The organism is Kitasatospora sp. NPDC059648 (genome assembly GCF_042734825.1).
In the GTDB taxonomy this organism is placed as follows: Bacteria; Actinomycetota; Actinomycetes; order Streptomycetales; family Streptomycetaceae; genus Kitasatospora.
Genome location: NZ_JBHWDU010000008.1, coordinates 114131 through 165702, shown reverse-complemented (window position 1 = coordinate 165702; position 51572 = coordinate 114131). Strand labels below are relative to the sequence as shown.

The 51572-nt window shown below is 73.6% G+C and carries 48 protein-coding genes and 3 tRNA genes (1 of these 51 cut by a window edge); 22 read left to right on the top strand and 29 right to left on the bottom strand.

The window, feature by feature from the left end:
• Window positions 1-108: 108 nt before the first annotated feature.
• Window positions 109-1101, bottom strand: coding sequence for a helix-turn-helix transcriptional regulator (locus ACFV1W_RS08175; RefSeq protein ID WP_380414216.1), 993 nt, complete (start codon window positions 1099-1101; stop codon window positions 109-111).
• Between the two features lie 114 nt (window positions 1102-1215).
• Here ACFV1W_RS08175 and ACFV1W_RS08170 point away from each other — a divergent pair, with 114 nt between their 5' ends.
• Window positions 1216-1794 carry a TIGR03086 family metal-binding protein gene (locus tag ACFV1W_RS08170; RefSeq protein WP_380414215.1) on the top strand — a complete coding sequence of 193 codons (579 nt, stop codon included), beginning with the start codon at window positions 1216-1218 and terminating at the stop codon, window positions 1792-1794.
• Window positions 1795-1846: 52 nt separating this feature from the next.
• Here ACFV1W_RS08170 and ACFV1W_RS08165 read toward each other — a convergent pair whose 3' ends face one another.
• Entirely contained in the window at window positions 1847-2860 is a 1014-nt protein-coding gene (locus ACFV1W_RS08165; protein ID WP_380414213.1) for an aldo/keto reductase, read from the bottom strand.
• Entirely contained in the window at window positions 2857-3360 is a 504-nt protein-coding gene (locus ACFV1W_RS08160; protein ID WP_380414211.1) for a MerR family transcriptional regulator, read from the bottom strand. The genes ACFV1W_RS08165 and ACFV1W_RS08160 overlap by 4 nt, the downstream gene beginning before the upstream one ends.
• Window positions 3361-3479: 119 nt before the next feature.
• On the opposite strand from ACFV1W_RS08160, the gene ACFV1W_RS08155 reads away from it, so the two are divergent.
• Window positions 3480-4316, top strand: coding sequence for a serine hydrolase domain-containing protein (locus ACFV1W_RS08155; protein ID WP_380414209.1), 837 nt, complete (start codon window positions 3480-3482; stop codon window positions 4314-4316).
• A 95-nt stretch (window positions 4317-4411) separates the two neighbouring features.
• Here ACFV1W_RS08155 and ACFV1W_RS08150 read toward each other — a convergent pair whose 3' ends face one another.
• A complete protein-coding gene (locus ACFV1W_RS08150; RefSeq protein ID WP_380414207.1) occupies window positions 4412-5188 on the bottom strand; it encodes a pirin family protein in 777 nt (258 codons plus the stop codon).
• A 206-nt stretch (window positions 5189-5394) separates the two neighbouring features.
• Here ACFV1W_RS08150 and ACFV1W_RS08145 point away from each other — a divergent pair, with 206 nt between their 5' ends.
• The 5 genes from ACFV1W_RS08145 (at window position 5395) to fabF (ending at window position 10432) form a co-directional block, all read left to right on the top strand.
• Entirely contained in the window at window positions 5395-6603 is a 1209-nt protein-coding gene (locus ACFV1W_RS08145) for a PucR family transcriptional regulator (protein WP_380414223.1), read from the top strand.
• A gap of 79 nt (window positions 6604-6682) precedes the next feature.
• The gene (locus ACFV1W_RS08140; protein WP_380414205.1) at window positions 6683-7633 is read left to right on the top strand and encodes an ACP S-malonyltransferase; all 951 of its coding nucleotides are present in this window, start codon (window positions 6683-6685) and stop codon (window positions 7631-7633) included.
• Window positions 7630-8661, top strand: coding sequence for a beta-ketoacyl-ACP synthase III (locus tag ACFV1W_RS08135; protein WP_380414203.1), 1032 nt, complete (start codon window positions 7630-7632; stop codon window positions 8659-8661). Before ACFV1W_RS08140 ends, ACFV1W_RS08135 begins: the two co-directional genes overlap by 4 nt.
• 80 nt (window positions 8662-8741) lie before the next feature.
• A complete protein-coding gene (locus tag ACFV1W_RS08130; protein ID WP_030287575.1) occupies window positions 8742-8987 on the top strand; it encodes an acyl carrier protein in 246 nt (81 codons plus the stop codon).
• A 182-nt stretch (window positions 8988-9169) separates the two neighbouring features.
• Window positions 9170-10432 (top strand): beta-ketoacyl-ACP synthase II, encoded by a 1263-nt coding sequence (gene fabF, locus ACFV1W_RS08125; RefSeq protein ID WP_380414200.1) that lies wholly within the window; start codon window positions 9170-9172, stop codon window positions 10430-10432.
• Window positions 10433-10528: 96 nt separating this feature from the next.
• Here fabF and ACFV1W_RS08120 read toward each other — a convergent pair whose 3' ends face one another.
• A complete protein-coding gene (locus ACFV1W_RS08120) occupies window positions 10529-11023 on the bottom strand; it encodes a DUF3145 domain-containing protein (protein WP_380414198.1) in 495 nt (164 codons plus the stop codon).
• Window positions 11024-11374: 351 nt separating this feature from the next.
• Window positions 11375-12400: an NADP-dependent oxidoreductase gene (locus ACFV1W_RS08115; RefSeq protein ID WP_380414196.1), complete on the bottom strand. Its 1026-nt coding sequence runs from the start codon at window positions 12398-12400 to the stop codon at window positions 11375-11377.
• A gap of 106 nt (window positions 12401-12506) precedes the next feature.
• Here ACFV1W_RS08115 and ACFV1W_RS08110 point away from each other — a divergent pair, with 106 nt between their 5' ends.
• Both ACFV1W_RS08110 and ACFV1W_RS08105 read left to right on the top strand, forming a co-directional pair.
• Window positions 12507-12971, top strand: a complete 465-nt coding sequence (locus ACFV1W_RS08110) for a MarR family winged helix-turn-helix transcriptional regulator (RefSeq protein ID WP_380414194.1) — start codon at window positions 12507-12509, stop codon at window positions 12969-12971.
• A gap of 118 nt (window positions 12972-13089) precedes the next feature.
• On the top strand, window positions 13090-14598 hold the full coding sequence (locus ACFV1W_RS08105) for an LCP family protein (RefSeq protein ID WP_380414192.1): 1509 nt from the start codon (window positions 13090-13092) through the stop codon (window positions 14596-14598).
• 9 nt (window positions 14599-14607) lie between these two features.
• Here ACFV1W_RS08105 and ACFV1W_RS08100 read toward each other — a convergent pair whose 3' ends face one another.
• From ACFV1W_RS08100 to ACFV1W_RS08080, 5 genes are all read right to left on the bottom strand, one after another.
• Window positions 14608-15516 carry a 1-aminocyclopropane-1-carboxylate deaminase/D-cysteine desulfhydrase gene (locus ACFV1W_RS08100; RefSeq protein ID WP_380414190.1) on the bottom strand — a complete coding sequence of 303 codons (909 nt, stop codon included), beginning with the start codon at window positions 15514-15516 and terminating at the stop codon, window positions 14608-14610.
• 102 nt (window positions 15517-15618) lie between these two features.
• Window positions 15619-16287, bottom strand: a complete 669-nt coding sequence (locus tag ACFV1W_RS08095) for a GPP34 family phosphoprotein (protein ID WP_380414188.1) — start codon at window positions 16285-16287, stop codon at window positions 15619-15621.
• Between the two features lie 61 nt (window positions 16288-16348).
• On the bottom strand, window positions 16349-16582 hold the full coding sequence (locus ACFV1W_RS08090) for a hypothetical protein (protein ID WP_380414186.1): 234 nt from the start codon (window positions 16580-16582) through the stop codon (window positions 16349-16351).
• 4 nt (window positions 16583-16586) lie between these two features.
• Window positions 16587-17534, bottom strand: a complete 948-nt coding sequence (locus ACFV1W_RS08085) for an SPFH domain-containing protein (RefSeq protein WP_380414184.1) — start codon at window positions 17532-17534, stop codon at window positions 16587-16589.
• A 664-nt stretch (window positions 17535-18198) separates the two neighbouring features.
• Window positions 18199-18272: transfer RNA gene (locus ACFV1W_RS08080), tRNA-Ile, on the bottom strand.
• Between the two features lie 194 nt (window positions 18273-18466).
• Here ACFV1W_RS08080 and ACFV1W_RS08075 point away from each other — a divergent pair.
• Window positions 18467-19309, top strand: coding sequence for a trypsin-like serine peptidase (locus ACFV1W_RS08075; RefSeq protein WP_380414222.1), 843 nt, complete (start codon window positions 18467-18469; stop codon window positions 19307-19309).
• Between the two features lie 128 nt (window positions 19310-19437).
• A complete protein-coding gene (locus ACFV1W_RS08070) occupies window positions 19438-20187 on the top strand; it encodes a trypsin-like serine peptidase (protein ID WP_380414183.1) in 750 nt (249 codons plus the stop codon).
• Between the two features lie 139 nt (window positions 20188-20326).
• Here the strand turns inward: ACFV1W_RS08070 and ACFV1W_RS08065 are convergent.
• Both ACFV1W_RS08065 and ACFV1W_RS08060 read right to left on the bottom strand, forming a co-directional pair.
• A tRNA-Asn gene (locus ACFV1W_RS08065) sits at window positions 20327-20399 on the bottom strand.
• Window positions 20400-20461: 62 nt separating this feature from the next.
• Window positions 20462-20534, bottom strand: a tRNA-Asn gene (locus tag ACFV1W_RS08060).
• A 243-nt stretch (window positions 20535-20777) separates the two neighbouring features.
• Between ACFV1W_RS08060 and ACFV1W_RS08055 the strand changes: the two genes are divergently transcribed.
• From ACFV1W_RS08055 to ACFV1W_RS08040, 4 genes are all read left to right on the top strand, one after another.
• Entirely contained in the window at window positions 20778-21071 is a 294-nt protein-coding gene (locus ACFV1W_RS08055) for a hypothetical protein (RefSeq protein ID WP_380414181.1), read from the top strand.
• A gap of 107 nt (window positions 21072-21178) precedes the next feature.
• Window positions 21179-22615 carry an FGGY family carbohydrate kinase gene (locus ACFV1W_RS08050; protein WP_380414179.1) on the top strand — a complete coding sequence of 479 codons (1437 nt, stop codon included), beginning with the start codon at window positions 21179-21181 and terminating at the stop codon, window positions 22613-22615.
• Window positions 22616-22754: 139 nt separating this feature from the next.
• Entirely contained in the window at window positions 22755-24158 is a 1404-nt protein-coding gene (locus ACFV1W_RS08045; RefSeq protein ID WP_380414177.1) for a glutamate decarboxylase, read from the top strand.
• A gap of 429 nt (window positions 24159-24587) precedes the next feature.
• Window positions 24588-25697, top strand: coding sequence for a DUF2690 domain-containing protein (locus ACFV1W_RS08040; RefSeq protein ID WP_380414175.1), 1110 nt, complete (start codon window positions 24588-24590; stop codon window positions 25695-25697).
• Between the two features lie 31 nt (window positions 25698-25728).
• Here ACFV1W_RS08040 and ACFV1W_RS08035 read toward each other — a convergent pair whose 3' ends face one another.
• The 5 genes from ACFV1W_RS08035 to ACFV1W_RS08015 all read right to left on the bottom strand — a co-directional run bounded on the left by ACFV1W_RS08035 (window position 25729) and on the right by ACFV1W_RS08015 (window position 32567).
• On the bottom strand, window positions 25729-26889 hold the full coding sequence (locus ACFV1W_RS08035; RefSeq protein ID WP_380414173.1) for a sigma-70 family RNA polymerase sigma factor: 1161 nt from the start codon (window positions 26887-26889) through the stop codon (window positions 25729-25731).
• A gap of 148 nt (window positions 26890-27037) precedes the next feature.
• Window positions 27038-28954 (bottom strand): DNA primase, encoded by a 1917-nt coding sequence (dnaG, locus tag ACFV1W_RS08030; protein WP_380414171.1) that lies wholly within the window; start codon window positions 28952-28954, stop codon window positions 27038-27040.
• A gap of 64 nt (window positions 28955-29018) precedes the next feature.
• Window positions 29019-30329 (bottom strand): deoxyguanosinetriphosphate triphosphohydrolase, encoded by a 1311-nt coding sequence (locus ACFV1W_RS08025; RefSeq protein WP_380414169.1) that lies wholly within the window; start codon window positions 30327-30329, stop codon window positions 29019-29021.
• A gap of 148 nt (window positions 30330-30477) precedes the next feature.
• Window positions 30478-31488: an SGNH/GDSL hydrolase family protein gene (locus tag ACFV1W_RS08020; protein ID WP_380414167.1), complete on the bottom strand. Its 1011-nt coding sequence runs from the start codon at window positions 31486-31488 to the stop codon at window positions 30478-30480.
• Window positions 31489-31622: 134 nt separating this feature from the next.
• Complete coding sequence (locus ACFV1W_RS08015; RefSeq protein WP_380414165.1) at window positions 31623-32567, bottom strand: PAC2 family protein; 945 nt, start codon at window positions 32565-32567, stop codon at window positions 31623-31625.
• Between the two features lie 676 nt (window positions 32568-33243).
• Between ACFV1W_RS08015 and ACFV1W_RS08010 the strand changes: the two genes are divergently transcribed.
• Window positions 33244-33978 carry a GNAT family N-acetyltransferase gene (locus ACFV1W_RS08010; RefSeq protein WP_380414163.1) on the top strand — a complete coding sequence of 245 codons (735 nt, stop codon included), beginning with the start codon at window positions 33244-33246 and terminating at the stop codon, window positions 33976-33978.
• Here the strand turns inward: ACFV1W_RS08010 and ACFV1W_RS08005 are convergent.
• Window positions 33968-35233: an ADP-ribosylglycohydrolase family protein gene (locus tag ACFV1W_RS08005; protein ID WP_380414161.1), complete on the bottom strand. Its 1266-nt coding sequence runs from the start codon at window positions 35231-35233 to the stop codon at window positions 33968-33970. The two genes, ACFV1W_RS08010 and ACFV1W_RS08005, sit on opposite strands and share 11 nt — an antisense overlap.
• A 124-nt stretch (window positions 35234-35357) precedes the next feature.
• Here ACFV1W_RS08005 and ACFV1W_RS08000 point away from each other — a divergent pair, with 124 nt between their 5' ends.
• Window positions 35358-36353 (top strand): hypothetical protein, encoded by a 996-nt coding sequence (locus tag ACFV1W_RS08000; protein WP_380414159.1) that lies wholly within the window; start codon window positions 35358-35360, stop codon window positions 36351-36353.
• Window positions 36354-36366: 13 nt separating this feature from the next.
• Here ACFV1W_RS08000 and ACFV1W_RS07995 read toward each other — a convergent pair whose 3' ends face one another.
• From ACFV1W_RS07995 to ACFV1W_RS07965, 7 genes are all read right to left on the bottom strand, one after another.
• On the bottom strand, window positions 36367-36513 hold the full coding sequence (locus ACFV1W_RS07995) for a transcriptional regulator (protein WP_380414157.1): 147 nt from the start codon (window positions 36511-36513) through the stop codon (window positions 36367-36369).
• Between the two features lie 175 nt (window positions 36514-36688).
• Window positions 36689-37195 (bottom strand): ribonuclease, encoded by a 507-nt coding sequence (locus tag ACFV1W_RS07990; protein ID WP_380414156.1) that lies wholly within the window; start codon window positions 37193-37195, stop codon window positions 36689-36691.
• Window positions 37196-37415: 220 nt separating this feature from the next.
• Window positions 37416-40124 (bottom strand): pyruvate, phosphate dikinase, encoded by a 2709-nt coding sequence (gene ppdK, locus ACFV1W_RS07985; RefSeq protein WP_380414154.1) that lies wholly within the window; start codon window positions 40122-40124, stop codon window positions 37416-37418.
• A gap of 564 nt (window positions 40125-40688) precedes the next feature.
• Entirely contained in the window at window positions 40689-41858 is a 1170-nt protein-coding gene (dusB, locus tag ACFV1W_RS07980; RefSeq protein ID WP_380414152.1) for a tRNA dihydrouridine synthase DusB, read from the bottom strand.
• A 62-nt stretch (window positions 41859-41920) separates the two neighbouring features.
• Complete coding sequence (locus ACFV1W_RS07975; RefSeq protein WP_380414150.1) at window positions 41921-42703, bottom strand: DUF4097 family beta strand repeat-containing protein; 783 nt, start codon at window positions 42701-42703, stop codon at window positions 41921-41923.
• On the bottom strand, window positions 42700-43344 hold the full coding sequence (locus tag ACFV1W_RS07970) for a response regulator (protein WP_380414149.1): 645 nt from the start codon (window positions 43342-43344) through the stop codon (window positions 42700-42702). The genes ACFV1W_RS07975 and ACFV1W_RS07970 overlap by 4 nt, the downstream gene beginning before the upstream one ends.
• Window positions 43332-44561, bottom strand: a complete 1230-nt coding sequence (locus tag ACFV1W_RS07965) for a histidine kinase (protein WP_380414147.1) — start codon at window positions 44559-44561, stop codon at window positions 43332-43334. The genes ACFV1W_RS07970 and ACFV1W_RS07965 overlap by 13 nt, the downstream gene beginning before the upstream one ends.
• 135 nt (window positions 44562-44696) lie before the next feature.
• Here ACFV1W_RS07965 and ACFV1W_RS07960 point away from each other — a divergent pair, with 135 nt between their 5' ends.
• Together ACFV1W_RS07960 and ACFV1W_RS07955 are read left to right on the top strand one after the other, a co-directional pair.
• Window positions 44697-45251 carry a hypothetical protein gene (locus ACFV1W_RS07960; protein WP_380414145.1) on the top strand — a complete coding sequence of 185 codons (555 nt, stop codon included), beginning with the start codon at window positions 44697-44699 and terminating at the stop codon, window positions 45249-45251.
• A complete protein-coding gene (locus ACFV1W_RS07955; RefSeq protein WP_380414143.1) occupies window positions 45248-45625 on the top strand; it encodes a hypothetical protein in 378 nt (125 codons plus the stop codon). The genes ACFV1W_RS07960 and ACFV1W_RS07955 overlap by 4 nt, the downstream gene beginning before the upstream one ends.
• A 20-nt stretch (window positions 45626-45645) precedes the next feature.
• On the opposite strand, the gene ACFV1W_RS07950 is transcribed toward ACFV1W_RS07955, so the two are convergent.
• The gene (locus ACFV1W_RS07950; protein WP_380414220.1) at window positions 45646-46524 is read right to left on the bottom strand and encodes a helix-turn-helix transcriptional regulator; all 879 of its coding nucleotides are present in this window, start codon (window positions 46522-46524) and stop codon (window positions 45646-45648) included.
• Window positions 46525-46635: 111 nt separating this feature from the next.
• On the opposite strand from ACFV1W_RS07950, the gene ACFV1W_RS07945 reads away from it, so the two are divergent.
• Window positions 46636-48081 carry an MFS transporter gene (locus ACFV1W_RS07945; protein ID WP_380414141.1) on the top strand — a complete coding sequence of 482 codons (1446 nt, stop codon included), beginning with the start codon at window positions 46636-46638 and terminating at the stop codon, window positions 48079-48081.
• Between the two features lie 399 nt (window positions 48082-48480).
• Here ACFV1W_RS07945 and ACFV1W_RS07940 read toward each other — a convergent pair whose 3' ends face one another.
• Together ACFV1W_RS07940 and ACFV1W_RS07935 are read right to left on the bottom strand one after the other, a co-directional pair.
• Window positions 48481-49092, bottom strand: a complete 612-nt coding sequence (locus ACFV1W_RS07940; RefSeq protein WP_380414139.1) for an alpha/beta hydrolase — start codon at window positions 49090-49092, stop codon at window positions 48481-48483.
• 51 nt (window positions 49093-49143) lie between these two features.
• The gene (locus tag ACFV1W_RS07935) at window positions 49144-50412 is read right to left on the bottom strand and encodes an MFS transporter (protein ID WP_380414138.1); all 1269 of its coding nucleotides are present in this window, start codon (window positions 50410-50412) and stop codon (window positions 49144-49146) included.
• 93 nt (window positions 50413-50505) lie between these two features.
• On the opposite strand from ACFV1W_RS07935, the gene ACFV1W_RS07930 reads away from it, so the two are divergent.
• Complete coding sequence (locus ACFV1W_RS07930) at window positions 50506-50742, top strand: hypothetical protein (RefSeq protein WP_380414136.1); 237 nt, start codon at window positions 50506-50508, stop codon at window positions 50740-50742.
• A 117-nt stretch (window positions 50743-50859) separates the two neighbouring features.
• A protein-coding gene (locus ACFV1W_RS07925; protein ID WP_380414135.1) for a DUF3626 domain-containing protein crosses the window boundary here: on the top strand, window positions 50860-51572 show its 5' portion. It continues 148 nt past the right edge of the window; only the first 713 of its 861 coding nucleotides appear in the window; its start codon is at window positions 50860-50862; its stop codon lies off the right edge, out of view.

Genomic DNA, 51572 nt, shown 5'->3' with positions numbered 1-51572 from the left:
CGATCCGACAACCGCTCACCCGCAGGCGACTTGACCTGCCCCACCCTCGCCACACCACAACCAACGAGGATCGGAGGACAAAGTCACTGGCATTGCTCCTAGCCCCGGTCAGGGCAACACCTCGTCCTGGTAGAGCCGCAGGGCCTCCGCCGCCGCCCGGGCCAGCTCGCGCCGGGCGGCCGCCGGGGCCAGCACCTCGACGTCCGCGCCGAAGGCCAGCAGGGAGCGGACGGCCGCCGGGGCCGGGAAGGCCAGCGCCAGCTCCACCCACTCCTCGGCCGGACCGGCCCCCGAGTCCGGCGGCGGTGCCGTGACCCGGCCGCCGTGGATGCGCAGGAACATGTCCAGCCGCCCGCGCCGGACCCGCACCCGGGCCGGTACGTCCTTCGGCAGCCGCTCCACCTGCTCGCGCAGCGCCGCCCACGCCTCGCCGAGCGCCACCCCGGCCCGGCGGCGCACCGTCTCCTCGGTGGTCTCGGCGGTCAGCACCCGGTCGGCCCGGAACAGCCGCGGCTCGCCGTGCAGATCGGCCACCAGGTACCAGACCGCGGCCTTGTTCACCAGGCCGTACGGGTCGACGGTGTACTCCACCGGCGCGGGCGTGCCGCTGTGCCGGTAGCGCAGCCGCAGCCGCCGGTCGGCGAACACGGCGTACTGCAGCTCACCCAGGTCCGGGCCGTCGGCGGCGCCCGCCTGGGAGCTCTGCATCCAGCGGGCCGGGTCGACCAGGATGCGCTCGCTGACCCGCTCGGCGGCCGGGCGGTGCGGGGCGGGCAGCGCCGCCATCACCTTGCGCAGCGCCGAGCCGAGCGCGCCGTCCAGCCCGAGGTCGCTGTGCGCGCCCCGGGCGGAGAGCACGAAGAGCGCCCGGGCCTCGTCGGCGGTCAGCCCGGTGACGTCGGTGCGGTAGCCGGGCAGCAGGTTGACGCCGCCGTGCCGGCCGCGTTCGGTGAACACCGGCACCCCGGCGGCGGAGAGCGACTCGACGTCCCGGTAGATGGTGCGGACGGACACCTCCAGCCGTTCGGCCAGTTCGGTGGCGGGCACCCGGCCGCGGGTCTGGAGCAGGAGCAGGATCGAGAGCAGGCGGTCGGCCTTCATGACACCAGGATCCCAACAATCCTGACGGCCGTTGTCAGGTTTTACTGGGAGATTGCGTTCCGAGCCCGCAAGGGCGGCCCGAACCACCGCACCGCACAAGGGAGCCGAACACACATGAGCGCCGTCCAGGACGCCCGCCCGCAGTACCAGACCGCCCTCGCCCAGCTGGACCGGCTGTTCGCCACCATCACCCCGGCCGACCTCGACCGGCCCACTCCCTGCGAGGAGTACACGCTGCGTCAGCTGCTGAACCACGTGATCGGCGGCATCCACCGCTTCGCGTACATGGGCGAGGGCGGTCACGCCCAGGACGTCGTGGCCGCCATCGACGACCCGTCGGACGACGGCTGGACGGTCGTGCTGGACCGGGCCCGCGCCCGGGTGACCGCCGCCTGGGCCGACGACAGCAAGCTGGGCCGCCCGACCTTCGCCCCCTGGGGCGAGGTGCCCGGAGCGATCGCGGTCGGCGGCTACGTGATGGAGCTCGCCACCCACTGCTGGGACATCGCCACCGCCCTCGACGACGGCTTCGTGCTCGACGACGAGGTGGCCCGCACCGCGCTGGCCGTCGCCGAGCTGGTCCTGCCGCCGGAGAGCCGGGTCGAGGGCGTCCCGTTCGGCCCGGTGCAGCCGGTCGCCGAGGACGCCGACGTCCACACCCGGCTCGCCGCCTGGATGGGCCGCAAGGCCTGAGCGGCCGGGGCCGTGGGGTCCGGGGAGTCGCCGCCCCCGGACCCCGCGGGCGCTATTCCCGCCCGACCGAGGTGTTGCGCATGTCCGCGTAGCGGTCCCCCGCCACCTGACCGGCCAGCGTCTCCAGCAGCGCCAGCTCCTCCGCGCTCAGCCGCAGGGTCGCCGCCGCGGTGTTCTCGGCCAGCCGGCTGCGCTTGCGGGTGCCCGGGATCGGCACCACGGTCAGCCCGTGCACCTCGGCCCGCTGGTGCACCCAGGCCAGCGCGACCTGGGCGAGCGTCGCCTCGTGGGCCTCGGCGATCTTCCGCATCGGGGTGAGCAGTTCACCGTTGGCGACGGCGTTCTCACCCGTGTACCGCGGGTGGGTGCGGCGGAAGTCGTCCGCCGCCAGCGTCGCGGCGTCCTGGAAGGCGCCGGTCAGGAAGCCGCGTCCGAGCGGCGAGTACGGCACGAACGCGACGCCCAGCTCGGCCGCGGCCGGCACCGCCGAGCGCTCGACGTCACGGGCGAACACCGACCACTCGGACTGCACCGCGGCGATCGGGTGGACGGCGTGCGCCTCGCGCAGCTCGGCCCCGGTCACCTCGGACAGGCCGAGGTGGCGCACCTTGCCGGCCTGGACCAACTCGGCCATGGCGCCGACCGATTCGGCCAGCGGCACGTCCGGGTTGCGGCGGTGCATGTAGTACAGGTCGATGACGTCCACGCCCAGGCGGCGCAGCGAGCCCTCCACGGCGGTGCGGATGTACTCCGGGTCGTTGCGGATGGCGCGCTTGGTCGGATCGGCCGGGTCGCGCTCGATGGCGAACTTGGTGGCGAGCACCACCTTGTCCCGGTTGGCCCGGACGAACGGGCCGATGAACTCCTCGTTGCGGCCGGCACCGTACATGTCCGCGGTGTCGAACAGCGTGACGCCGGCCGCCAGGGCCGCGTCCAGCGTGGCGAGCGCCTCGTCCGAGTCGGTCGGGCCGTAGAACTCGCTCATGCCCATGCAGCCGAGGCCCTGGACGCCCACCAGCGGGCCGTCGGTGCCGAGGGGGGCGGTGGGAAGGAGGGGGTGGGTCATGCGCTCTGCTCTTCCTCTGCTCGGTAGTACTGGCATTGGACCGGGGCACCGGTGGCATCGGCGATCATCCCGGCGTAGAGATCGATCTTGTGGTCGAGGACGGACAGGGTGGCCTGGAGGTCGACGATCCTCTGCCGGACCTCCTCGCGCTGCGCCTCCAGCAGCTGTCGGCGCTCGACGTAGGTCTGTTCGCCGCGGCGGACCATGTCGACGTACTTGAGCATGTCCGCCACCGACATCCCGGTCAGCCGCAACCGGCCCAGGAAGGCCAGCCGGTGCAGGTCGCCGTCGCTGTAGCGGCGCTGGCCGCCGACCGCGCGGTCGACCGGGTCGAGCAGGCCGATCCGCTCGTACCAGCGCAGGGTGTGGGCGGTCAGCCCGCTGGCCGCCGCGACCTCGCTGATGGTGTGCCGTGCCGTGCGGTCCGGGTCGCCGACCGGGTGGTTGAACACTTCCGTGCAGCTGCGCAGATCGGCCTGGGCACGCGCGGGTGCGGCCATGATCGATTCCCCCTGTCCTGTGACGACCACGACGCTACCGAGTTGGAGTGCACTCCAAGCAAGCCGCACACCCGGGTGGCCCCACCACCCGCCTGCGGGCCCCGGCTAGCATCGACCGCATGGAGAGCTTGCGGATGATCGAGAACTGGCCCGTGCCCCACGCCGCCGCGGCGGTCGTCCGGGGGTCGGACGGCGCGGTGCTGGGCGCCCACGGGCCCCAGCAGCACCTCTTCCCGCTCGCCTCGGTGACCAAGCTGCTCACCTCCTACGCGGCACTGGTCGCCGTGGAGGAGGGGGTGTTCGAGCTGGACGACCCGGCCGGCCCGCCCGGCTCGACCGTCCGCCACCTGCTTGCCCACACCTCCGGCCTGGGCTTCGACGAGCACCGGGTGTTCGCCGGGCCCGGCGGCCGCCGGCTCTACTCCAACGCCGGCTTCGACGTGCTCGCCCACACCCTGGCCGAGGCCGCCGGGATCGCCTTCCACCAGTACGTGGCCGAGGCCGTGTTCGAACCGCTGGGCATGCACGACACCCTGATCAACACCGCGAGCAAGTCCCCGGCCGGCGCCGGCGGCCTGTCCACGGTGGCCGACCTCACCCGGTTCGCCGCCGAACTCCAGTCCCCGAAGCTGCTGGACCCGTCGACCGTCCGCCGGGCCACCCGCGAGGTCGCCTTCCCGGGCACCGGCGGCGTACTGCCCGGCTTCGGCCACCAGCGCCCGAACGACTGGGGCCTCGGCTTCGAGATCCGCGACGGCAAGAGCCCGCACTGGACCGGCACCGCCAACTCCCCCGGGACCTTCGGCCACTTCGGCCAGTCCGGCACCTTCCTCTGGGTCGACCCACAGGCCGGCGTGGCCTGCATCGCACTCACCGACCGGGACTTCGGCCCCTGGTCGGTCGACGCCTGGCCGCCGCTGTCCGACGCCGTCCTGGCCGAGCTCGCCCAGGGCTGAGGCCCCGGGGCCTGCCCGACGATCCCGCCGGGCGCACCACGCCGGGGCACGCACCTCGCCGCGTTGTCGATCCGACGCGAACGGTCGGCCCCGCCCTAGCCGTACGAGACCGGCGAGTGCATCTCCCAGAGCAGGAGTTCGGCGCCGATCTCGCCCGCCGTCGGGTCGGCGAAGGCCTCCCCGGTGATCCGCACGCTGTCGCCGGGACCCATCGAACGGCCGCCGCCCTTGGGCCCGGGGACCGTCCGGTACCCGAGCGAGCCGGCCGTCAGGTGCGCGTACCGCCAGGGCGCGCCCGGCAGCTGCGGCAGCGGCTGCCACGGGCCGGCGGTGGCCAGCCACAGCGCGGCGTCGCGGCGGCGCAGCCGCAGGGCGTCCGTCCCGGCGTCCCGCTCCAGCCCGGAGGCCAGCAGCGTCAACCCGCCGTCCGCCGGTTCCACCTTGCGCAGCCCGTACCTGGGGGCGGCGTCGAACTCGTCCGGCTGCAGCCACATCTGGACGAAGCGCACCGGCCCGGTGGCGCCGCCGAGGTTGCGCTCGGTGTGGGTGACCCCGGAGCCCGCGCTGAGGTGCTGGATCATGCCCGGGCGCACCACGCCGCTGTGCCCGTGCGAGTCCCGGTGGGCCAGCGCGCCCTCCAGCACCCAGGTGAGGATCTCGGTGTCCCGGTGCTTGTGCTCCTCGAACCCGGCGCCGGGGACGAGGAGTTCCTCGTTGCACGCGAGCAGCGCGCCGAAGTGGGTGTTCTTCGGGTCGTAGTGGCCGGAGAAGGAGAACGCGTGTCGGGTCTCGACGCCCTCGGCGGGCGTTGAGCGGTAGCGCTCGGCGGTGCGGCGCAGGTCGGCGCGGGGGCGGTCAGGGGCGTCGGTCACGCTCCACACCGTAACCGGTGTGACCGGGGCCACCGCGCCCCTGCGCCGGGGGTGTGCACGAGCAGTCACTCGCGTGAGGCAGTCTTGTCCTTGTGCCAGCCGCTTCCTCGAACTCCAAGAGCGAACCCAGTCCCGCAGCCGAACCCACCGGGAAGAGCCCCGCTCCCCGGGCCGGCCGCGACCGCCCCGGACGCCCGGCGCCCCGCCTGACGGCGCAGGAGCGCAGAAACGCCGCCGAGCGGGCCGAGCGCCGGGCGGCGACCCTCAAGCGGCTGGAGAAGTCCTCGGGAAAGCTGGCCACCGCCGCGATCTCACGGATGGACGACCAGCTCGGCTGGTACCGGCGGATGCCGCCGGAGCACCGCTCCTGGATCGGCCTGGTCGCCCAGGCCGGCATCGCCGCCTTCACCGAGTGGTACCGCCACCCCGAGGCCGCCCGGGCGATCTCCACCGACGTCTTCGGCACCGCCCCGCGCGAGCTGACCAGGGCGATCACGCTGCGCCAGACCGTCGAGCTGATCCGCACCACGATCGAGGTGATGGAGGAGGCCATCGAGGAGGTGGCCGCGCCCGGCGACGAGGCGGACATGCGCGAGTCCGTGCTGGTGTACGCCCGGGAGATCGCCTTCGCCACCGCCCAGGTGTACGCCCAGGCGGCCGAGGCGCGCGGCGCCTGGGACGCCCGGCTGGAAGCGCTGGTGGTCAACTCCCTGCTGTCCGGTGACGCCGACGAGGGCGTGCTGTCCCGCGCCGCCGCGCTCGGCTGGGGGCAGCCCAGCCAGGTGCGGGTGGTGATGGGCAGCGCCCCCGACGGCGACAGCGAGCTGGTGGTCGAGGCGATCCGCCGGGCCGCCCGGTACGCCAAGCTGAACGTGCTGACCGGGGTGCTGGGCAAGCGCCTGGTGGTCGTGGTCGGCGGCGACAAGGAGCCGGTGCACGCCGCCCGGGCGCTGATCGGCCAGTTCGCACCGGGCCCGGTGGTGATCGGCCCGACCGTGCCGGACCTGCTCTCGGCGACCCGCTCGGCGCACGCCGCCGCGGCCGGCCTGCGCGCCTGCGCGGCCTGGCCGGACGCCCCGCGCCCGGTGCTCGCCGACGACCTGCTGCCCGAACGGGCACTGGCCGGGGACCAGGCCGCCCGCCGTCAGCTGGTGGAGGAGATCTACACACCGCTGGACGAGGCGGGCTCCGCCCTGCTGGAGACGCTGAGCGTCTACCTGGAGCAGGCGTCCTCGCTGGAGGGCGCGGCCCGGATGCTCTTCGTGCACCCCAACACGGTGCGCTACCGGCTGCGACGTGTGACCGACGTCACGGGGTACGCCCCCTCCGACGTACGTTCGGCATTCACCCTGCGGATCGCACTGGCCCTCGGTCGGCTGACCTCCGCCGTGGAGCCGGGCCGGGCCGGGGTGTAGGGACCATACAATCCCCGATGGTTTTCTTCGTTACCGTCGCCTACCCGCCCCTGGGCGCCTGGCGAGAGAGGGTTGAACCGTGCTCGTAATCGTCGCCCCTGGACAGGGTGCCCAGTCCCCCGGTTTCCTCAGCCCCTGGCTGGAGCTCGACGGTGTCGCCGACCGCCTGCGCGGCTGGTCGGAGGTCGCCGGGCTCGACCTGGTGCACGCCGGCACCGAGGCGTCCGCCGAGGAGATCAAGGACACCGCCGTCGCCCAGCCGCTGCTGGTCGCGGCCGGTCTGGTGACCGCCCGTGAGCTGTTCCCGGACGAGGCGGACGCCCGCAAGCTGGTCGGCGCGGTCGCCGGCCACAGCGTCGGCGAGATCACCGCAGCGGCCGGTGCCGGGGTGCTCGGCGCCCACGACGCGCTGGCCTTCGTCCGCGAGCGCGGCCGGGCCATGGCCGAGGCCGCCACCGTCACCGAGACCGGCATGACCGCCGTGCTCGGCGGCGACCCGGAGGCCGTCGCGGCGAAGCTGGCCGAGCACGGCCTGACCGCGGCCAACAACAACGGCGGCGGCCAGATCGTCGCGGCCGGCACGCTGGCCCAGCTGGAGGCGCTGAAGGCGGACCCGCCGGCCGGTGCCAAGCTGATCGCCCTCAAGGTCGCCGGTGCCTTCCACACCGAGCACATGGCTCCCGGCGTCGAGCGGCTGGCCGCGCTGGCCCCGAGCCTGACCGTGGCCGACCCGCAGGTCCGCTACGTCTCCAACAAGGACGGCGGGGTCGTCGACTCCGGCGCCGAGGTGCTGGCGCGCCTGGTGTCGCAGGTCTCCAACCCGGTCCGCTGGGACCTCTGCATGGAGACCCTCGGCCGGCTGGGCGCGACCGCCGTGATCGAGCTGTCCCCCGCGGGCACGCTCACCGGGCTGCTCAAGCGCAACCTCAAGGGTGTGGCCACGCTCGCCCTGAAGACCCCGGCCGATCTGGACAAGGCCCGCGAGCTCGTCGCCGAGCACGGCGGTCAGGACCAGGAGGAGCAGGCATGACCAAGCCGCAGATCCGTCCCGCCACCGGCGCGCAGTACTCCCGCATCCACGGTGTCGGCGGCTACCGCCCGGTCCGGGTCATCCCGAACTCCGAGGTGCTGGAGTGGATCGACTCCTCGGACGAGTGGATCCGCACCCGCAGCGGGATCGCCGAGCGCCGCTGGGCGGGCCCGGAGGAGAGCGTCGCCGAGATGTCGGTGCAGGCCGCCGGCAAGGCCATCGCCCAGGCGGGCATCGCCCCCGAGCAGATCGGCGGCGTGATCGTCTCGACCGTCTCGCACCTCAAGCAGACCCCCGCGATCGCCACCGAGATCGCCCAGCGGCTCGGCTGCGGCACCGCCCCGGCCTTCGACATCTCGGCCGCCTGCGCCGGCTTCGGCTACGGCCTCGGCCTGGCCGACGGCATGGTCCGCGGCGGCAACGCCGAGTACGTCCTGGTGATCGGCGTCGAGCGGCTCAGCGACCTGACCGACAAGTCGGACCGTTCGACCGCCTTCATCTTCGGCGACGGCGCCGGCGCCGCGATCGTCGGCCCGTCGGACACGCCGGGCATCGGCAAGCTGATCTGGGGCTCGGACGGCTCGCAGGCCGACGTCATCAGCCAGACCCAGGCCTGGGACACCGCCTTCGCCAAGCCCGACGCGATCAACGGCCAGGGCGAGGAGCAGAAGTGGCCGGCCCTGCGGATGGACGGCCAGCCGGTCTTCCGCTGGGCGGTCTGGGAGATGGCCAAGGTGGCCCAGCAGGCGCTCGACGCCGCCGGGATCGGCGCCGACCAGCTCGGCGCCTTCATCCCGCACCAGGCCAACATGCGGATCACCGACGCCATGATCAAGGCGCTCAAGCTGCCGGAGTCGGTGCCGGTCGCCCGTGACATCGCCGAGACCGGCAACACCTCCGCCGCCTCCATCCCGCTGGCGATGGAGCGCATGCTGGAGTCCGGCGAGGCCCACAGCGGCGACCTCGCGCTGATCATCGGGTTCGGGGCGGGTCTCGTCTACGCCGCGGCAGTCGTTACGCTCCCCTAGGCGCGTTTCGCCCCATCCATCCACAAGCCCGTGTTCGACCGACGGTCGGACACGTTCAACACCGAAGAGGAGCAGCCAGTATGGCTACGCAGAACGAGGTCCAGGAAGGTCTCGCCGAGATCGTCAACGAGATCGCCGGCATCCCGGTCGAGGACGTCCAGCTGGACAAGTCCTTCACCGACGACCTGGACGTCGACTCGCTGTCCATGGTCGAGGTCGTCGTGGCCGCCGAGGAGCGCTTCGACGTCAAGATCCCGGACGACGAGGTCAAGAACCTGAAGACCGTCGGCGACGCGGTGAACTACATCCTCACCAACGCCGCCTGAGCGATCGACTCGTTCGAGTCGCCAGTCCGTCCGGCGTGAGCCACGCCTAGGACGGCTGACCCGTCGGTCCGGCTCCTCCGAGCCAGGCCGACCCGCCGGCCGGGACGCCCCACCCGGGCGCCCGGCCGGGCCCTTCTTCGGCTCGCCGCCGACCCCGCACGAACGTGAAAGAAGAGAAACCAGTGACCGCTGAAAACCGAGCCGTGGTCGTCACGGGTATCGGCGCCTTCACGCCGCTGGGCGGCGACGCCGCCACGACCTGGGAGAACCTGGTCGCCGGGCGCTCCGGGGTGGCGGCCCTGACCGAGGAGTGGGCCCAGGACCTGCCGGTCCGGATCGCCGCGCGCACCGCCGTCGAGCCGGGCGAGATCCTGCCCCGCCCGCTGGCCCGGAGGCTGGACCGCTCCGCGCAGTTCGCGCTGATCGCCGCCCGCGAGGCCTGGTCCGACGCCGGCTTCGAGACCCCGGCCACCGACGAGTCCTCCAAGCTCGCCCCCGAGCGCCTGGGCGCCGTGATCGCCTCCGGCATCGGCGGCGTCACCACCCTCCTCGACCAGTACGACGTGCTGAAGGAGAAGGGCGCCCGCAAGGTGTCCCCGCACACCGTCCCGATGCTGATGCCCAACTCCCCGGCGGCCAACGTCGGCCTGGAGGTCGGCGCCCGCGCGGGTGTGCACACCCCCGTCTCCGCCTGCGCCTCCGGCGCCGAGGCGATCGGCTACGCGATCGAGATGATCCGCAGCGGCCGCGCCGACGTCGTGGTGGCCGGCGGCACCGAGGCGGCCATCCACCCGCTGCCGATCGCCGCGTTCGCCAACATGATGGCGATGTCCAAGAACAACGACGACCCCGAGCGCGCCTCGCGTCCGTACGACAAGGCCCGCGACGGCTTCGTGCTGGGCGAGGGCGCCGGCGTGGTCGTGCTGGAGTCGCTGGAGCACGCCGAGGCCCGGGGCGCCCGGATCTACTGCGAGGCGGTCGGCCAGGGCCTGTCCTCGGACGCCCACCACATCGCCCAGCCCGAGCCGACCGGCGCCGGCGTGGCCCGCGCGCTGGCCGACCTGTTCGAGCGCAACGAGCTGGACAAGTCCGAGATCGTGCACGTCAACGCGCACGCCACCTCGACCCCCCAGGGCGACACCGCCGAGCTGAAGGCGCTGCGCAAGGAGCTGGGCGAGGACCTCGACCACATCCTGGTCTCGGCCACCAAGTCGATGACCGGCCACCTGCTGGGCGGCGCCGGCGGCATCGAGACCGTCGCCACCGTGCAGGCGCTGTACCACCGGGTCGCCCCGCCGACCATCAACGTCGAGGAGCTCGACGACGAGGTGGACGCGAAGATCGTCACCGAGGCGACCCCGCTGCCCGAGGGCCGGATCGCCGCGCTGAACAACTCGTTCGGCTTCGGCGGCCACAACGTGGTGCTGGCCTTCCGCACCCGCTGACGCCCGAACCGAAGGGGCCGGCGCTCTCCGTGAGCGCCGGCCCCTTCGTCGTACCCGTCGGCCTTCGGACCGCCCGGTGTTCTAACCGCCCGGTGTTCAGACCACCTGGTGCAGCCAGCGCACCGGGGCGCCCTCGCCCGCGTACCGGAACGGCTCCAGCTCGTCGTCCCAGGGCTTGCCCAGCAGCCGGGAGATCTCGGCCTCCAGGTCGGCTCCCTCGCTGCGGGCCCGCAGCAGGACGGCCCGCAGCCGGTCCTCGGGGATCAGGATGTCGCCGTGGATGCCCGTGACGGCGTGGAAGATGCCGAGCGAGGGCGTGCTGCTGTAGCGCTCCCCCTCCGCCGCGGCGCAGGGCTCGCTGGTTACCTCGTACCGCATGAGCTGCCAGCCGCGCAGCGCGGAGGCGAGCTTCGAGGCGGTGCCGGGCTCCCCCTGCCAGGAGAGCTCGGCACGCCAGTGCCCGGGTGAGGCGGGCTGGCGGATCCAGTCCAGGCTCACCCGCACACCGAGCACCCCCGCGACGGCCCACTCGACGTGCGGGCACAGCGCGCGGGGCGCGGAGTGGATGTACAGGACTCCACGTGTCGTCACCGGGACCTCCAGGCTGTGGACGAGGGTCGCCTTCCCCAGCTGCCTCGTGCCTGCAGTTGATCCGCAGTTACCCACGTTAGCCGACATTAAGCTACTAAATTGAGCAAAACGGACAGGCTTTCGCTCAATGCTAGTCGAATCTTTAATGAGGTCTACCCCTCGGCCGGATCTCTCCCCCGAACGGCCCCATCGCCAGGCGGGACCACCGTACCGCCTGGCGCGGCAGGATGGATGACGCTCTTTCGGATCCGGCCGGAATGCGGTAGTGCGACCGGTTCCCCTGCGCCGTGCACGCGAACCGCCCCGCGCCCGGTCGGGGCGGCGGAGCGGTTGGCGCCTCCTGACGGAGGGTCAGTCCTTCAGGCGGACGACCATCTTGCCGGTGTTGACCCCGCGCAGCAGGTCGATGAAGGCCTGGGCGGCGTTCTCGAAGCCGTCCACCACGGTCTCCTCGGTGCGCAGTTCGCCGGACCTCAGCCAGCCGGCCACCTCGGTGACGAACTGCGGCTGGAGGGCGGCGTGGTCGCGCACCAGCATGCCCTCCAGGCGCAGCCGCTTGCCGATCGCCATCGCCAGGTTGCGCGGGGCGGCGGGCGCGGTGGTCTCGTTGTACTGGGCGATCGCGCCGCAGAGGACCGCCCGGCCGTGCACGCCGAGGGCTCCGATCGCGGCCTCCAGGTGGTCGCCGCCGACGTTGTCGAAGTAGAGGTCGATGCCCTCCGGGGCGACCTTGGCGAGCTGTTCGGCGACCGGGGCGTCCTTGTAGTTGAACGCGGCGTCGAAGCCGTACTCGTCCACCAGCTTGGCGACCTTCTCCGCCGAGCCGGCCGAACCGACCACCAGCGAGGCGCCCTTGAGCCGGGCGATCTGGCCGACCAGCGAACCGACCGCGCCGGCCGCGCCGGAGACGAAGACCTTGTCGCCCTCCTTGAGGCCGCCGACGGCGAGCAGCCCGGCATAGGCGGTCAGACCGGGCATGCCGAGCACGCCGAGGTAGGCGGAGAGCGGGGCGGCCTCCGGGTCGACCTTGATCGCGTGCTTCGCGTCCAGGGTGGCGTACTCGCGCCAGCCGAGCCCGTGCAGCACGGCGTCGCCCGGGGCGAAGCCCTCCGCCTCGGAGGCGACCACGTAGCCGACGGCGCCGCCGTCCATGGCCTGGCCGAGCTGGAACGGGGGCACGTACGACTTCACGTCGTTCATCCGGCCGCGCATGTACGGGTCCACCGAGAGGTGGGTGTTGCGGACCAGGATCTCGCCCGGGCCGGGGGTCCGGACCGGGGCCTCGACCAGGGCGAAGTCGGCGGGCACCGGCCAGCCCTGGGGGCGGGCGGCGAGGTGCCATTCACGGGCGGTGGCGGGGAGGGCCTGCTCTGCCATGGAGGTGCTCCTTGGAGGGGGTTTCGGCAGGTGAAAGGTTGAGCAACTGAAGTAACGATGGGCATGAAAGGTTCACCTTGTCAACTTTTCAGGTAGACTCTGGGGCATGGACACTCAGCCGACCGAGGTCGCCACGCCGCAGTCCGACGAGATCACCCGCGAGGTCGTCGACCTGATGGCCAACCTCGTCGCGCTCTTCCACCGCGAGTACGAGGAGGCCGCCGCCGCACGCTCGCTCACCGGCGCCCAGGCCAAGGTGCTCGCCCTGCTGCGGCGCGGCCCGCTGCCGATGCGGCACATCGCCCAGACGCTCAGCTGCGAACCCTCCAACATCACCGGCATCGTCGACCGGCTGGAAGCCCGCGGCTTCGTCACCCGGGAGGCCGACCGGCAGGACCGCCGGGTCAAGCTGGTCGCCGCCACCGAGACCGGCTCGGCCGCCTCCGAGGAGCTTCGCGAGTCGCTCAACTTCGCCCGCGAGCCGCTCGCCGCGCTCGGCCCGGAGGAGCGGACGGTACTGCGGGACCTGCTCCACCGGATGCTCACCGGCGCCTCCGGCCCGGGGGCGTGACCAGCATCACAGCCCCGCAGCTCGATTCCCCTCCCGCCCGGAGGTAACCGAACGGCCTTCCGGAACGTCTAACGTTCGAAACTCGAACGCTGGAAACTGAAGACGGGGGGCACGGAGGATGAGCAGCAGCACGCGCCGGCGCCGCTACCTGCGGACCGCCATCGGCCTGGCCGCCGTTCTGGTGCTGTCGGTCGTGGGCGCCGGAGCCTGGTTCTACCACCGGCTGGACAGCAACATCACCACCTTCGACGCGGCCGGCGTCGCCACCGAGCGTCCGCCGGCGCCCGTCCCGGCCAGGCCGGGTGCCCAGGTGCCGGTCAACGTGCTGCTGCTGGGCTCCGACACCCGGGACGACGGCAACAACTCGCTGGGCGGCGGCGACGGGGGCGTCGGCAACTCGGACACCGCGATCCTGGTGCACGTCTACGCCGACCACAAGCACGCCGTCGGCGTCTCCATCCCCCGCGACACCCTGGTCACCATCCCGTCCTGCAAGCTGGCGGACGGCACCTGGAGCAAGCCGCGCAACGACCAGATGTTCAACTCGGCGTTCAGCCTCGGCGAACTGGCCAAGGGCAACCCGGCCTGCACCCAGAACACCGTGGAGAAGCTCACCGGGCTGCGCGTCGACCACACCATCGTGGTCGACTTCAAGGGCGCCGCCGCGATGACCGAAGCCATCGGCGGCGTGGAGGCCTGCGTGCCCAACGACGTCAACGAGTACGGCATACAGCTCAAGAAGGGGATGCAGAACCTCTCCGGGAAGTCCGCGGTGGACTACCTGCGGGCGCGCCACGGCATCGGCGACAACTCCGACATAGGCCGGATGAAGCGCCAGCAGGCCTTCCTCTCCTCGATGATCAAGAAGGTCCAGGACCAGGGCTTCTCGCTGCCCACCCTGCTGCCGCTGGCCGACGCCGCCACCAAGTCGCTCACCGTGGACGAGGGGCTCGGCACGGCGATGAAGCTGGTCGACTTCGCCCGCTCCATGGAGGACATCAAGCTCTCCGACGTGACCTTCGTGACCGCCCCCTGGCGCTTCGCCGGTGACCGGGTGCGGCTGGTCCAGCCGGACGCCGACGACCTGTGGAAGCTGCTGCGCGAGGACCGCACCCTGGACGGGCGGAGCACCTCCGGCACCGGCGCGGCCACCGCCGCGGCGTCCGCCACCGCCGCCGCCTCGCCCAGCGCGAACGCGCCGCTCACCCCGGACCAGGCCGCGACCCCGATCACCGTGGTCAACGGCGTCGGCACCGCCGGGCTGGCCGGCTCCGGCGCCGAGACCCTCAAGGGGCGCGGCTTCCAGAACGTCGTGCTGGGCGCCAACCACCCCGGCAAGCAGCACACCGAGGTCTCCTACGACCCGGCGCTGAAGGCCACCGCCGACCAGGTCGCGGCGCTGTTCCCCGGCGCCCGTACGGTCGAGGAGGCCGGCTCGGGCGCCGTCACCGTCACCCTCGGCGCCGACTACCAGGCGGCCGGTACCCAGCTGAACTCGGTCTCCTCGCCCTCGGCGACCCCGGGCGGCACGCCGAGCACCGTGCCCAGCGGGATCCCGACCGGCATAGCGGAGAACACCCGGGGCGCCGACACCGACCCGTGCGCCGACCTGACCTTCGGGTCGTAGGGCGGCGTCCTACTCCGGGTCCGGCAGGCCCGTGACCACGGCCGTCAGGCGGGTGCCCCGCGGGAAGGCGCCCGCCCCGGCCAGGTCGGCCAGGGCGGCGAGCAGCTTGGCGACGTACCGGTGCTCCACCGGGATGCCGTGGCGGCGCTCGAACCCCCGCGCGAAGGCGGCCAGTTCGGCCGGGACCTTGCCGTAGCCGCCGCCGTGGTGGGCGTGGTCGATCCGCCAGTTGGCGAACTCGCGCCCGAAGCCGGCCCGGTGCAGCCGGGCGACCTCCGCCTCCAGGTAGCCCTCGCCCCCGCGCAGCACCGCCACCCCGAGCGCCCCCGCGCCCGGCGGCAGGCCCGCCGCGATGCCGGCCAGGGTGCCGCCGGTGCCGACCGGGCAGCAGACCACGTCGCGCCCGTCCAGGTCGGGGAGTTCGGCCGGGATCGCGGCGGCCCCGATCGCGGCCAGGGCGTTGGAGCCGCCCTCCGGCAGCACCAGGCAGGGGCCCCAGCGGCGCTGCAGCTGCGCACCGTCCCCGGCGCCGGCCCGGCCGGTGGCCTCCCGGTAGGCGGCCCGGGTGAGGAACTCCAAGCGCATCCCGGCCTGCTCGGCGGCCCGCAGCGACCAGTTACGCGGCCGGTCGGCCAGTTCCTCGCCGCGCACCAGCCCGACGCTCTCCAGCCCGAGCGCGGCGGCGGCGGCCGCGACCGCCCGCAGGTGGGTCGAGTAGGCCCCGCCGAGGGTCAGCAGCCGGGTGTGGCCCTGCTCGACGGCGGCGGCCAGGTTGGGCGCGAGCTTGCGCCACTTGTTGCCGGGGACGCTCGGGTGCAGCAGGTCGTCCCGCTTGAGCCGCAGCTCCACCCCGGCCCGGGCGAAGGCCTCGTCGGTGCAGTCCACCAGCGGGGTCGGCAGCAGGGCGGGTTCGAGCACCCGGCCAGCTTACGGCGCGCCCGACGGCAGGGAGCCCGGCCGCCTGACCGGCGACCGGGCTCCGCTGCCCCGGGATGGGCCGTCACCCCCGTGGACGGCCCGTCACACCATGGCCGCGGCCTCCGCCGCGTGGCCCGCCATCTGCCGGGCACGCGCCATGCCGAGGGCCCGCGGGACCGGGCCGGCCGCGGGGGCCAGCTTCCCGATCCGGGCGCGGTGCTCCCGGCACTGCCGGGCGGTCAGGACGGAGCGCAGCCTGCCCGCCGCGACCAGGGCGGTAAGCGCCGCGTCGGCCGGGTCCACCCGGCTGAGCGGCCCCTTCAGCGCTCCGGCGACGACGGCGGCCAGTTCCTCGCGCACCCCGGGGTCGTCCAGGGTGACCAGGGTGACCGGGAACAGTCCGGCCACCCGGTGCGGCCGCAGGGTGATCCGGCCGGCGTCCACCAGGCCGGCCCGGACCCAGCGGACCGGCTGGTCGGGCCCGGTGCTCCTGGCGCGGCCGACCCAGGTGCTCCAGCCGTGCGGCCGGGTCGCCCTCATCCGGCCCAACAGGCGGGCGCTGTACGGGTCGAGGCCGGCCTCGTCGGCGCCGCCGCGGACCCTGGCGACGGCCTTGCGGCCCTCCTCGTACAGCAGGCCCCGGCGCAGCAGTTCGGTCAGCGCCGCCGCCTGGAGCAGCAGGTTGAGCGAGGAGTGCCGGGTGGTCCGCTCGCGGCGCGGGTCGCAGGCGAGCAGGTAGAGCTTCTCGGGCAGGTTGGCGGGCAGGTCCATCTCGTTCTCCGAAAGGTCTGACGATCCGGCAGATCTCTTGGCAGGGACCCGGAGGTTGCGGTCAGTCCTGAGCCGAACCGCTGCCCTCCGGGCCCTCCTTGGGCGGTCGGCCGCGCCGGGGAAGCCCGGCCGCGCCGCTGGGCATCCGGCCGGCGTCGGCGAGGGCGCGTCGGAGCACGAACTCGATCTGCGCGTTGGTGCTGCGCAGTTCGTCCGAGGCCCACCTGGCCAGCGCGTCGTGAACTGAAGGGTCCAGTCGCAGCAGGAGCTTCTTCCGTTCCGTCGCCAACGCCACGCCCTTACTGGTAGAGGGAGCCCGTGTTCACGACGGGCTGGGTGCCCCGGTCGCCGCAGAGCACCACCAGGAGGTTGCTCACCATGGCGGCCTTGCGCTCCTCGTCCAACTCCACCACGTCCCGCTCGGCGAGCCGGTCCAGCGCCTCCTCGACCATACCGACGGCGCCCTCGACGATCAGCCGCCGGGCGGCCACCACGGCCCCGGCCTGCTGCCGCTGGAGCATCACCTGGGCGACCTCGGGCGCGTAGGCGAGCCGGGTGATCCGGGACTCGATGACCCGCACACCGGCCGAGGCGACCCGGGCGGCGATCTCGGCGGAGAGCTTGCGGGCGATCTCGTCCGCACCGTCGCGCAGCGACAACTGCCCTTCGTGGTGGGCATCGTACGGGTAGCTGGTGGCGATGTGCCGTACGGCCGTCTCGGTCTGGATGGCGACGAAGTCGACGTAGTCGTCCACCTCGAACACCGCCATCGCGGTGTCCTCGACCTGCCAGACCACCACGGCGGCCATCTCGATCGGGTTGCCGTCCGCGTCGTTGACCTTGGTGGTCTCGGTCTCGTGGTTGCGGATCCGGGTGGAGATCCGGCGGCGGCTGGTGAACGGGTTCACCCAGGTCAGCCCGGCGGCGCGGATGGTGCCGCGGTAGCGGCCGAGCAGCTGGACCACCCGGGCCTGCCCGGGCGAGACGACCGTCAGCCCGCACAGCAGCAGCAGCGACCCGAGCACCACCAGCGGCCCGACGACCACCAGCGGAATCCCCACCCCCCTGCTGCCGCCGCTGATCTGCACCCCTCCGGCGATCAGCACACCGAACCCGGCGAGCAGGCCGATCAGCGCGCCGCCGAGCACCGGCAGCCCGGCGGCGCCGGTGATGACCCGTTCGGTGATCTTCGGAGCCGGAAGGTCGATGGCAGGGCCGTCCTCGACGGCGAAGGGCGATGTGGTCATGTGACTGTCCCCCAGTGCGAGTGTCCGCTTGAGCTGTCAAAGTGATATCACTTTTTTCGCACAGGGCGCCAGGGGCCGGCACGTGATCCGTGCGCAAGGGGCATCCGCGGGAGCGGGGGACGGCCGCCGGTCGGCTCCGGGGCCGCTGCCCACGGGCGGGCGGATTCCGGCGCGGCACGGGCCGGAGAAGCCGACCGGGCGCCGGACGCCGCCGGCGTGGTCGACCGGCTCAACGCCCACCGACGGCCGCGGGTCACGATGACGGGGCACCGCAGGGCACTCGCGGGCTCACCACCACGCGCCACTTCCCTCTGCTCACCTCACCCGTCAACGGCTGCGGCGGATGGGGACGCGGGCCGTCCTCGAAACACCGCCGGGGTCCGAACACACCTCTGCGCATCCGGTGAAAGCGGCAAGTTCTCCTGCTGTGACCGGAGGCGTGCGGCTACTCGGGCCGGCCGAAGCGACGGCGAAGCTCCCGCAGGGGTCGCCGCACTCGCTCGACTCCTCGATGAAGGGCTTCCCCGTGACACCCACCAGCGGGTGATTCCGGGCGTGGCGAAGAGGGTTCTGACGAGCGCGTGCCCTACAGTTTCGGTCGAACACCGAACTGTTTTCGCAGGTCAGATGGCGTACTTTTCTGATGAGCCATCTGGTCGAGAGGTGGGGCGGGTGGGACTCGAACCCACGACCAAGGGATTATGAGTCCCCTGCTCTAACCGGCTGAGCTACCGCCCCGGTTCGCCGCGCGCGCCGGATCCCGGCCACGGCAGCAGCAGACGGCCCCGCGAGGCCGTCCCGGGCAGCATAGCCGGTCGATCACCCGTGGTGCGCGCCGGGGGCGCACCTGGGACCAAGTGCGCGGGCCTCTCCGGGCGGCGGACCCCGGGTGGCGGGCGAGGGGTCCGGCAGGGCAGCCTGGGCTGGTGACGATGCGTGGGACGGCAGCGACGGTCGGGGTCCTGGTGCTGGCGCTCGCGGCGGCGGGCTGCACCACCGCGACGCGGCCCGGCAGCATCGCCCCGACGGTCACCTCGGCACCGCCGACCGGCACGGTGAACGGCCACGGCTGGACCAAGCAGCGCTTCCGGGGGGCAGTCGGCCGGCACACCGGGGTCACCCGCACCGCCAAGCCCACCGTGCTCAACGGCCTGGTCGGCGCGGTGTTCACCCGCAACGCGAACGGCGACCACTTCTGCACCGCCAGCGTGGTGGACAGCGCCGGGCTCAACCTCATCGTCACCGCCGCCCACTGCGTCTGGGACCCGAAGATCGGCCAGCGCAGCGACCTGGTCTTCGTCCCCGGCTACCGAAACGGCGACACCCCGAGCGGCGTGTGGCCACTGGTGTCCGTCACCGTGGACGACGGCTGGAAGGACCACGCCGACCCGGACATGGACGTCGCCTTCGCGGTCGTCCAAGCCCAGAACGGGCAGCAGGTGCAGCAGGTGCTCGGCGCCAACCAGCTGGGCGTCAACCGTGGTTACCAGGTCCCGGTGCGGATCACCGGCTACCCGGGCAGCAGCGACGTCCCGATCACCTGCTCCAACACCACGACCGAGCAGAGCGCCACCCAGCTGCGGATCGACTGCCCCGACTACACCGGCGGCACCAGCGGCAGCCCGTGGGTCACCGACTTCGACCCGGCCACCAGGACCGGCACCGTGGTCGGCGTCATCGGCGGCTACCAGGAGGGCGGCAACAGCCCGGGCACCTCGTACAGCAGCTACTTCGGGGACCGGGTCCAGGCCCTGTACGACCGGGCCACCGGCTGACGGGGACGGGACGGTCCCCGGCCGGGCAGCCGGCAGTGGCGCCGCCGGGCACGGACTGGTAGATCTTCCTCTCGAACGGCGGAGAGCACGGCCCGGATGCCCGCCCCGAGGAACGAGACGGAGCGCCGATGGCCCCCCGCCCGGTGCCGCCCCCGCGTGCGGCCGGAGCGACCGCGCTGGCCGCCCTGCTGCTGGCCTCCGGCACCGCGTGCGGCGGCGGGGCGGACGCGGCGCCGAACGCCGAGGTCGCCCAGCAGAGCCCGGCCCGCGACCGGATCGGCACCCTGTCCGTCCACGGTCCGCTGGGCTCCCGGGCCTGCACCGCGAGTGTGGTGCACAGCCCCGGGCGCAACCTCCTGGTCACCGCCGCGCACTGCGTGCAGAACCAGCGGGTCGGCCTGCTGGACGGCCTGGTGTTCACCCCCGGCTACCGCAACGGGTACTCCCCGTACGGGAGTTGGCAGGTGCAGTCGATCACCGTCGACCCGCGCTGGGCCTCGGACGACGACCCCGACTACGACGTGGCCTTCGTCACGGTCAGCCCGTCCGACGGCCGACAGATCGAGGACGCGGTCGGCGGCAACCCGCTCGGCACCGGCCGGGGCGTCGGACTGGCGGTCTCGGTGACCGGCTACCCCAACGAGAGCGACGAGCCGATCACCTGCTCGGTCCGGACCAGCGCGCAGAGCGCCACCCAGGAGCGCTTCGACTGCGGCGGCTACACCGACGGCACCAGCGGCAGCCCGTGGGTGACCGGCGACGGCGCGGTGGTCGGCGTGATCGGCGGCTACCAGGAGGGCGGGGAGACCCCGGGCACCTCGTACAGCGTCGCGTTCGACCAGCGGATCGCCGACCTCTACCGGAGGGCGACCACCTGATCCCGCGGGGCCCCGGGGCAACGGGCCTGGGATGACGGCCCCGGGGTGACGGACGCGACACGGGCCCGGGCAACACGAAGGCCCCCCGGTCGTCCGAGGGGCCCTCGCTCTGAGCAGTCACCGGGCGGGCCCGGCGCAGCTCCCGCAATTGGACTCGAACCAATAACCTGCCGGTTAACAGCCGGCTGCTCTGCCAATTGAGCTATGCGGGATCGCGGTACTCGACTTCCGTACCACGCACAGGAAGTGGGCCCCGAAGAGCACTACTCCTGAGCTCCCCCAATTGGACTCGAACCAATAACCTGCCGATTAACAGTCGGCTGCTCTGCCAATTGAGCTATGGGGGATCGGCTTCCGCCTCGGCTCCCGTCTCCCGGGCTCCTCGGCGCTCGCTGCGGGACATACATTAGCGCACTCGGGGGGGTGGTCCGCCAATCGCTTTCCCCGGCCGCCCCCGGACCGCCGGTCCGGCGTGCCCCGCGCGCGCCCACGACCGCACCCGGGGATGCTGGGGTCGCGGACGGTTCGCCGTCCCGAGCAACGGGTAGGGCAATGCGGCAGAAGGCCGCCAGGAGAGGGTGGGTCCGATCATGTGGAAGCTGTCGTTGGCCGTGGGTTTCGCGGCCGGCTACGTCCTCGGCTCGCGGGCCGGGCGCCAGCGCTACGAACAGATCGCCAAGGTCACCCGGCAGATCGCCCAGACCCCTGCGGTGCAGGGGGCGGCCGACCGGGCTCGGCAGCAGGCCGGCGCGGTGGCCGGGAAGGCGGCCGGCGCCGTCGCGGACCGGGTCGGGGACCGACTGCCGAGCGCGATCACCGACCGGGTGCCGTACTTCAGCCGGTCCCGGACGGAGGACGACGGCTGGGGTACCTTCCGCCCGTGACGGGGTGGTGATCCCGAAGCAAAGCGGATCCCAACCCGGGGTCCCGAACCGGCAACGGCTCACCCGGCCCGGACGCGTACCGGGCCGGGCTGAGGCATGATCTCGACATGGCCATCGTCGCGGGGATAGACAGCTCGACCAGCCGCACCAGGATCGTCGCGTGCGACACCGACACCGGCACCGTCCTTCGCTCCGGCAAGGCGCCGCACCCCGTGCCCGAGGACCAGGACCTGCGCCCCGGCGAGACCGACCCGCAGGTCTGGCTGCACTCGCTCGGCGACGCCGCGGCCGGCGGCCTGCTGGAGAGCGTCCGGGCGATCGGCGTCAGCGCGCAGCAGCACGGCATGATCGGCCTGGACGCGGGCGGGGTACTGGTCCGGCCCGCGATGCTGTGGAACGACCCGCGCTCCAGCGGCGCCGCCGCCAAACTGCTGGACGCCCTCGGCGGACCGGCCGCCTGGACCGCCGCGATCGGCGCGGTGCCCGGCCCGACGTACACCATCGCCAAGCTGCGCTGGCTGGCCGAGTTCGAGCCGGCCAGCGCCCGCCGGGTCGCCGAGGTGCTGCTGCCGCACGACTGGCTGGTCTGGCAGCTGCTCGGCCACCCCAAGCGCCGCACCACCGACCGCGGCGACGCCTCCGGTACCGGCTACTGGTCCCCGATCACCGGGGAGTACCGGCAGGACCTGGTCGAGCTGGCGCTCGGCCACGAGCTCCGGCTGCCGGACGTACTCGGCCCCGCCGAACCCGCCGGGCACACCCCCGAGGGCCTGCTGATCTCGGCCGGCACCGGCGACAACATGGCCGCCGCCCTGGGCCTCGGCCTCGGCCCGGGCGACGCGGTGGTCTCGCTCGGCAGCGCCGGGACGATCTTCGCGGTGCACGAGAAGGCCGTGGTGGACGCCACCGGCCTGGTCTCCTCCTTCGCCGACGCGAGCGGCCGCCACCTGCCGATGGTCGCCACCCTCAACGCCGCCCAGGTGCTGCGCTCCACCGCCGCCCTGCTCGGCTCGGACCTGGACGGGCTGAGCGACCTCGCCCTGCACTCCTCCCCCGGCGCCTACGGCCTGGTGCTGCTCCCGTACCTGGACGGCGAGCGCACGCCCGCGCTGCCGCACGCCGCCGGCACCCTGACCGGCCTGCGGGTCGAGGCGATGACCCCGCAGCACCTGGCCCGGGCCGCCGTCGAGGGCATGCTGTGCAACATCGCCGACGCGCTGGACGTGCTGCGCGCCCAGGGCGTCGAGATCAGGCGGGTGTTCCTGCTCGGCACGGCCGGCCGGCTGCCGGCCGTGCGGCACGCCGCCCCGATGCTGTTCGGCGTCCCTGTCGTGGTGCCCCCGCCGGGCGCCCACGCCGCCCGCGGCGCCGCCCGACAGGCCGCCTGGGCGCTGGCCGGCACCGCCGAGCCGCCGGAGTGGGAGCTGCCGGACGCCGAGACGGTGGAGCCCGAGGGCGAGCAGGACCTGGCGATCGGTGCGGCGGTGCGCCAGCAGTACCGCGCCGCCCGCGACCAGGTCCACCCGGAGGCGGCCTCCGCCTAGGGCCGATGCCGGGGTCCGGCCGGCCGCCCGCCCCGAGTCACGGCGGCGGCCGGAGCGGGACGCTGAAGATGCGTCACCCGGCGCCCGGTGGCAGCGTGGGTCGGGACACGGCCACCGAAGCGAAGGGCGGCAGGATCCCATGGCCCTGCACAAGGGGACCGGCAGCGACCGCCGGCTGAACGTCACCCCGTTCGTCGGCATCACCGATCCGCTGGGCTCGATGGAGCTCGCCCCGCCGGTGCACCGGCTCGGCGAGGGCGCGGTCGCCGCCGACACCGCGTACCAGCTGATCCACGACGAGCTGATGCTGGACGGCAGCGCGAAGCTCAACCTGGCGACCTTCGTCACCACCTCGATGGAGGTGCAGGCCACCCGGCTGATGACCGAGTGCCTGGACAAGAACATGATCGACAAGGACGAGTACCCCCAGACCGCCGAACTGGAGCGGCGCTGCGTGGCCATCCTCGCCGACCTCTGGCACGCCCCGGACCCGGACACCGCGGTCGGCTGCTCCACCACCGGCTCCAGCGAGGCCTGCATGCTGGCCGGAATGGCGCTCAAGCGCCGCTGGATGCGCCGCAACCCCGAGCGCTACGCGGCCGGGGCCCGGCCCAACCTGGTGATGGGCGTCAACGTGCAGGTGTGCTGGGACAAGTTCTGCAACTTCTGGGAGGTCGACGCCCGCACCGCGCCGATGGAGGGCGAGCGCTTCCACCTGGGCGCCGAGCAGGCGGCCGCGCTGTGCGACGAGGACACCATCGGCGTGGTCGGCGTCCTCGGCTCCACCTTCGACGGGTCGTACGAGCCGATCGCGGAGATCTGCGCGGCCCTGGACGAGCTCCAGGAGCGCACCGGCCTGGACGTCCCGGTGCACGTGGACGGCGCCTCCGGCGGCATGGTGGCGCCCTTCCTCGACCCGGACCTGGTCTGGGACTTCCGGCTCCCCCGGGTGCAGTCGATCAACACCTCCGGCCACAAGTACGGGCTGGTCTACCCCGGCGTCGGCTGGGCGCTGTGGCGGGACCACGAGGCGCTGCCCGAGGAGTTGGTGTTCAAGGTCAACTACCTGGGCGGCGAGATGCCGACCTTCGCGCTCAACTTCTCCCGGCCCGGCGCGCAGGTCGCGGCGCAGTACTACGTCTTCCTGCGGCTCGGCCGGGCGGGCTTCAAGGCGGTCCAGGGCGCCTGCCGGGAGGTCGCCACCTACCTGGCCGGGGAGATCGGGAAACTGGACTGCTTCCGGCTGCTGACCCGCGGCGACCAGCTCCCGGTGTTCGCCTTCACCACCACCGAGGACGTGAACTTCGACGTGTTCGACGTCTCGCGGCGGCTGCGGGAGCGCGGCTGGCAGGTGCCCGCCTACACCTTCCCGGCGGACCGGGAGGACCTGTCGGTGCTCCGGGTGGTCTGCCGCAACGGCTTCTCCCGGGACCTCGCCGACCTGCTGCTCGGCGACCTCCGCCGGCTGCTGCCGGAGCTGCGGCGCCAGCCCGTCCCGCTCAAGGAGCTGGGGGTGCCGGCCAGCGAGGGCTTCCACCACTGAGGCGGGACGGAAGGACGGGCGGGAGGACGGCCCGGAAAACGCCGCGGCGGGAGGGCGCAGGGGAAGCGCCCTCCCGCCGGATGGTCCCGGTCGTCCGGGACAGCCTCCCCCCGCGAGGCTGCCCCGAACGGTGGGGGTGTCCGGGACCCCGTGTCGGGCCGGCACCGGCCGACCGGCCGGGGCCCGAACGAAGCGGCCGGGGCGGTGGAAACGCACCGGCGAGGAGAACTCTGCACGACGAACAGGTGACTCTTCGACGGTCCGGGGGGTTGTGAGACACTTCCGTCCGTCCCAACGCCATGACCAGGAGTTTGGGACACCGGGCCGCTGAGGTTGGAGAAGGGGAGACACCGAACGGCCGGACCGGGCGCGCGCACCCTCCCGCCCCCGTCCACCGTCGTCCCGTCTCGCGAGTCATGGAGGGTCGCATTGGCTTCCGCCTGGAAGGACCTGCCCGAGGAGCTGTCAGCGCCCGCGCGGCTGCTGGCGGAGGAGCTCCGGGCGATCAAGGACGCCGCCGGGCTCTCGCTGTCCGAGCTGGCCGGCCGCACCCACTACAGCCGGGCCTCCTGGGAGCGCTGGCTGAACGGCAAGCGGGTGGTCACCGAGCAGGCGCTGGAGGCGCTGATCGGGGCGGTGGACTGCGACGCGGCGGCGCTGCGGCGGCTGTGGCGGCAGGCGACGGAGCGCGCCGCCGAGGCGACCACCGGCGAGGCGACCACCGCCGGGGCGGCCGCCGCCGGGCAGACCGCTGAAGAGGCGGCCACCGTCGGAGAACCGGCCGCCGAGCCCGCCGACGGGGACGGGGCGGTGCCCGCAGAGCCGGCGCCGACGGCCGAGGAGGCCCCCGGGCCGGCCCCGGCCGGACCCGCCGTCGTGTGGTGGCGGCGCCCGGTGGCGCTGGTCTCCGGCGCGGTGGTGCTGGCGCTGCTGCTGGTGCTGGTCGGCCTGCGGGTCAGTCGGCACGACGACGAGGCCTCGGCGGCCGACGCGCCCGCCCCGACCGCTCCGGCCGTGGCCAAGCCCGCCCCCTCCGACCCGCCGTGCCGGGCCGTCGGCTGCGCCCACAAGGACCCCAAGACCACCGGCTGCGGAAAGGACGCCCGGACCCTGCAGACCCAGGTCATCGGCAAGGTCGTCGTCTACCTCCGGTACAGCAGAGCCTGCCAGGCCGCCTGGGCGGCGATCACCGAGGGCGAGCCCAAGGACTACGCGGTGATCACCGACAGCACCGGGGACAGCGAGACCGCGATGATCCACTGGGGCTACGACAACTACTCGGCGATGCTGAACGCGGCCGACCCGTCGGTCGGCTTCCGGGTCTGCGGTTTCCAGCCCGCCGGGCACGACTGCACCTCGACCGTCACCGACCTGGCCTCGGTGGTGGCCTCCACCCCGATCCCGATCGGTCCCGCCTCCCCGCCCCCGGGCGCCGGGGGCGCGGCGGCGACGCCCAGCGACCCGGCCACGCCCTCGCAGGCCCCGCCCGCACCGGTACCGCCCACCGACCAGCCGTCGCCCGGTCCGTCCGCCCCGTAGGGTCCGCCGGGGCAGGTCGGGCAGGCCCCGGCTAGTCGAGGTAGCCGCGCAGCTGCGCGGAGTAGGCGTGCTCGCGGAGCTTGACCAGCGTCTTGGACTCGATCTGGCGGATCCGCTCCCGGGTCACGCCGAACACCGCGCCGATCTCCTCCAGGGTGCGCGGGCGGCCGTCGTCCAGCCCGTAGCGGAGCTGGACGACCTGGCGCTCCCGCTCGCCCAGGGTGGCCAGCACCGCGTCCAGGTGCTGGCGCAGCAGCAGGAAGGTCGCGGACTCGGCGGGCGAGGCGGCGTCGGCGTCCTCGATCAGGTCGCCGAGCGCGACGTCGTCCTCCTCGCCGACCGGGGTGTGCAGCGAGATCGGCTCCTGGGCCAGCCGGAGCAGTTCGCGCACCCGCGCCTCGGTGAGTTCCAGGGCGGTGGCGATGTCGGCCGGGGTGGGTTCCAGGCCGCGTTCCTGCAGCAGGACGCGCTGCACCCGGACCACCCGGTTGATCAGTTCGACCACGTGCACCGGCACCCGGATCGTCCGGGCCTGGTCGGCCAGCGCCCGGCTCATCGCCTGCCGGATCCACCAGGTCGCGTACGTCGAGAACTTGTAGCCGCGGGCGTAGTCGAACTTCTCCACCGCCCGGATCAGGCCGAGGTTGCCCTCCTGGATCAGGTCCAGCAGGGTCAGCCCGCGACCGACGTAGCGCTTGGCGACGGAGACCACCAGGCGCAGGTTCGCCTCGATCAGGCGGTGCTTGGCGATCCGGCCGAGGACCACCAGGGTGTCCAGCTCGCGGGCCAGTGGGTCGGGCGGCGGCGGATCGCCGTCCAGTCGCTCCTCGGCGAACAGGCCGGCCTCGATCCGGCGGGCCAGCTCGACCTCCTCCGCGGCGGTGAGGAGCCGGATCCGCCCGATCTCGCGCAGGTACTGGCGCAGCAGGTCGGCGGCCGGGCCGCCGCCCTCGGCGGGTACGGGCGGACCGTCGCCGCCGTCGTCGGCCTCAGGCCCGACCGCGGGCCCGGCCTCCGCCTCCGGGCTGTCGGGGTGGCCCTCGGGCAGCCCCTGGGCGGGGATCCGCGCGCCGTCCGGCGGTGCGGCCCCGGCCCGGCCGTGGTCCGTCTCCTGCTCCCGGGCCGGCGGCGCGGCGGGATCGGTTCGTCTGGTGGCGGTGGTCGCTGCGGCAAGGCCTCGGTCCACGGGCATCCCCTCGGGGCGGGCGCGACTCTGGCGGACCCGCGCTGTACGAAGGTGGGACGCCCTCCAGTGTGGGGTACGCCACGCTCCGTGGCCGAGACTCGTGCGCCGACTTTCTGCGCAGGACTTCCGGTGGCTCCCCGGCGCCACGGAAGTCCTAGAGTGCCGCCGCGCCCCGGCTGCGGAGCTGCTGCCCGTACTGCTGGAGCTGCCACAGCTCGGTCTGCACCGCGTGCAGCTGCTCGGCGTCGGCCCGGTGGCCGAGCCGCTGGAGGTAGCCGCGGACCTCGGTGATCCGGCGGTCGACGGCCAGCAGGCGCAGCTTGACCAGGAACTCGCCCGCGTAGACCGCGTCCGCCTTGCGGAGCGAGCGCACCGGTTCGACGGTCAGCTCGGTCACCAGCGAGCGCACCTGGTCGTCGGGGGCCGCCTCGCGCACGGCGCCGGTGAAGTCGGGCAGGGTCGCCCCGTGGGCGGCGCCGCCGGCCTTGGCGATGGCCTGCCGGACGGCGGTGTACGGCGGGGTCGGGAACTCGTCGTCGCCGTAGTGGTCGAAGGCCGGGCTGACCAGGTCCGGGTGCTGGAGCGCCAGCTTGAGCAGCTCGCGCTCGACGAACTGGGCCGGGTCGCGCGGGTTGAGCCGGAACGCGGGCCGGGCGGGGCGGGGCGCCGCGACGGGCTGCTCGGTGCGCCGCTGCTGGCCGTTGCCGCGGGGGTTCTGCTGCTTCTCCCGCTCCCAGCGGGCCAGCTGGGAGATCCGGCGGACCACGAACTGCTCGTCGCCGGGGTTCACGCCGAGCATGCCGGCCAGGCGGATCGCGTAGCCGTGCCGGATCGACGGGTCCTTGATCTTGGCGACGATCAGGGCCGCCTCCTCCATTGCGGCGGCCTGCCCCTCGGGCGTCTCCACCCGGTGCTTCGACACCGCCGTGTTCAGCGCGAACTCGAACAGCGGGACCGGGTTGTCGATCAGCTGCCGGACCGCCTCGTCGCCCTGGGCCAACCGCAGCTCGCAGGGGTCCATACCGCCCGGGCTGACCGCGATGGAGGTCTTGGCGGCGAACTTCTGGTCGTCCTCGAAGGCGCGCAGGGCGGCCTTCTGGCCGGCCGCGTCGCCGTCGAAGGTGAAGACCGTCTCGCCCCGGTACTGCGAGGTGTCCATCAGCAGCCGACGGATGATCTTGATGTGGTCCTCGGCGAAGGCGGTGCCGCAGGTGGCCACCGCCGACGTGACCCCGGCCAGGTGGCAGGCCATCACGTCGGTGTAGCCCTCGACCACCACCGCGCGGCCCGACTTGGCGATCTCCTTCTTCGCCAGGTCGATCCCGTACAGCACGTGGGACTTCTTGTAGATCGGCGTCTCGGGGGTGTTCAGGTACTTCGGACCGTTGTCGTCCTCGCGCAGCCGGCGCGCGCCGAAGCCGACCACCTCGCCCGCGATGTCCCGGATCGGCCAGACCAGCCGGCCCCGGAAGCGGTCGATCAGACCGCCGCGCTGGCCCTGCGAGGCCAGGCCGCCCTGGAGGATCTCCTTGTCGGTGAAGCCCTTGCCGCGCAGGAAGCGGACCAGGTGCTCCCACCCCGCGGGGGCGTAGCCGACGCCGAAGGCCTTGGCGGCCTCCTCGTCGAAGCCGCGCTCCGCCAGGAAGCGGCGGCCGATCTCCGCCTCCGGCGAGGCCAGCTGCTCCTGGTACCAGGCCGCCGCGACCTTGTGCGCCTCGACCAGGCGGGTGCGCTCGCCCTGCTGGTGGCGGGGGCTGTAGCCGCCCTCCTCGTAGCGCAGGGTGATGCCGGCTTGGGCGGCCATCCGCTCGACGGCCTCGGCGAAGGTGAAGTGCTCGATCTTCATCAGGAAGGCGATGGTGTCGCCGTTCTCCTGGCAGCCGAAGCAGTGGAAGACGCCCTTGGCGGGGTTGACGTAGAAGGAGGCGGACTTCTCGTCGTGGAAGGGGCAGACGCCCTTGTACTCACCGCCGCCACCGTTGGTCAGCTGTACGTAGTCGCCGACCACCGCGTCGATCGGCAGTGCGCTGCGCACCGCCTGTACGTCTTCGTCCCTGATCCGCCCGGCCACCCCGGAAGTCTACTGGGGCGGCCGGGGTTCCGAGCCGGGGTCCGGGCCGGGTCCGGCCGGGGGGCTATGCCCAGGCGGCGCCGACCAGTTTGGCGTGCAGGGCGAGGGCCGAGGCGTCCGTGAGGGTGGCGATCTGGTCGATGACCGTCCGGAGGGCGGCGCGGTCGTCCTCGGCCTCGTGGTACATCGCGGCGAACACCGGGTCCAGCCCCTCCGGCGCGCGCTGGGTCAGGACGTACGCCAGCTCGGCGATCACGATCCGCTGGCGGGCCCGCAGCTGGGCCTGCTCGTCGCGCATCATCACGAAGCGGACCGCGACCGCCTTGAGGACCGCGCACTCCAGCCGGACCCCCCTCGGCACCACCAGCTCGGCGGCGTAGCGGGTGAGCCGGCCGGGGCCGTAGCGGGCCCGGGTGGCCTGCTCGGCGGCCAGGCAGAAGCGGCCGATCAGCTGGCTGGTGAAGTCCTTGAGCCCGGCCCGGGCGCGCGCCGTGCCGTCGTAGGCCTGCGGCCACCAGTCCTGGGCGAGCAGCCGGTCCAGCGCGGCGGCCAGCTCCTCCGGCTCGGCGTCCGGGGCGTAGCGCTCGGCGACCTTGAACAGTTCGGCGCGCTCGCTGGGGGCGCGCAGTGCGGCCGGGTCGATGTGGCCGGCCTGAAGGCCGTCCTCGACGTCGTGGGTGGAGTAGGCCACGTCGTCGGACCAGTCCATGACGGTGGCCTCGAAGCACTTGCGACCGGTCGGCGAGCCGGCCCGCAGCCAGCGGAAGACCGGCAGGTCGTCGGCGTAGACGCCGTACTTGGGCGAGGCCGGGTCGTCGGGGTGGGCGCCCTTGGTCCACGGGTACTTGGTGGCGGCGTCCAGGGCGGCCCTGGTCAGGTTGAGGCCGACGCTGCGGCCGGGCCAGGGGGCGAGCCGGGCGGCGGGCTGGTCCTCCTGGGGCGCGAAGCGCTTGGGTTCGAGCCGGGTGAGGATGCGCAGCGACTGGGCGTTGCCCTCGAAGCCGCCGCAGGCCTCGGCGGCCTGGTCGAGGGCCTCCTCTCCGGTGTGGCCGAAGGGGGGGTGGCCGATGTCGTGGGCCAGGCAGCCGGTCTCCACCAGATCCGGGTCGCAGCCCAGGGCGGCGCCCAGTTCCCGCCCGACCTGGGCGCATTCGAGCGAGTGGGTCAGCCGGGTGCGGGGGAAGTCGCTGCGCATCGGGGCGACCACCTGGGTGGTGCCGGCCAGTCGGCGCAGCGCGGCGGAGTGCAGCACCCGGGCGCGGTCGCGCTGGAAGGCGGTGCGGCCGGGGCGCTTGTCCGGCTCGGGGACCCAGCGGGCCTCGGCGGCGTGGTCGTACGGGATCGGGGCGGCGAGGCGGTGCGTGGTGTCGTCCATATGACGCTCACGGTACGCCGCACCCCCGACACGCGGGGGCTGCCGCGCGCGAAGGAGCGCGGACCGGGGCGTGAACCGTGGGAGGCGCGCCGGTGTCCGCCCGCGCGACCCGCTCGTACTCGCACGGCCCCGTCCCGGAGCCTCCCGGTCAGCCCCGGACGGCCTTCAGCACGACGCCGGCCACCGCCTCCTCGCCCCCGGCGTTGGGGTGGACCGGGGTGAGCCCGTGGGCCGGGAAGGGCGGCTCGATCCAGCGCGAGCCCTCCCCCGCGCACATGTCGTGCCCGGCCGAGGGCCCGGCGGTGTCCACGAACACCGCCCCGGCGGCCTCGGCGCGCTGCTTGAGCATCCCGTTGAGCTGCTGCTCCTTCTCGGCGAGGAAGCCGAGGTCCGCCGCCGCGACCGTGGTGCCCAGCACCGGCCGGCAGCTCACCGGGTCGGCCGGGAGCAGCGCCGGGTAGCCGACCACGTACACCCGGGCCTGCGGGGAGCGGCGCCTGATCTCCCGGAGGACGTCGGCGACCTTGCCGCCGGCCTCGTCCACCCGGGCCTGCAGTTGGTCGGAGCCGCCCGAGGCGTAGTGCTCCCGGCAGGGCGCTGCCGAGGTCTGCTCGCCGACCAGGTCCTTGACCGCGCCCACCAGGGTGTCCCGGGCGCACTCGGTGACGACCTGCATGAAGCCCGCGTCGTTGCCGCCGATGCCCAGGGTGACCAGCCGGGTGTCCGGGGTCAGCGCGTCCAGCTGGGCCGGGTTGGAGCCGTCGTCGGTCTTCTGCGCGGTTTTCAGGTCCCCGGTGCGGGCGCCGCTGCAGCTGACGTCCCGGAACTGCCCGGGCGCCAGGGCGAGCGCCTTCGCCACCAGCGAGGGGTAGTTGACCCCGGAGCGGCCGCAGCCGCCCGGTTCGCCGACCTGCGGATCGATCTTCGGCCCGGCGGTGTAGGAGTCGCCGAGGGCCACGTACGGGCCGCTGGGCGGGGTGGGGGTCGGCGTCGGGGTGGCGGCGGCAGGGGCCCGCCCGGGCAGCGCGCCCGCGAAGCCCCGGTCCGAGCCCTCGGAACCGTCCGAACCGCTCCCGCCGCTGCACCCGGCCAGTCCGGCCAGCAGCAGGGCGGCGAGCCCGGCCGTCACGACGACGGTCGGGCGTGTGGTCCTCGGCATGGCATCCCCCCGGGGCGCGAGTCACGGGCAGCTCCCTGCGGCGGCCCGTCCCCCGGGCACCGCCGAGTCCAACGTACGGGCGGCGCCGATGACTCCCGCCGGCGCCGTGCCTCTTCGGGGAGGACCGGGGCCCGCTACTCCGCGCCGCGCTCGTGCTCGGCCAGGAACTCCTCGAAGCGGCGCCCCAGCTCGTCCGCCGAGGGCAGGTCCGCCGGCTCGGCCAGCAGGCTCTCCCGGCCCTCGGCGCCCGCCACCGCGTCGTACTGGCCCTCCATGCCGCGGATCGCCACGCGCAACTCGCCGTCCCCCTGGGCCAGCTGCTCCTCGATGTCGGCGTACACCTCGCCGACCCGCTCGCGCAGCCGGGTGCCGGGCAGGACGAGGCCGGTCGCGGACTGCACCGCCTCCAGGATCAGCACGGCGGCGGCCGGGTAGGCGGAACGCGCCACGTAGTGCGGGACGTGCACGGCGAAGCCCAGCACGTCGTGCCCGGCCTCGGCCAGCCGGTACTCCAGCAGCGCCTGGGCGCTGCCCGGGACCTGCGCCTGCTCGAACCACTGCGGGTAGCCCGGCGCGAGGTCGAGCCGGTTGCCGTGCGGCGTCAGGCCGACCGGGCGGGTGTGCGGCACGCCCATCGGGATGCCGTGGAAGTCCAGGCTGAGCCGGACCTCGAAGCGCTCGACCAGCGCGCGGACGGCGCGCGCGAAACGCTCCCACTCGACGTCCGGCTCGGGGCCGGTGAGCAGCAGGAACGGGGCCCCGGCGGCGTCGCGGACCAGCTGGAGCAGGATCTCCGGCGGGTCGTAGGCCGTCCAGTGGTCGTGGTCGAACACCATCGCGGGGCGGCGGGCCCGGTAGTCGACCAGCCGGTCGTGGTCGAAACGGGCCACCACCTGCGGCGAACCCGTCTCCAGCAGGTGGGCCACCACCTGGCCGCCGGCCTCGCCGGCGTCCATGAATCCCTCGAAGTGGTGGAGCAGCACCAGGCCGGCGCCGGTGTCACGCAGCTCCGCGTTGGCCTCGGCCACAGCGGCCACGCCCCGCTCATCCAGCTCGTACAGCGCCTGGAAGTCTCGCACCGCGTACCCAACCCCGTTCCCTGCTCGTCCCGATCCGACCGGCTTCTCGTCCTCTCCAGCGTGCCGGGGCGCGCCGGAATTCCCGTTCCGGCCGACCGCTCGGCGCGCGACCCGCCCGACGACGCGGCCGGCAGCCGTCACCGACCGCTCCGGACCATGATCGCACCCGAAGGAAAAGTCCCTGGTCACGGGTGTTCAACAGCCCGATCCGCAGCGCGCGGTGGCGGCCCGCGCCGCCATTCGCGTGCCGCGAAGTGACGCACCGCGTTCTGGCGGGTATCGTCCTCTCGCTGCCTCGCATCGTCGCGTCGTCGTCACGTCGTCCGTAACGCCGTCGACCACGACCCGGATCGCTGCTCGGACAGCCACCCACGACGCATCTTGCCTTCACCTGGCCGCCTGCTTCCCTTCGCGCTCTCGTTTCCTCCTCGGCCATTTCGCGGACGCACACTGTCCCCTCGCTCTTCCCGCCGGACCGGTCCGAGGACCCGTGTCCGTTCCGGCACCACGCGCCGCCCGTTCCGGGCCGCCGCCCCCCGCCCCGCCCGACCGGAATCCTCCGGCGCGCACGGGTACCCGGAGGCGGAAACCGGGCCGGGGCGAACCAGTCCACCGCAGCCCGCGCCGCACCCCGGTGCGGACTGCGCCCTACGACCGATGAAGGACAGAAGGTTCCGTGCCAGCACCTGTCACCCTCACCGGCCGCACCGTGCGGCTGGAGCCCCTCGCCGCACACCATGCCGAGGCCATCGCCGAGGCCGGCGCCGAGGACCGTACGACCTACGCCTTCACCCCCGTCCCGCACGGCCTGGAAGCGGCTCGCGACTACGTCGCGCGGGCCCTCGCCGACCAGGCCGCGGGCCGGTCGCTGCCGTTCGCGACGGTGAGTGCCGCCGACGGCCGGGTGGTCGGCTCCACCCGGTTCCTGGAACTCGACTACTGGCAGGGCCCGCTGGTGTGGCCGCCCGCGCCCGGCGTGCCGTTCGGCGATCCGGCGACGGCCGTCCCGGACGCCGCCGAGATCGGGAACACCTGGCTCTCGCCGCGTGCCCAGGGCACCGGCATCAACACCGAGGCCAAGCTGCTGATGCTCCGGTACGCCTTCGAGACCTGGGGCGTGCAGCGGATCTCGCTGCGGGCCGACGCCCGCAACCTGCGCTCCCGGGCCGCGATCGAGCGGCTCGGCGCGACCTCCGAAGGGGTCCGCCGGGCGCACTCGCGCGGGCTGGACGGGGTGGTGCGCTCGACCGCCTTCTACTCGATCCTGGACTCCGAGTGGCCCGCCGTCCGGGACATCATCGAGCTGCGGATCGCCGCCGCCACCTCGCCGAGCGCCCCGGATCCGGCGATCAACCAGGAGTGCCTTAGACAGGGCGGCGGCGGCACCGGGCAGCTGATGATCACGGCCTGAGGCGCACCGGTCCACCGGCTGCGGCGGTCCTCAGGATCCAGCTCAGTGTGGTCAGGCCGTGGGGGTCCGTGGGCAGCACGGACCACCGGTGGTGGCCCGTTTCGACGGCCGCCGAGACCGGACGCCAGCCACCCCGGATCCTGGTGACCGCCACCTCCCAGACGGGGTGGCCGTCCTGGGGGCGGCAGATCCTGACCGAACCCTCGCGGGTGTGCACCGCCCAGCGGTGGTCCAGCGCGTCCGTGTGCCTCCCGGCCCGGATGCGCTGCCACTGCTCGTCGCTCCACTCCACGTCGGGAACGGGATGCGGGCGCGGAACCAGCATGTCCGCGCGGCCCCGGCCGCCGGTGACGCCGCCCGGCTCCGGGAACGTCCAGGTGGGCAGCGGCTCGCGGGCGGCCGCCCAGCTCGCCGGGATGCCGCGGCTGCCGGTGTGCGCGGCCACCACTCCCCCGGTGATCGCGGCCACGGTGTCCATGTCGCCACCGGCGGCGATCGCCTCCCGGACGGCCGCCCGGTAGTCGGTCAGCCACCGGGCGGCGCACCACAGGGCGTACGGAACAGTGTCGACGGCGGAGGTCCGGCTGCCGTTGCCGAGCACCTCGGCGGCGACCAGCGGGTCCGGTTCGGCGAGCAGGGCGATCGCCTCGTACAGGCCGTCGCGGACGGCGCCCAGCGGGGTGTGGTGGGCGACCCTGCCGAGAAGGCCCTCCGGCGTCACGGTCTCGGTCCGCGCCCGCACCGCGAGCGCCGCCGCCACCGCGACGGCGATCGCGCCGTCCACGGCCTGCGGATGGGTGTGGGTGATCACCGCCGTGCGGGCCGCCAGCCGGACGGCCTCGTCCAGGTCGTCCGCGCACGCCGCTCCCAGCGGAGCGACCCGCATCGCCGCGCCGTTGCCGTACGAGCCCTGGCCGTCGAAGGGTTCGGCGGCCAGCGCCCCGGCGTCGCCGCCCTCGCGGATCAGCCGGAGCATCCGGTTGGCGGCCGGGCCGTAGCCGCGGTCGAAGTCGTGGCGGAGGGCGAAGGCGTGGGTGAGGTCGAAGGTGTCGACGGTGCCGCGCTCGCGCTGGGCGGCGTACACCGAGCAGGCCATCTCGGTGTCGTCGGTCCACGGCCAGGGGCCGGGCGGGTCGGTGCGGGTGGTGAAGTGGGCCCGGGCGGTTTCCGGGACGAAGAACTGGGCGCCGAGGGCGTCACCGACGGATAGGCCGTTGAGCGCGTCGAGCGCCGGGCCGTTGGGTTCGGTCATCATGTGGGGCCCAGCTCAGCCGGTCGGCGGCGGTCTCGTCAACCTCCTTGTCGTCAACCTCCGTGCCGGGAGGCCTCTGACGAGGGATGTTCCGCATACCGCCGATCCGGGTGGGCAGCACCCGGGTATGACCCGCGCGAACCCGCTCGACCCCGTCGCCCTGCTCGGCGCCGACCAGCAGCACATCGCCACCCGGGCGCAGCTGCGCCGGCTCGGCGTGCCCTCCGGCACGATCGCGCACCGGCTGCGGCCGGGCGGCCCCTGGCAGCAGGTGCTGCCGCGGGTGATCTTCCTGCAGAGCGGGAGATTGACGGTGCATCAGAGGCTCAGGGCCGCCCTGGCGTACGCGAGTCCGAAGGGGCGGCACCCGCAGCCCGGGGAGGTGCTGCTGACCGGGCTCACCGTGCTGGCGGAGGCCGGGCTGCCGAGTGCCGGGCACCCGGCCGACCTGGCCGAGGTCGACGTGCTGATCCCGACCCAACGCCGGGTCGGCGACCGGGAGTTCGTCCGGGTGCGCCGGGCGTCCGGGGCGATGCCGGGCGGCTTCCAGCGGGACGACGGGCTGTGGAGCGCCACCGTCGCGCGGGCGCTGGCGGACGTGGCGCCGCAGGAGAGCGGGCAGCGCCGGTTCCGGGCGCTGTGTGCCGAGGCGGTGCAGCGCCGGCACTGCGAACTCGGCGAACTCCTGGACCAGTTGCTGGCCCGGCCGGGGGCGCTGGCACTGCCGCAGGTGGCCCGGGTGGTGGAGGACCTGACCGCCGGGGTGCGCTCGGTGGTGGAGGGCGAGGCCCGCGAGGTGCTCGCCCACGCGGGCCTGCCGGAGCCGCTGTGGAACCCGGTGCTCTTCCTGGACGGCCGGTTCCTCGCCGTGCCGGACGCCTACTGGCCGCACGCCTGCGTGGCCCTGGAGATCGACTCCCGCGCCTACCACCTGCGCCCGGCCGACCACGAACGCGGCCTGGCCCGCGCCAACCGGCTGACCGCCGCGGGCCTGCCGGTGGTCCGCACCACTCCGGTCCAGCTGCGGCGCGACCCGGCTCCGGTGCTGCACGGGCTGACCGCCCTGGTGACCACCGGTCCGCACGGCCCGCACGGGCGGATCAGCTGGCGGCGGGCACGGTGAACCCGCCGACGGGTCAGCCGTGTCGGGCCCCGGCGGCCTCGGCCGCGGCGACCAGCCGCTGGAGCTCGGCGAGATGAGCGGCGAGTGCGGCGCGGCCCTCCCGGGTGGCGGCGAGCCAGGTGCGCGGGCGCTTGCCGGCATACCCCTTCTTCACCGTCACGTACCCGGCCGGTCCACCGCCGGGACACGGCGCGGCCCCCGCTCCGCGAAGGGGAGACGGGGGCCGGGAATCCCGGGGGGGCCGACGGGGCGGGGGCGGTGTCGAGGACTCGGCCGGGCGGTGCCGGGGCCCGGAGACCGGGCAGGCCCGGGGAGCAGGAGGCAGGACCGCGGGCTCAGCAGCGCGGGTCGATCTCCTGGAAGGTCGCGTAGTGGTCCGGGGACCAGTACTGCTCGCCGGCGCTGCCGGTGACGACCCGTCGGGTGCCGCGGTCGTTGGAGCCCGGGGTGAGCACGGTGAACTCGTGGTAGTAGCCGTTGCCCTTCTTCGGCAGGCGGCTCTCGCGGTTCTCGAAGACGATGCCGTCCCGGTTGTACGGGTAGGGGCCGTTCTTGGCGATCAGGGCGAGGGTGTCCTGGGCCTGGCTGGGCAGCTTGGTGCGGCAGACGTCGGCCAGCGCCGGGTCCGCGGGCACCCAGGTGCCGCTCGGCGGGTTCGGGGCCGAGGGGCCTCCGGCCGGTGCGGACGGCTTGGGGGCCGAGGTGCCCGCGGCGGCGGTGGAGCTCGCGGCGGCCTTGGGGTGGCTGCCGCCGCCCTGGCCGGCGAGCAGGTACCCGACCCCGGCGAGCACGGCCAGGATCAGGACGGCCACGACGACGAGCGGGCTCTTGCTTCTGGTCATGCGGTCCAGCTTGGCAGGCGCCCGGGCCCGGACGGCCGCGTCACCCACATGACGGACGCCACAACGACGTACGGCCGGGCGGGAACGGACGCCGTTGTCCGTTCCCGCCCGGCCGTGTCACGTACGCCGGTTCTCCTGCGCCGAGCTCCGGTGTACGCCCTCCCGACGGGAGGGGAAGCGGTCAGTCGTACCCGCGCGTGAGTAGGGGATGCCTACCCTCTCAGCGCGAGTCGCTGCCCGCCGACTCGATGGCGGCGCGGCCTGCCTCCAGGCGCGCCACCGGGATGCGGAAGGGGGAGCAGGAGACGTAGTCCAGCCCCACCTCGTGGAAGAAGTGGACCGAGTCCGGGTCACCGCCGTGCTCGCCGCAGACGCCGAGCTTGAGGTCGGGGCGGGTGGCCCGGCCGGCCTCGACGGCGTGCTTGACGAGCGAGCCGACGCCGTCGCGGTCGATGGTCTCGAAGGGGGAGACCCCGAAGATGCCCTTCTCCAGGTAGGCGGTGAAGAACGAGGCCTCCACGTCGTCCCGGGAGAAGCCCCAGACCGTCTGGGTCAGGTCGTTGGTGCCGAAGGAGAAGAACTCCGCGGCCTCGGCGATCTGACCGGCGGTCACCGCGGCGCGCGGCAGCTCGATCATGGTGCCGAGCTTGATGTCCAGCTTGACGCCGGTGGACTGGGCGACCTCGGCGAGCACCCGCTCGCACTCGTCGCGGACCAGCTCCAGCTCCTGGACGGTGCCGACCAGCGGGATCATTACCTCGGGGCGCGGGTCCCCGCCGGCCAGCTTGCGCTCGGCGGCGGCCTCGGCGATGGCCCGGACCTGCATGCCGAACAGGCCGGGGATGACCAGGCCGAGGCGCACGCCGCGCAGGCCCAGCATCGGGTTCTGCTCGTGCAGCTTGTGCACCGCCTGGAGCAGGCGCAGGTCGTTCTCGTTCGGGTCCTTGCGGGCCTCGGCGAGGGCGACGCGCACCGACAGCTCGGTGATGTCGGGCAGGAACTCGTGCAGCGGCGGGTCGAGCAGGCGGACGGTGACGGGCAGGCCGTCCATCGCCTGGAAGAGCTCCAGGAAGTCGCCCTTCTGCAGCGGCAGCAGGGTGGAGAGGGCGAGCTCGCGGTCCTTGTCGTTGTCCGCGAGGATCAGGTGCTCGACCTCCTTGCGGCGCTCCTCACCGAGGAACATGTGCTCGGTGCGGCACAGGCCGATGCCCTGGGCGCCGTAGCGGCGGGCGCGCGAGCCGTCCTCGGCGTTGTCGGCGTTGGCGCGCACCGCGAGGCGGCGGCGGCCGTCGGCGTGCGACATCAGCCGGTGGACGGCCTGGACCAGCCCGCCCTGGACGTCCGCGCCGGCGTGCAGGGTGCCCTCGAAGTACTCGACCACGGGGGACGGCAGCACCGGCACCTCGCCGAGGTAGACCTTGCCGCTGGCGCCGTCGATCGAGACGACGTCGCCCTCGTGGACCACCAGGCCGTCGGCGGTGGTGAACTTGCGGCCCTTGGTGTCGACCTCCAGCTCCTCGGCGCCGCAGACACAGGTCTTGCCCATGCCGCGGGCGACGACGGCGGCGTGCGAGGTCTTGCCGCCGCGCGAGGTGAGGATGCCCTCGGCGGCGATCATGCCGTCCAGGTCGTCCGGGTTGGTCTCGCGGCGGACCAGGATGACCTTCTCGCCGGAGCGGGACCACTTGACGGCGGTGTAGGAGTCGAAGACGACCTTGCCGATCGCGGCACCGGGCGAGGCGGCCAGGCCCCAGCCGATCTGCTTGGACTCGGCGGTCGGGGCGAAGCGCGGGAACATCAGCTGGGCCAGCTGGCCGCCGGTGACGCGCATCAGGGCCTCGTCCAGGTCGATCAGGCCCTGGTCGACCAGCTGGACGGCGATCCGGAAGGCGGCCGCGGCGGTGCGCTTGCCGACGCGGGTCTGCAGCATCCAGAGCTTGCCGCGCTCGATGGTGAACTCGATGTCGCAGAGGTCGCGGTAGTGGTTCTCCAGCGTCTGCATGATCGCCATCAGCTCGTCGTACGACTTCTTGTCGAGCTTCTCCAGCTCGGACAGCTGCAGCGTGTTGCGGATGCCGGCGACGACGTCCTCGCCCTGGGCGTTGGACAGGTAGTCGCCGTAGACGCCCTGGGTGCCGGTGGAGGGGTCACGGGTGAAGGCGACGCCGGTGCCGGAGTCCTCGCCGAGGTTGCCGAAGACCATGGTGCAGACGTTGACCGCGGTGCCCAGGTCGTTCGGGATGCGCTCCTGGCGGCGGTACAGCCGGGCGCGGTCGCCGTTCCAGGAGTGGAAGACGGCGTGGATGGCGAGGTCCATCTGCTCGCGCGGGTCCTGCGGGAAGGCCCGGCCGGTCTCGCGCTCGACGATGCCCTTGAACACCTCGACCAGGTCCCGGAGGTCGGAAGCGTCCAGGTCCAGGTCGTTGACGGTGCCCTTGGCATGCTTGGCCTCGTCGAGGGCCTCCTCGAACAGCTCGCCGTCGACGCCCAGCACGGTCTTGCCGAACATCTGGACCAGGCGGCGGTAGGAGTCCCAGGCGAAGCGCTCGTTGCCCGACTGGGCGGCGAGGCCGGTCACCGAGACGTCGGAGAGGCCGATGTTGAGGACGGTGTCCATCATGCCGGGCATGGAGAACTTGGCACCGGAACGGACGGAGACCAGGAGCGGGTTGTCGGCCTGGCCGAGCTTCTTGCCCATCTCCTGTTCGAGGGCGTCCAGGTGGGCGCTGATCTCCTCGTGCAGCGAGGTGGGCTCGCTACCCGTCTCCAGGAAGACCTTGCAGGCCTCGGTGGTGATGGTGAACCCGGGGGGGACGGGGAGCCCCAGGTTGGTCATCTCGGCCAGGTTCGCGCCCTTGCCGCCAAGAAGATCCTTGAGGTCCTTGTTTCCTTCGGTGAAGGAGTAAACAAACTTCTGCTGGGACGGCACGGGTCGGTCTCCTCGTACGCGGTTGCCCTGACGCCGGAGAACATACCCATTTCGAAGGCACTTCTCTGCCCTGAATAGGCCACACGAGGCCGGTACCGAGGGGTAACCCGCTAGATCGAATGCGCGTAAAGGCGTTCACCTCTGTTGGCGAAATCGTCCCCCTGACGCGAGAATGCGTTCAAGTCTTGAATGCGGGGAAACGGGAAGATCGCCCGATCCGGACGCTGGGTAGCGGCCGTGGGTCGCTCGCGTTGCCCCGACTTGATTTCCTGCAACCGGATCGGCCGATCCGCGTCGAACCGGCTTCGGGAAGCGATTCACGCTCCACCTGTCCATTTCGTCCACTGACCCGCCGTCAGCCTCGCCCGCGTGTGGCAAGCGTCACCAGCCCCTCCCGCGGCTCGAACGTAGAACGCCTGCGCCAATCGTCGCACTGCGTCCAGGAACGTGCTCACCGAGTGACGCGTCGGCGCCGAAAAGGAGCCCTCCTGTCCAGAGTGGACAAGAGGGCTGCGACCAGGTGGCCAGTGGCCCCGACGGGCCTATTTCGCCACTACGGACAGATCATCCGCCAGAAGTGTCCGATTCGGCATCCTCGCCCGGGCGGGCGCAGTCGTACGGATCGTCCAACCAGCCCTCGGGCAGGACGACCCGGCCGTTGCCGCTGGTGCGCCCGCGCGGGCCGTCCGCGCCGATCGGCCAGGTCTGGGTCTGCTCCACCTGGGCGAGGGTTTCGGCCAGCTCGGTCAGCGAGGAGGAGTTCGCGAGCCTCACCCGCAGCTCGGAGCCGACCGAGAAGCCCTTGGTGTACCAGGCGACGTGCTTGCGGAAGTCGATGACGCCACGCGTCTCGTCCCCCAGCCACTCACCGAGCAGCTGGGCGTGGCGCACCATCGCCCGGGCCACGTAGCCGAAGTCGGGACGGGCGTAGTCGACGTCGCCCTCGAAGATCGACACCAGGTCCTTGAACAGCCACGGCCGGCCCAGGCAGCCGCGGCCCACCACGACGCCGTCGCAGCCGGTCCCGCGCATCATCCGCAGCGCGTCGTCGGCCGACCAGATGTCCCCGTTGCCCAGCACCGGCACGTGAGCCGGGACGGCCTCGCGCAGCCGGGCGATGGCCGACCAGTCGGCCGTCCCCCCGTAGTGCTGGGCGGCGGTGCGGCCGTGCAGGGCGATCGCGGCCACGCCCTCCTCGGCGCCGATCCGGCCAGCGTCCAGGTAGGTGAGGTGGTCGTCGTCGATGCCCTTGCGCATCTTCATGGTCACCGGCAGGTCGCCGGCGTTGGCGACGGCCTCGCGCAGGATCTCGCGCAGCAGGTTGCGCTTGTACGGCAGCGCCGAGCCGCCGCCCTTGCGGGTCACCTTGGGGACGGGGCAGCCGAAGTTGAGGTCGATGTGGTCGGCCAGGCCCTCGTCCGCGATCATCCGGGCCGCCTTGCCGACGGTCACCGGGTCCACCCCGTACAGCTGGATCGAGCGCGGCTTCTCGCTCGGGTCGAACTTGATCAGCTGCATGGTCTTGGCGTTGCGCTCGACCAGGGCCCGGGTGGTGATCATCTCCGAGACGTACAGCCCCTTGCCGCCGCTCTGCTCCCGGCACAGGGTGCGGAACGGGGCGTTGGTGATGCCGGCCATCGGCGCCAGCACGACGGGCGGCCAGACCCGGATCGGGCCGATGTCCAGCGGCGCGAACTCGGTCTCGGGCGCGGGGGGTGCGGGCGTGGCTGTCATGCGCGGCTGACCTCGGGTAGGGGGACGGGACTCTCCATTGTCCCCCACCCGGGTGAGCGGCCCTATCCGGCGGGGGAGCGGTAGCCGATCCGCAGTGAGCCCGAGCCGACGTCGGCCTCCAGGGTGTTGCTGCTCGCCGCGTCGCCCAGGGCCGCGTCGATGTCGCTCTCGCCCGAGCCGGTCCGGCTGTTGATCCGGTAGCGGCTGTCCTTCGGCACGGACACGGTCACCGCGCCGGAGACGGTGCTCAGCGTGACGTCGTGCGGCGCCGACGCGAAGGTCAGGTCGACCGCCCCGGAGGTGCTCGCGACGTCCACCCGGGCCGAGGCGAGCTCCTCCCCCCGCACCTGTCCCGAGGTGGCGTGCGCGTGCACCGGTCCGGTCAGCCGAAGCAGGCTGATCTCCCCCGAGGTTCCGTCCAGCCGTACCTCTCCGGTGAGGTCCCGCACCTCGACCGCGCCCGAGGTCACCGAGCCGGTGACCTCGGTGCCGGCCGGCACCTCCAGCTCGATCGAGGCACCGCAGTTGTAGAAGGGCAGGGAACGCCGGCAGGTCACGCCGACGGTCATCGTGTCGCCGGCGATGTCGGCGCGCACCTGCGGCTCGGAGACCGTCCAGTCGAGGTTCTTGCGCATGACGACCCGGTTCTCCGCGCCCGCCGTGATCTTCACCGCCGCGCTGCCGGTGGAGAGCCGCAGCCGGTGGACGGCGGCCGTGTACGTCTCCTGCTCGGTCCGGTCCTGCCGGGCCACCAGGGCCAGGGTCTGCGCCCCGCCCATGACCACCACGGACACGACGGTGAGGACCCCCGTGAGTCGCCACGCCCTGACGGCCCGGGCGCTCACGCGACCTCCAGGAAGCGCAGCACCGCCATCACCCGGCGGTGGCTGTCGTCCGCCGGCGGCAGGTCCAGCTTGGTGAAGATCGAGTTGATGTGCTTGGCCACCGCGCTGTCGCTGACCACCAGGGCGGCCGCTATGGCCGCGTTGGACCGGCCCTCCGCCATCAGCGCGAGGACGTCCCGCTCGCGCGGGGTCAGTTTCTCTAGCGGGTCCTGCTTGCGGCGCACCAGCAGCTGGGCCACCACCTCCGGGTCCAGCGCGGTGCCGCCCCCGGCGACCCGCTGCAGGGCGTCGAGGAAGTCGTCCACATTGGCCACCCGCTGCTTGAGCAGGTAGCCCACGCCGCTGGTGTTGGTGGCCAGCAGGTCGGCGGCGTAGCGCTCCTCCACGAACTGGGAGAGCAGCAGCACCGCGACCTCCGGCCACTGCCGGCGGATGATCATCGCGGCCTTGACGCCTTCGTCGGTGAAGCCCGGGGGCATCCGGACGTCCGCGACCACCACGTCGGGGTGGTGCTCCTCGACGGCGGCCAGCAGTTCGTCGGCGTCCCCGACGGCGGCCACCACCTCGAAGTCCACCGCCTCCAGGACCTTGACCAGGCCGACCCTGAGCAGGACCGAGTCCTCGGCGATCACAGCGCGCACGGCAACTCCACGGTGATGGTGGTGGGGCCCCCGAGGGGGCTCAGAACGGACAGCGCGCCGTCGACCGAGGCGGCGCGCTTGCGCAGACCGGTCAGCCCGGTGCCGCGTGAGGCGTCGGCGCCGCCGACGCCGTCGTCGCTGACGACCAGGCGCAGCCTGCCGCCGGCCGTCCGCACGGACACGTCGACGACGGAGGCGCGCGCGTGCTTGGCGACGTTGGTGAGCGCCTCGGAGACGGTGAAGTAGGCGACCGCCTCGACGGTGGGGGCGATCCGCTCGGTCAGGTCGACGTCCAGCCGGACCGGCAGCGGGGCGCGGGCGGCGATGCCGGACAGCGCCGCGTCCAGGCCGCGGTCCTCCAGCACGGCGGGGTGCAGGCCGCGGACCAGGTCGCGCAGCTCGTCGATGGCCGCCTGCGCCTCCTCGTGCGCGGCGACGATCACCTGCATGGCGTCGGGCGGGCAGTCCTTGAGGGTGCGCCGGGCCAGACCGAGGTTCATCGCGAGCGAGGTGAGTCGCTGCTGGGCGCCGTCGTGCAGGTCGCGCTCGATCCGGCGGCGCTCGGCGTCCACCGCGTCGACCAGACCGGCGCGGGACTCGGCGATCTCCTCGACCCGGCGCTCCAGCGCCTCGGCCCGGTTGGGCCCGAGCAGGACCCGCACCGAGCGGACCTCCAGCCAGGCGGTCAGCGTCGCCAGCCAGGGCGTCACCACCAGCAGCAGCACACCGACCAGCGTGAGTGCCACGTCCAGGCCGGCCAGCTGGCTGCGCAGCCCGGTTTCGAGCGGCATCAGCCACACCCACGCGTACAGGGTGGCCAGCACCAGGGCGACGCCCCAGAGGTAGACGACGGCCAGCGCGCCGACCGCCAGGGCCGGCCCGACCAGCGCGTGGTAGACGATCTGACGCCAGCTCAGGCCGATCCGCAGCCGGCGCAGCCGCACCGTCGCGGGCGTGCCGGGGGGCGGCACCTCCACCCCGTACAGGGCGCGCAGCCGGCCGCGCTGGACACCGGTGAGCCAGCGCGTGCAGAGCAGCACGACGGCGAGGACCGGGAACAGCAGCGACGACGTGGTGACGGCCCCCCAGACGGGCAGGGCCAGGGGTATCCCGGCGGCTATGAAGCGCGTGTCCCGCCAGGCCTCCGGCGACCACGGAGGACGCCGCAGGCTCCTGACGAGCGCTCGGCGCCACGTGGTGGAGGGGCTGAAGGACATGGCGGACAGCGTAGGGCGTGACGATCAAGCACCGCCATGAAGAGGGGTGCCCGAAGGGGGTGTAGCTGGATACACCCCCGATTCGGTGTGGAGCACCACCGACAAGGGCCCCCTCGCGACGGAAGGCTGGGGGGCATGACGAGCACTGCATCGCACTCCGCCACTCCGCCGCACGGGCGGCCCGTCCCCGGGGACCACGGGGGTGTTCCCGGGGGCGCGCTCCGCCCGGCGCCGGGGCCGGAGGGGACGCTGCCCACCGGGGCGGGGCCCTGGTCGGTCCGCAGCGTCGGCTCCGGCCGCGGCCGGGCCGCGCTGGAGCTGTACCAGCACGGCGAGCTGGCCGACGTCCTGGTCGCCGGCCGGCTCGCGCCGCAGCTGCTGCGCGGCGCGCGGCGCAGCCCGTCCGCCGGGCGCCGCTCGCACGCGCTCGCCTGGGGGCGGCTGCCCGCCGACGGCGCGGCTCCCTCGGTGCTGTTCACCGGCGGGTGGCGGCCGTTCCGTACGGTCCGGGCGGCGGCGGGCGAGGTGGTCACGGTGGCCGGGGTGTTCTGGCTGGCCTGGGCCGAGGGGCCGTACGACGCGGTGCTGGTCGAGCACCCGGCGGGCGGCGCCGCCGAGCGGCTGGCGCTGCAGCGGGTGCGGGTGCGGCGCCGGGTGCGGCGGGCGGGCGCGGTCGGGGGTGCGGCATGACCACGGCCGTCGTCTCCGGCGCTCCGGCGCTCGCGCTGCCGGAGCGGTTCCGGCGACTGCCCCGGCTGGCGGCCCTGGGGCTGCTGCCCTGGCTGACGGTCCTGGCCGTCAACCACGAGACCCCGTGGGTGGTGCTGGACCTCGCGGAGTTCGCCGCCCTGCTGTCGCTGGACTCGCTACTGCGCCGGCGCAGTGCCGCCGCCCCCTGGCTGGGCGGGGCGGTGGCACTGCTTCTGGCCGGGGACGCGCTGGCCGACATCGCCTGCGCCGGGCCGGGGCACGCGGTGCTCGCCGCGCTGGTGATGGCCTGCTGCGTCGAACTGCCGCTGGCGGCGGTGTGCGTGCTGCTCGGGCGCGAGGCGATACGCGGCTGACCCCGTGGCCGACGACGCGGCTAACGCCGAGCCGGGAGCTTGTCCATCAGGGCGCGGGTCTCCTCGTCCAGCGGGGTGTAGTTGATCATGCGTGTCCCGAGCCGGGGGCCGAGCCAGAAGTTGGTGTAGCTGCAGCGCAGCAGGCCCACGCCCGGTACCAGGAAGCGCTTGATCCCGTTGCCCGGCCCCATCACCTCGTGCCGCTGCCACTCCTCCTCGAAGTCCGGCGAGGCCTTGCGCAGCCGGGCCAGCAGCGCCTTCCAGGCCGGCTCGGCCGAGTGGTCGGCCATCGCGGCGCGGAACCGGGCCACCATGCCGATCCGTTCCGTCCGGTAGTCGATCAGCACATCGCGGAAGCGCGAGGGGGTGAACGCCAGCCACATCAGGTTCCGCTCCTCGACCGGCAGTTCACCGAGGTCGCCGACCAGCGCGGTGTACGGCGCGTTGTGCGCCAGGATGTCGTAGCGGGAGTTGACCACCGCGGCGGGGTACGGCGCCAGCTGCTCCAGCACCAGGCGCACGCTCGGGGTCACCGACGGACACTCCGTCACCGGCGCCGGGTCATCCGCGCCGGCCAGGGTGAACAGGTGCGTCCGCTCGCTCGGGTCCAGCAGCAGCGCCCGGGCCACCGCGTCCAGCACCTGGGCGGACACCTGGATGTCCCGCCCCTGTTCCAGCCACGTGTACCAGGTCACCCCGACGGCGGCCAGCTGCGCCACCTCCTCGCGGCGCAGCCCCGGGGTGCGTCGGCGGCCGGTCATCGGCAGGCCCACCTGCTCGGGCGCGATGCGCTCGCGGCGGCTGCGCAGGAACGCCGCCAGGTCGTGCCGGCGGGCCTCGTCGGGGGTGCCGCGGCGCGGTCCGGCGGGAGCGGGACGGGCTTGCGCGGCCGGGGTCATCAGGCTCATGCTCCCCAGCATGCGGCACTCCGCAGCCTGTTGCCAGGTACTTCTTATACCTGGATAACCACACTCTGGTACCAGGGTACGAAGCCGCGGATCGTATGACCCGTGACTCAACAACTCGCCGTCGCCCAGGCCCCGACCCGGACCGCCCCCGCAGCCGCTCCTCCCACCCCCACCCTCGGCACCGCCGGACTGGTCACCGTCCTGCTCGGCGCGTTCCTGCCGATGCTCGACTTCTTCATCGTCAACGTCGCCCTGCCCACCATCGACAAGGACCTGGCCGCCGGACCCGCCGTCCTGGAACTCGTCGCCGCCGGCTACGGCATCGCCTTCGCCGTCCTGCTCGTCCTCGGCGGGCGGCTCGGCGACATCTTCGGCCGCCGCCGGCTCTTCGTCGTCGGCGCCGCCGCCTTCGCCCTCACCTCGCTGGCCTGCGGACTCGCCCCCGACGCGTGGTCCCTGGTCGCCGCCCGGGCCGCCCAGGGCGCCTCGGCCGCCCTGCTGATCCCGCAGGTGCTCGGCACCATCACCGCCGCCACCGACGGCGCCCGGCGCGGCCGCGCGCTCAGCGTCTACGGCGCGGTCGGCGGCATCTCCGTGGTGATCGGGCAGGTGCTCGGCGGGATGCTGGTCGCCGCCGACCTGTTCGGCACCGGCTGGCGTTCGGTCTTCCTGCTGAACGTGCCGTTCGCGCTGCTCGCCGTCCTCCTCGCCATCAGGTACGTGCCGGAGAGCCGGGCCACCCAGGCCGCCGCGGTGGACGTGCCCGGCACCGCCCTGCTCACCGCCACCCTGCTCTCCCTGCTCGTTCCGCTGATGGAGGGCCGCGCGGCGGGCTGGCCGCTCTGGTCCTGGGTGCTGCTCGCCCTGTTCCCGGTGTTCGCCGCCGCCTTCGCGCAGGTCGAGCGGCGCGCCGAACAGCGCGGAGCCGTCCCGCTGGTGCCGCCCACCCTGCTGCGGATCCCTGAGATGCGGCGCGGCCTCGGCATCGCCGTCCCCTACTTCGCGGGCTTCGGCGGCTTCATGTTCATCATCGCCGTCGCCCTCCAGCAGGGCCTCCGGCTCGGCGTTGTCGCGGCCGGCTGGGCGCTCGTCCCGATGGCCGTCGGCTACTTCACCGCCTCGCTCTCCGGTCCGCGGCTGATCGGCCGCTGGGGCAGCCGGGTGCTCAGCGCCGGCGCCGTCGTCCAGGCCGTCGGCCTCGCCACCATCGCGCTGACCGTCCTCGCCGACGCGGACCACTTCTCCCCGCTGCGGATGGCCCCCGGCGTCGCCCTCGCGGGCATCGGCCAGGGCCTGATCGGCACCCCGCTGTTCCGGGTCGTCCTCTCCAAGGTGCCCGCCGCCCGGGCCGGCGTCGGCAGCGGCGTCCTCGCCACCAGCCAGCAGTCCAGCCTCGCCCTCGGCGTCGCCACCCTCGGCACCCTCTACCTCTCCCTCTCCCCCAGCCTCGGCATGGGCCGCGCGCTCGCCCTGTGCCTGGGCATCCAGCTGCTCGGTTCCTTCACCGTGCTGTACCTGACCACCCGCCTGCCCCGCTCCATCGGCTGAGCCCCCGGGCCCACGGGCCACGGGCGACGGCGATCGGCCCCGCGATCGGTACCACCCGATCGCGGGGCCGTCTACTCCCGTGTCCCCGCTCCGCGCGTGCAGCCCGTCGGGCCAGCGGCCGACCGGCTTCCCGGGAGGGGATGACGCTCATGAGGGTGGAACCGACACACACTGCTCACAGTCGCCGCACGGTCCGGGCCACCAGCCGCCTCCCCACCCGGCACCTGCGCACGCGCGACGCCGTTCACCTCGCCAGCCGAGCACCTGGAACACGCGCTCACCGCCTTCGTCACCTACGACAAGCGCCTCGCCGAACCGGCCGACGAACGCGATCTGCCGATCACCGTGCCGGGCTCGGTGCCGGGCGCCGCGCCCGGCGGAAGTCCCGCGTAGCAGCCATCAGCGCGGCGTCGGCCCGTCACCGGGCGCCAGCGAGCCGATGAAGCCGTCCAGTCGTGCGACGACCTCGCGCAGGGTGTCGACCGAGCCGAGCGGGTCGCGGGGCAGTTCGAGGCCATGGTCGGCGGCGGGGAGCTCCAGGACCTGGTGGCCGGTGGAGTCGGCGGCGGCCCGGTTCCACAGTCCGTCGACGCCCCCGCCGATCAGGAGGGTCGGGGCCGAGGCGCGGTGGAGGGCTCGGGTCACGTGGTCGAGGGTCAGTACGGGGGTCAGCCAGGCGGCCGCGAGGTTCCGGTCGGCGGCGAGGCCGGCGGCGAAGCTGCCGAGTGACTTGCCGACCAGGAGTCGGCAGGCGCCGTGTTCTGCGTCGACGGCCTCGGCGACCTGTCGCTCGACCCAGGCGATCCGGTCGCCCATCGCGAACTCGAGGAACTCATCGGGGAGTTGCCACCACAGCTCCTGGACCGTCCAGCCGTGCCGCTGGAGGACGGCTCCGGCGAAGTGCAGCAGCGGGCGGGCTGGCGAGTAGCCGGTGCCGGGGATGACCAGGGCGACCCTGTTCGGGTCGCCGCCCAGGCGGGTGGGGAGGCCGAGCGCGGCGGGAGAGGACATGGGCGCAGACTACCCACCGGACCACCGTACACGGACCACCCTTCGGGCAGCTCACGCCCCACTGGCCCCGGGCAGGACCGGCCGGGGTCGGGTGGCGACCACCGTGAGGGTGCCGGCCAGGGCGATCGAGGCGAAGACCGCCAGCGCCCCGGTGGTGCCGACCGCACCGGCCAGTGCGCCGCCCAACAACGCGCCGACCGGCACGACGAGTTGGCCGACCGACCGGGACAGCCCCAGCACCCTCCCCAACTGCCGGGTCGGGGAGAGCTGTTGCTGCAGGGTCACCCAACTGACGCCCCAGACCGTCGCGCAGAAGCCGAACACCAGCTGGTAGGCGATCAGCACCGGGAGCGCGGCCCCGAACGAGGCCAGCGGGATCAGGAACAGGGCGCCGGCGGCGAGCGGGCCGAAGACCGGGACCACCCTGGTCAGGCCGACACGCCGGATGACCCGCTTGCCGGTGGACACGGCCGTCACCGCGGCGATGCTGTAGACGCCCTGGGTCAGCCCGAGTTCACCGGGGCCCAGGTCGACGACCTGGTAGGCGAAGTACGCGAAGAGGCCGCCGAGCCCGGCCCCGCCGAGGTTGAGGGCAGCCGCGGCGACGGCGAGCCGAGCCAGCAGCGGCTGGTCACGCAGGACGTCGATCCCCTCCCGCAGTGACTCGGCGATCCCGGGGCGCGCGGCCGACCGCTCCCGCTCCTCGTCCCGCCGGAGCCGGAGGAGGCTCATGGCCAGCGCGGACAGCCCGTAGCTGACCGCGTCCGCCACCATCGCGGCGGACGCGCCCACCGCCTGCACCAGGGCGGCCGCCAGCCCGGGCCCGGCGATCTGGCCGACCGAACGGGCCCCGGCCAGCTTGGCGTTGACCGCCACCAGGCCGCCCCTGGGCACGAAGTCCGCCACCACGGTCGGCACCGCGATGGCGGAGACCCCGCCCAGCGCACCGGAGACGGCCGCGACCGCGCACAGCTGGGCCAGTGTCAGCGCACCGGCGGCGTGGGCCAGCGGGACGGTGGCGATCAGCAGCAGCTGGACGGCGTCCACCGCGATCAGCAGACGCCGGCGGGAGGCGACCCGGTCGACCAGCACCCCGGCGAACGGCCCGGTCAACCCCTGGATCCCGTACTCCAGGGCGAAGACCAGCGAGGCCGCCAGCGGCCCGGCGTCCAGCAGGAGGATCGCCAGCGTGGGCAGGGCCAGCGCCGTGACCTGGGTGCCCGCCACACTGACGCCCTGGGAGAACATCAGGGCGGGCACGGCGCCGCGGAAGGGTCGGGGAGTGACTCCGGGGGCGGCCCCTGGACTCTCATCTGCCATGCGCTTCAAGCTACTTCATCCTGCCGAGCCGCCGCAGCCCGTACCGCACCGGGCTGGTTCGTGCAGTGATCAGGCCCGGAGGAAGGGGATCCCGTGGGCTTCGTTCTCGTGTTCCTGGTCGCCCTCGTGGCCACCATCGTCGGCACCACCCTGTTCCTGGTGCGCCGGGAGCGGACCCGCCGACGCTGGGCGGGCGAGAGCGAGGGCCTGCTGATCGAGCAGCACCGGACCGCCCAGGCCGCCCGGATCCGCTACACCTACACCAGCGCCTCCATGCACCACGGCGACGACGGCCTGATCGCCGGGGAGCTGTACAAGCACCACTCCTGAGCACACCGCTCCTGCGCATACCGCTTCCGGGGACGCACACCGGGCGGGCGCCGGGGCTTGCGCGGAGGAGCGGAAACCCGCGTGCAGCGGCCGGTCGGCCCGGGGGACACTACCCGCATGACCACCGAAGCCGTCCGGACGCCGCAGCAGCGGGCCATCGACCACGTGGCCGCCCTGTCCTCGGGCCCGCCCGTCGACCCGACCCTGCGGGTGACCCTCAACTTCCACCCGGACCGCTCCTCCCACGGCAGGCCGATCCTGGACGCCCTCGCCGAGGACGGCGTCTACCTCTCCCAGTTCGCCACCGGCACGAGCAACGGCGGCCTGACCGCCCACCCCGGCGGGGACCGGTGGCGGTGGGAGAGCCGGATCTTCAACCGTGCCTACGACGAGGCGGCGCCCGCCGAGCGGCCCGCCTACGGGGCACTGGACTACCGCCGCAAACCGGTCGGCGCCGCGCCGCGCTTCGGCTCCGCCCACTTCCGGCTCGCCGCCCACGCGCTGGAGCGCACCACCTTCTGCTACCCGGACAGCTTCCTGGAGCCGACGGACTTCGGCACCGCGGCGCGCATGCGGCTCGTCGAACTCGCCCTGGCCGACCGCCAGGACACCCTCGACGACTACATCGAGGCCCAGGTCCACGGCCCGGTCCGGATCTCCCAGGACATCGAGGCCCTGGTGCTGGACCCCTGCTACCGGGGCACGGCCGTCGAGGAGGCGGCCCGCCGCCTCCCCTGCCCGGTGGAGTGGCACCCCGGATTCCGGCTCACCGTCCAGGAGCTCCGGCGGCATCCCGACTACCGCGGACGGGAGTTCGTCGACCTGGGCGC

Bases quoted from the DNA above. Each gene is read 5' to 3' on its own strand.
- ACFV1W_RS08075 (WP_380414222.1), top strand. From the start codon at position 18,467: ATGCGTGGGACGGCAGCGACGGTCGGGGTCCTGGTGCTGGCGCTCGCG.
- dusB (WP_380414152.1), bottom strand. From the start codon at position 41,858: ATGACAGCCACGCCCGCACCCCCCGCGCCCGAGACCGAGTTCGCGCCG.
- ACFV1W_RS08115 (WP_380414196.1), bottom strand. From the start codon at position 12,400: ATGGCAGAGCAGGCCCTCCCCGCCACCGCCCGTGAATGGCACCTCGCC.
- ACFV1W_RS08155 (WP_380414209.1), top strand. From the start codon at position 3,480: ATGGAGAGCTTGCGGATGATCGAGAACTGGCCCGTGCCCCACGCCGCC.
- ACFV1W_RS08045 (WP_380414177.1), top strand. From the start codon at position 22,755: ATGGCCCTGCACAAGGGGACCGGCAGCGACCGCCGGCTGAACGTCACC.
- ACFV1W_RS08160 (WP_380414211.1), bottom strand. From the start codon at position 3,360: ATGGCCGCACCCGCGCGTGCCCAGGCCGATCTGCGCAGCTGCACGGAA.
- ACFV1W_RS07990 (WP_380414156.1), bottom strand. From the start codon at position 37,195: ATGACCAGAAGCAAGAGCCCGCTCGTCGTCGTGGCCGTCCTGATCCTG.
- ACFV1W_RS08105 (WP_380414192.1), top strand. From the start codon at position 13,090: ATGAGCAGCAGCACGCGCCGGCGCCGCTACCTGCGGACCGCCATCGGC.
- ACFV1W_RS08165 (WP_380414213.1), bottom strand. From the start codon at position 2,860: ATGACCCACCCCCTCCTTCCCACCGCCCCCCTCGGCACCGACGGCCCG.
- ACFV1W_RS08170 (WP_380414215.1), top strand. From the start codon at position 1,216: ATGAGCGCCGTCCAGGACGCCCGCCCGCAGTACCAGACCGCCCTCGCC.
- ACFV1W_RS08110 (WP_380414194.1), top strand. From the start codon at position 12,507: ATGGACACTCAGCCGACCGAGGTCGCCACGCCGCAGTCCGACGAGATC.
- ACFV1W_RS08130 (WP_030287575.1), top strand. From the start codon at position 8,742: ATGGCTACGCAGAACGAGGTCCAGGAAGGTCTCGCCGAGATCGTCAAC.
- ACFV1W_RS08050 (WP_380414179.1), top strand. From the start codon at position 21,179: ATGGCCATCGTCGCGGGGATAGACAGCTCGACCAGCCGCACCAGGATC.
- ACFV1W_RS08175 (WP_380414216.1), bottom strand. From the start codon at position 1,101: ATGAAGGCCGACCGCCTGCTCTCGATCCTGCTCCTGCTCCAGACCCGC.
- ACFV1W_RS08095 (WP_380414188.1), bottom strand. From the start codon at position 16,287: ATGGACCTGCCCGCCAACCTGCCCGAGAAGCTCTACCTGCTCGCCTGC.
- ACFV1W_RS08005 (WP_380414161.1), bottom strand. From the start codon at position 35,233: ATGATGACCGAACCCAACGGCCCGGCGCTCGACGCGCTCAACGGCCTA.
- ACFV1W_RS08025 (WP_380414169.1), bottom strand. From the start codon at position 30,329: ATGGACGACACCACGCACCGCCTCGCCGCCCCGATCCCGTACGACCAC.
- ACFV1W_RS08135 (WP_380414203.1), top strand. From the start codon at position 7,630: ATGACCAAGCCGCAGATCCGTCCCGCCACCGGCGCGCAGTACTCCCGC.
- ACFV1W_RS08020 (WP_380414167.1), bottom strand. From the start codon at position 31,488: ATGCCGAGGACCACACGCCCGACCGTCGTCGTGACGGCCGGGCTCGCC.
- ACFV1W_RS08070 (WP_380414183.1), top strand. From the start codon at position 19,438: ATGGCCCCCCGCCCGGTGCCGCCCCCGCGTGCGGCCGGAGCGACCGCG.
- ACFV1W_RS07950 (WP_380414220.1), bottom strand. From the start codon at position 46,524: ATGACCCCGGCCGCGCAAGCCCGTCCCGCTCCCGCCGGACCGCGCCGC.
- ACFV1W_RS08000 (WP_380414159.1), top strand. From the start codon at position 35,358: ATGACCCGCGCGAACCCGCTCGACCCCGTCGCCCTGCTCGGCGCCGAC.
- ACFV1W_RS07960 (WP_380414145.1), top strand. From the start codon at position 44,697: ATGACGAGCACTGCATCGCACTCCGCCACTCCGCCGCACGGGCGGCCC.
- ACFV1W_RS07965 (WP_380414147.1), bottom strand. From the start codon at position 44,561: ATGTCCTTCAGCCCCTCCACCACGTGGCGCCGAGCGCTCGTCAGGAGC.
- ACFV1W_RS07935 (WP_380414138.1), bottom strand. From the start codon at position 50,412: ATGGCAGATGAGAGTCCAGGGGCCGCCCCCGGAGTCACTCCCCGACCC.
- ACFV1W_RS08085 (WP_380414184.1), bottom strand. From the start codon at position 17,534: ATGACCACATCGCCCTTCGCCGTCGAGGACGGCCCTGCCATCGACCTT.
- ACFV1W_RS07940 (WP_380414139.1), bottom strand. From the start codon at position 49,092: ATGTCCTCTCCCGCCGCGCTCGGCCTCCCCACCCGCCTGGGCGGCGAC.
- ACFV1W_RS08055 (WP_380414181.1), top strand. From the start codon at position 20,778: ATGTGGAAGCTGTCGTTGGCCGTGGGTTTCGCGGCCGGCTACGTCCTC.
- ACFV1W_RS08035 (WP_380414173.1), bottom strand. From the start codon at position 26,889: ATGCCCGTGGACCGAGGCCTTGCCGCAGCGACCACCGCCACCAGACGA.
- ACFV1W_RS07955 (WP_380414143.1), top strand. From the start codon at position 45,248: ATGACCACGGCCGTCGTCTCCGGCGCTCCGGCGCTCGCGCTGCCGGAG.